Annotated in this window: 44 protein-coding genes and 4 tRNA genes (1 of these 48 cut by a window edge); 27 read left to right on the forward strand and 21 right to left on the reverse strand. The window is 70.8% G+C overall.

Translation table 11 applies throughout. From position 1 onward, the window contains the following. A protein-coding gene (prmC, locus tag WFQ05_RS17660; protein ID WP_337054758.1) for a peptide chain release factor N(5)-glutamine methyltransferase crosses the window boundary here: on the forward strand, positions 1 to 260 show its end. 613 nt of this gene lie to the left of the window's left edge; only the last 260 of its 873 coding nucleotides appear in the window; its start codon lies beyond the left edge, outside the window; it ends in the stop codon at positions 258 to 260. Between the two features lie 35 nt (positions 261 to 295). Then, entirely contained in the window at positions 296 to 1,237 is a 942-nt protein-coding gene (gene pip, locus WFQ05_RS17665) for a prolyl aminopeptidase (RefSeq protein ID WP_337054759.1), read from the forward strand. A gap of 13 nt (positions 1,238 to 1,250) precedes the next feature. Here the strand turns inward: pip and WFQ05_RS17670 are convergent, their stop codons facing one another. From WFQ05_RS17670 to WFQ05_RS17690, 5 genes are all read right to left on the reverse strand, one after another. Further along, entirely contained in the window at positions 1,251 to 2,117 is an 867-nt protein-coding gene (locus WFQ05_RS17670) for a transglutaminase family protein (RefSeq protein WP_130523384.1), read from the reverse strand. A 43-nt stretch (positions 2,118 to 2,160) separates the two neighbouring features. After that, the gene (locus tag WFQ05_RS17675) at positions 2,161 to 2,937 is read right to left on the reverse strand and encodes an N-formylglutamate amidohydrolase (RefSeq protein ID WP_337054760.1); all 777 of its coding nucleotides are present in this window, start codon (positions 2,935 to 2,937) and stop codon (positions 2,161 to 2,163) included. Next, positions 2,930 to 3,481 carry an NUDIX hydrolase gene (locus tag WFQ05_RS17680; RefSeq protein ID WP_130533618.1) on the reverse strand — a complete coding sequence of 184 codons (552 nt, stop codon included), beginning with the start codon at positions 3,479 to 3,481 and terminating at the stop codon, positions 2,930 to 2,932. Before WFQ05_RS17680 ends, WFQ05_RS17675 begins: the two co-directional genes overlap by 8 nt. Further along, positions 3,478 to 4,371, reverse strand: a complete 894-nt coding sequence (locus tag WFQ05_RS17685) for a 5'-3' exonuclease H3TH domain-containing protein (RefSeq protein ID WP_234852628.1) — start codon at positions 4,369 to 4,371, stop codon at positions 3,478 to 3,480. Before WFQ05_RS17685 ends, WFQ05_RS17680 begins: the two co-directional genes overlap by 4 nt. A gap of 117 nt (positions 4,372 to 4,488) precedes the next feature. Then, on the reverse strand, positions 4,489 to 5,073 hold the full coding sequence (locus WFQ05_RS17690) for a nitroreductase (protein WP_337054761.1): 585 nt from the start codon (positions 5,071 to 5,073) through the stop codon (positions 4,489 to 4,491). Positions 5,074 to 5,211: 138 nt separating this feature from the next. On the opposite strand from WFQ05_RS17690, the gene WFQ05_RS17695 reads away from it, so the two are divergent. The 3 genes from WFQ05_RS17695 to WFQ05_RS17705 all read left to right on the forward strand — a co-directional run bounded on the left by WFQ05_RS17695 (position 5,212) and on the right by WFQ05_RS17705 (position 11,128). After that, positions 5,212 to 7,437: a DUF1631 family protein gene (locus WFQ05_RS17695; RefSeq protein ID WP_337054762.1), complete on the forward strand. Its 2,226-nt coding sequence runs from the start codon at positions 5,212 to 5,214 to the stop codon at positions 7,435 to 7,437. 135 nt (positions 7,438 to 7,572) lie between these two features. After that, complete coding sequence (locus WFQ05_RS17700; RefSeq protein ID WP_337054763.1) at positions 7,573 to 9,963, forward strand: DUF1631 domain-containing protein; 2,391 nt, start codon at positions 7,573 to 7,575, stop codon at positions 9,961 to 9,963. Between the two features lie 67 nt (positions 9,964 to 10,030). Continuing rightward, entirely contained in the window at positions 10,031 to 11,128 is a 1,098-nt protein-coding gene (locus WFQ05_RS17705; protein WP_337054764.1) for an NAD(P) transhydrogenase subunit alpha, read from the forward strand. Between the two features lie 187 nt (positions 11,129 to 11,315). Here WFQ05_RS17705 and WFQ05_RS17710 read toward each other — a convergent pair whose 3' ends face one another. The 3 genes from WFQ05_RS17710 to WFQ05_RS17720 are packed head-to-tail and all read right to left on the reverse strand — an operon-like array spanning position 11,316 to position 12,729. Further along, positions 11,316 to 11,792 carry a DUF3106 domain-containing protein gene (locus WFQ05_RS17710; RefSeq protein ID WP_337054765.1) on the reverse strand — a complete coding sequence of 159 codons (477 nt, stop codon included), beginning with the start codon at positions 11,790 to 11,792 and terminating at the stop codon, positions 11,316 to 11,318. Between the two features lie 5 nt (positions 11,793 to 11,797). After that, complete coding sequence (locus tag WFQ05_RS17715; RefSeq protein WP_337054766.1) at positions 11,798 to 12,166, reverse strand: hypothetical protein; 369 nt, start codon at positions 12,164 to 12,166, stop codon at positions 11,798 to 11,800. Next, positions 12,163 to 12,729, reverse strand: a complete 567-nt coding sequence (locus WFQ05_RS17720; protein ID WP_228257775.1) for an RNA polymerase sigma factor — start codon at positions 12,727 to 12,729, stop codon at positions 12,163 to 12,165. The genes WFQ05_RS17715 and WFQ05_RS17720 overlap by 4 nt, the downstream gene beginning before the upstream one ends. 151 nt (positions 12,730 to 12,880) lie before the next feature. Between WFQ05_RS17720 and WFQ05_RS17725 the strand changes: the two genes are divergently transcribed. Next, positions 12,881 to 13,180, forward strand: a complete 300-nt coding sequence (locus WFQ05_RS17725) for an NAD(P) transhydrogenase subunit alpha (protein ID WP_130515887.1) — start codon at positions 12,881 to 12,883, stop codon at positions 13,178 to 13,180. Beyond that, positions 13,177 to 14,631 carry an NAD(P)(+) transhydrogenase (Re/Si-specific) subunit beta gene (locus WFQ05_RS17730; RefSeq protein ID WP_337054767.1) on the forward strand — a complete coding sequence of 485 codons (1,455 nt, stop codon included), beginning with the start codon at positions 13,177 to 13,179 and terminating at the stop codon, positions 14,629 to 14,631. Before WFQ05_RS17725 ends, WFQ05_RS17730 begins: the two co-directional genes overlap by 4 nt. 28 nt (positions 14,632 to 14,659) lie before the next feature. Here WFQ05_RS17730 and WFQ05_RS17735 read toward each other — a convergent pair whose 3' ends face one another. Then, a complete protein-coding gene (locus WFQ05_RS17735; protein WP_130533627.1) occupies positions 14,660 to 15,073 on the reverse strand; it encodes a hypothetical protein in 414 nt (137 codons plus the stop codon). A 155-nt stretch (positions 15,074 to 15,228) separates the two neighbouring features. On the opposite strand from WFQ05_RS17735, the gene sufT reads away from it, so the two are divergent. The 3 genes from sufT to WFQ05_RS17750 all read left to right on the forward strand — a co-directional run bounded on the left by sufT (position 15,229) and on the right by WFQ05_RS17750 (position 19,199). Further along, positions 15,229 to 15,780 carry a putative Fe-S cluster assembly protein SufT gene (gene sufT, locus WFQ05_RS17740; RefSeq protein WP_337054768.1) on the forward strand — a complete coding sequence of 184 codons (552 nt, stop codon included), beginning with the start codon at positions 15,229 to 15,231 and terminating at the stop codon, positions 15,778 to 15,780. A gap of 109 nt (positions 15,781 to 15,889) precedes the next feature. Continuing rightward, entirely contained in the window at positions 15,890 to 16,984 is a 1,095-nt protein-coding gene (locus WFQ05_RS17745) for a branched-chain amino acid aminotransferase (RefSeq protein WP_337054769.1), read from the forward strand. A gap of 409 nt (positions 16,985 to 17,393) precedes the next feature. Further along, positions 17,394 to 19,199 carry a S8 family peptidase gene (locus tag WFQ05_RS17750; RefSeq protein ID WP_337054770.1) on the forward strand — a complete coding sequence of 602 codons (1,806 nt, stop codon included), beginning with the start codon at positions 17,394 to 17,396 and terminating at the stop codon, positions 19,197 to 19,199. A gap of 687 nt (positions 19,200 to 19,886) precedes the next feature. On the opposite strand, the gene WFQ05_RS17755 is transcribed toward WFQ05_RS17750, so the two are convergent. The 3 genes from WFQ05_RS17755 to wrbA are packed head-to-tail and all read right to left on the reverse strand — an operon-like array spanning position 19,887 to position 21,388. Continuing rightward, positions 19,887 to 20,372 carry an asparaginase domain-containing protein gene (locus WFQ05_RS17755; protein WP_130516244.1) on the reverse strand — a complete coding sequence of 162 codons (486 nt, stop codon included), beginning with the start codon at positions 20,370 to 20,372 and terminating at the stop codon, positions 19,887 to 19,889. Positions 20,373 to 20,429: 57 nt separating this feature from the next. Beyond that, positions 20,430 to 20,792 carry a DUF2069 domain-containing protein gene (locus WFQ05_RS17760; RefSeq protein WP_337054771.1) on the reverse strand — a complete coding sequence of 121 codons (363 nt, stop codon included), beginning with the start codon at positions 20,790 to 20,792 and terminating at the stop codon, positions 20,430 to 20,432. Continuing rightward, positions 20,789 to 21,388 carry an NAD(P)H:quinone oxidoreductase gene (gene wrbA, locus WFQ05_RS17765; protein WP_337054772.1) on the reverse strand — a complete coding sequence of 200 codons (600 nt, stop codon included), beginning with the start codon at positions 21,386 to 21,388 and terminating at the stop codon, positions 20,789 to 20,791. Before wrbA ends, WFQ05_RS17760 begins: the two co-directional genes overlap by 4 nt. 118 nt (positions 21,389 to 21,506) lie before the next feature. Here wrbA and WFQ05_RS17770 point away from each other — a divergent pair, with 118 nt between their 5' ends. Genes WFQ05_RS17770 through WFQ05_RS17780 form a run of 3 tightly spaced genes read left to right on the forward strand, consistent with a single transcriptional unit; the run spans position 21,507 to position 23,628 of the window. Then, positions 21,507 to 22,784 carry a YihY family inner membrane protein gene (locus WFQ05_RS17770; protein ID WP_131660836.1) on the forward strand — a complete coding sequence of 426 codons (1,278 nt, stop codon included), beginning with the start codon at positions 21,507 to 21,509 and terminating at the stop codon, positions 22,782 to 22,784. Continuing rightward, the gene (locus WFQ05_RS17775) at positions 22,784 to 23,359 is read left to right on the forward strand and encodes a TlpA disulfide reductase family protein (RefSeq protein WP_337054773.1); all 576 of its coding nucleotides are present in this window, start codon (positions 22,784 to 22,786) and stop codon (positions 23,357 to 23,359) included. Before WFQ05_RS17770 ends, WFQ05_RS17775 begins: the two co-directional genes overlap by 1 nt. A gap of 5 nt (positions 23,360 to 23,364) precedes the next feature. After that, the gene (locus tag WFQ05_RS17780) at positions 23,365 to 23,628 is read left to right on the forward strand and encodes an acylphosphatase (protein WP_337054792.1); all 264 of its coding nucleotides are present in this window, start codon (positions 23,365 to 23,367) and stop codon (positions 23,626 to 23,628) included. An 18-nt stretch (positions 23,629 to 23,646) separates the two neighbouring features. On the opposite strand, the gene WFQ05_RS17785 is transcribed toward WFQ05_RS17780, so the two are convergent. The 5 genes from WFQ05_RS17785 to WFQ05_RS17805 form a co-directional block, all read right to left on the reverse strand. After that, positions 23,647 to 24,714, reverse strand: coding sequence for a glycosyltransferase (locus WFQ05_RS17785; RefSeq protein ID WP_337054774.1), 1,068 nt, complete (start codon positions 24,712 to 24,714; stop codon positions 23,647 to 23,649). 155 nt (positions 24,715 to 24,869) lie between these two features. Further along, the gene (gene ppk2 / locus WFQ05_RS17790; protein ID WP_130533636.1) at positions 24,870 to 25,655 is read right to left on the reverse strand and encodes a polyphosphate kinase 2; all 786 of its coding nucleotides are present in this window, start codon (positions 25,653 to 25,655) and stop codon (positions 24,870 to 24,872) included. Positions 25,656 to 25,687: 32 nt separating this feature from the next. Beyond that, complete coding sequence (gene moaB / locus WFQ05_RS17795; RefSeq protein WP_130523401.1) at positions 25,688 to 26,206, reverse strand: molybdenum cofactor biosynthesis protein B; 519 nt, start codon at positions 26,204 to 26,206, stop codon at positions 25,688 to 25,690. A gap of 108 nt (positions 26,207 to 26,314) precedes the next feature. After that, entirely contained in the window at positions 26,315 to 27,199 is an 885-nt protein-coding gene (locus WFQ05_RS17800; protein ID WP_337054775.1) for a hypothetical protein, read from the reverse strand. A gap of 83 nt (positions 27,200 to 27,282) precedes the next feature. Continuing rightward, positions 27,283 to 28,617, reverse strand: a complete 1,335-nt coding sequence (locus WFQ05_RS17805; RefSeq protein WP_337054776.1) for a S8 family serine peptidase — start codon at positions 28,615 to 28,617, stop codon at positions 27,283 to 27,285. Between the two features lie 34 nt (positions 28,618 to 28,651). On the opposite strand from WFQ05_RS17805, the gene WFQ05_RS17810 reads away from it, so the two are divergent. Together WFQ05_RS17810 and WFQ05_RS17815 are read left to right on the forward strand one after the other, a co-directional pair. Continuing rightward, positions 28,652 to 29,161 carry an RNA polymerase sigma factor gene (locus tag WFQ05_RS17810; RefSeq protein WP_130528926.1) on the forward strand — a complete coding sequence of 170 codons (510 nt, stop codon included), beginning with the start codon at positions 28,652 to 28,654 and terminating at the stop codon, positions 29,159 to 29,161. Continuing rightward, positions 29,158 to 29,904: a hypothetical protein gene (locus WFQ05_RS17815; protein ID WP_337054777.1), complete on the forward strand. Its 747-nt coding sequence runs from the start codon at positions 29,158 to 29,160 to the stop codon at positions 29,902 to 29,904. The genes WFQ05_RS17810 and WFQ05_RS17815 overlap by 4 nt, the downstream gene beginning before the upstream one ends. Positions 29,905 to 30,342: 438 nt before the next feature. On the opposite strand, the gene prfA is transcribed toward WFQ05_RS17815, so the two are convergent. Beyond that, positions 30,343 to 31,425, reverse strand: a complete 1,083-nt coding sequence (gene prfA, locus WFQ05_RS17820; protein ID WP_337054778.1) for a peptide chain release factor 1 — start codon at positions 31,423 to 31,425, stop codon at positions 30,343 to 30,345. Continuing rightward, complete coding sequence (gene hemA / locus WFQ05_RS17825) at positions 31,403 to 32,683, reverse strand: glutamyl-tRNA reductase (protein WP_130523406.1); 1,281 nt, start codon at positions 32,681 to 32,683, stop codon at positions 31,403 to 31,405. The genes prfA and hemA overlap by 23 nt, the downstream gene beginning before the upstream one ends. Positions 32,684 to 32,747: 64 nt before the next feature. Between hemA and WFQ05_RS17830 the strand changes: the two genes are divergently transcribed. The 8 genes from WFQ05_RS17830 to ychF all read left to right on the forward strand — a co-directional run bounded on the left by WFQ05_RS17830 (position 32,748) and on the right by ychF (position 39,785). After that, complete coding sequence (locus WFQ05_RS17830) at positions 32,748 to 34,430, forward strand: tetratricopeptide repeat protein (protein WP_337054779.1); 1,683 nt, start codon at positions 32,748 to 32,750, stop codon at positions 34,428 to 34,430. Continuing rightward, positions 34,427 to 35,074 carry a lipoprotein insertase outer membrane protein LolB gene (gene lolB / locus WFQ05_RS17835; RefSeq protein WP_337054781.1) on the forward strand — a complete coding sequence of 216 codons (648 nt, stop codon included), beginning with the start codon at positions 34,427 to 34,429 and terminating at the stop codon, positions 35,072 to 35,074. Before WFQ05_RS17830 ends, lolB begins: the two co-directional genes overlap by 4 nt. An 11-nt stretch (positions 35,075 to 35,085) precedes the next feature. Then, the gene (ispE, locus tag WFQ05_RS17840) at positions 35,086 to 35,952 is read left to right on the forward strand and encodes a 4-(cytidine 5'-diphospho)-2-C-methyl-D-erythritol kinase (protein WP_337054783.1); all 867 of its coding nucleotides are present in this window, start codon (positions 35,086 to 35,088) and stop codon (positions 35,950 to 35,952) included. 5 nt (positions 35,953 to 35,957) lie between these two features. Further along, a tRNA-Gln gene (locus WFQ05_RS17845) sits at positions 35,958 to 36,035 on the forward strand. Positions 36,036 to 36,184: 149 nt separating this feature from the next. Next, positions 36,185 to 37,144 carry a ribose-phosphate diphosphokinase gene (locus WFQ05_RS17850; protein WP_130515930.1) on the forward strand — a complete coding sequence of 320 codons (960 nt, stop codon included), beginning with the start codon at positions 36,185 to 36,187 and terminating at the stop codon, positions 37,142 to 37,144. A gap of 165 nt (positions 37,145 to 37,309) precedes the next feature. Further along, a complete protein-coding gene (locus WFQ05_RS17855; protein ID WP_130515932.1) occupies positions 37,310 to 37,978 on the forward strand; it encodes a 50S ribosomal protein L25/general stress protein Ctc in 669 nt (222 codons plus the stop codon). Positions 37,979 to 38,032: 54 nt separating this feature from the next. Next, positions 38,033 to 38,614, forward strand: a complete 582-nt coding sequence (gene pth, locus WFQ05_RS17860) for an aminoacyl-tRNA hydrolase (protein ID WP_337054784.1) — start codon at positions 38,033 to 38,035, stop codon at positions 38,612 to 38,614. A gap of 79 nt (positions 38,615 to 38,693) precedes the next feature. Further along, the gene (gene ychF, locus WFQ05_RS17865; RefSeq protein WP_130515936.1) at positions 38,694 to 39,785 is read left to right on the forward strand and encodes a redox-regulated ATPase YchF; all 1,092 of its coding nucleotides are present in this window, start codon (positions 38,694 to 38,696) and stop codon (positions 39,783 to 39,785) included. Positions 39,786 to 40,003: 218 nt separating this feature from the next. Here the strand turns inward: ychF and WFQ05_RS17870 are convergent, their stop codons facing one another. Together WFQ05_RS17870 and WFQ05_RS17875 are read right to left on the reverse strand one after the other, a co-directional pair. Next, positions 40,004 to 41,164, reverse strand: a complete 1,161-nt coding sequence (locus tag WFQ05_RS17870; protein ID WP_337054785.1) for an isovaleryl-CoA dehydrogenase — start codon at positions 41,162 to 41,164, stop codon at positions 40,004 to 40,006. 12 nt (positions 41,165 to 41,176) lie between these two features. Continuing rightward, complete coding sequence (locus WFQ05_RS17875) at positions 41,177 to 41,344, reverse strand: hypothetical protein (protein ID WP_337054786.1); 168 nt, start codon at positions 41,342 to 41,344, stop codon at positions 41,177 to 41,179. A 127-nt stretch (positions 41,345 to 41,471) separates the two neighbouring features. Between WFQ05_RS17875 and WFQ05_RS17880 the strand changes: the two genes are divergently transcribed. The 4 genes from WFQ05_RS17880 to WFQ05_RS17895 form a co-directional block, all read left to right on the forward strand. After that, positions 41,472 to 41,557, forward strand: a tRNA-Tyr gene (locus tag WFQ05_RS17880). 29 nt (positions 41,558 to 41,586) lie between these two features. Continuing rightward, a tRNA-Gly gene (locus WFQ05_RS17885) sits at positions 41,587 to 41,660 on the forward strand. Between the two features lie 53 nt (positions 41,661 to 41,713). Continuing rightward, positions 41,714 to 41,789: transfer RNA gene (locus tag WFQ05_RS17890), tRNA-Thr, on the forward strand. Positions 41,790 to 41,840: 51 nt separating this feature from the next. Next, positions 41,841 to 42,419 (forward strand): GTP-binding protein (locus tag WFQ05_RS17895; RefSeq protein ID WP_337054787.1); only part of this gene is annotated, 579 nt, incomplete at its 3' end.

Raw genomic sequence — 42,419 nt, forward strand, 5'->3', positions numbered from 1 at the left:
TGCGCTTCGAGCCGGCCGGCGCGCTGGCCTCGGGCGCCGATGGCCTGGACGACATCCGCCGCATCGTCGCCCAGGCGCCCGCGCACCTGCGGCCGGGCGGCTGGCTGCTGCTGGAGCATGGCTTCGATCAAGGCGAGGCGGTGTGCGCGCTGCTGCGTGAGGCGGGCTTCGACCAGGCGCGCACCGAACAGGATCTGGAGCACCGCGACCGCGTGAGCCTGGGTCGCTGGCCCGGCGAGTCGCAACAGGGCGTGGCGTAAACTGCCGATCGTTTTTCCCGACTTCCAGGCCGCCCATGCGCCAGCTCTATCCTGCCATCGAACCCTTCGACACCGGCGAACTCCAGGTCGACGCGCGTCATACGCTCTACTTCGAGCAGTGCGGCAATCCGCAGGGCAAGCCGGTGGTGATGCTGCACGGCGGGCCGGGCGGCGGCTGCAACGCGAAGATGCGCCAGTTCCACGATCCGGCCAAGTACCGCATCGTGCTGTTCGATCAGCGCGGCTCCGGCCGCTCGCGGCCGCACGCCGATCTGGTGGACAACACCACCTGGGACCTGGTGGCCGACATCGAGAAGCTGCGCGCGCACCTGGGCATCGAGACCTGGCAGGTGTTCGGCGGCAGCTGGGGCTCGACCCTGGCGCTGGCCTATGCGCAGACCCATCCGCAGCGCGTGACCGAGCTGGTGCTGCGCGGCATCTTCATGCTGCGCCGCTGGGAGCTGGAGTGGTTCTACCAGGAAGGCGCCAACCGCCTGTTCCCCGATGCCTGGCAGCACTACATCGCCGCGATCCCGGAAGTGGAGCGCGCCGATCTGATCTCGGCCTTCCACCGCCGGTTGACCAGCGACGATGCGGCCACGCGCCTGGCCGCCGCGCGCGCCTGGTCGGTGTGGGAAGGCGCGACCAGCTATCTGCGCGTGGACGAGGACTTCGTCAGCGGCCACGAGGATGCGGAGTTCGCGCTGGCCTTCGCCCGCATCGAGAACCACTACTTCGTCAACGGCGGCTTCTTCGAGGTCGAGGACCAGCTGCTGCGCGACGCGCACCGCATCGCCGACATCCCCGGCGTGATCGTGCACGGCCGCTACGATGTGGTCTGCCCGATCCAGAACGCGTGGGACCTGCACCAGGCCTGGCCGAAGGCGAGCCTGGAGATCACGCCGACCTCGGGCCACTCGGCCTTCGAGGAAGAGAACATCGACGCGCTGGTGCGCGCGACCGACCGCTTCGCCTGAGCCGGCCGCGCGCTCAGGTGAGCGCGTAGCCCAGCGGCATGGGCGGCACCGGCACGCGCGGGGAGAGGGTCGGATCGTCGGTCTCGTCGGTCCAGACCTCGAACTTCTCCAGCGTGTTGAAGCCGAAGCTGTTGCTGATCGCCGCATCGGCCGCATCGCGGCCGCGGGCGATCAGCACGCGGCCGATGCGCGGGGTGTTGTGGCGCGCGTCGAAGGTGTACCAGCGCCCGTCCAGATAGGCCTCGAACCAGGCCGAGAAATCCATCGGCGCATCCACCGGCGGGATGCCGATGTCGCCCAGATAACCGGTGCAGTAGCGCGCCGGGATGTTCATGCAGCGGCACAGCGCGATGGCCGAATGCGCGAAATCGCGGCACACGCCGCGGCCCTCCTGCAGCGCCTCGACCGCGCCCTTGGTGGCGCGCGCATGCTGATAGCCGAACTGGATCGCGTTGTGCACGTAGTCGCAGATCGCCTGCACGCGCGCCCAGCCCGGCGGCGTAGCGCCGAACAGGTCCCAGGCCATGGAGACCAGCTGGTCGGTCTCGCAGTAGCGGCTGCCGAGCAGGAACAGCAGGGTGTCGTCGGGCAGCTGGTCCACCGGCACCTCGCGCGCGCCTGGCGCGACGGGATCGGGCTGGCCGTCGTCCTGCACCACCGCATCGGCGTACAGGGTGAACAGCCCGGCCGGCGCGTGCAGGCGGGTGCAGGTATTGCCGAAGCTGTCGTGGTATTGGCGCATCGGCACGCCGGGCAGGGCGCGCAGCTCCTGGCCGATGACGATGTCGGTGCGGCGGCTGTCGTGGATGTTCAGCGTCACCAGCATCGAGGTGGGCTGCGGCAGCCGGAAGGCGATTTCGTAACCCAGGCGGATGAGCATGTGGGAGGGCGGTCGGGGGACAGCCCTCCATATAGCGGGATTTTCAGGGTTGTGGTGTGAAATCCGGCGCCAGACGGGTGAACAGGCGCGCCAGCCGCTGCGCCCAGGCGCGCTGGCCCTCGTCGGTGGCGATCAGGTCCTGGCGGATTTCCAGCTCCAGGTGCACCAGCCCGCGCGCCTCGCCGTGCACAGGGATGGCGTAGTCGGTGGCGTCGCTGACTGCGTAGGGTTCGTTGTCGCCGACGGTCAGCCCCTCGGCCTCGAGCAGCGGCTTGAGGGCGTGGGCCATGCGCGCGTCGCGCTGGTACAGCACGCCGGCGTGCCAGGGCCGCACGATGCCGGCGAACACCGGGGTGAAACTGTGCATGGCGATCAGGATCGTCGGCTGCCCGCGCGCGGCGCGCGCGTCGAGCTGGCCGCGGATCGCGTCGTGGTAGGGCTGGAAGATCTCCGCGGCCCGCTGCGCGCGCTGCTGCGGGTTGGCGGCGACGTTGGCGGCGATGTCGGTGCCGTCGCTGATCGCGGCGATCGAGCCGGGCGCGTCCAGCGGCCGGTTGCAGTCGATCACCAGGCGCGAATAGGTCTGCAGGATCGCGGTGGCGTCCAGCAGCGCGGCCAGCGCGCGGGTGGTGCCGGCGATGCCGATGTCCCAGCCGATGTGGCGGTCCAGCTCGGCCTGCGGCAGGCCCAGCTGGTCCAGCGCGGCCGGCACGGCCTGGCCGGCGTGGTCGGCGATGAGCAGGTAGGGCGAGGCGCCCTGCGCGCCGATCACGGTGAACGGCGACGGGTCCTGCGGCCCCAGCAGGGTCGGCTCAGCCACGTGGCGTGCCGTCCAGGTGGTGCTCGATCATCCACAGTCCGGCCCAGAGCTTGGCGTCGAGCTCATAGCCCTCGCCGAGCTTGCCCACCAGCCAGGCCGCGGCCTGCGCGCGCGGGATCTCGTGCACGGTGATGTTCTCGTCCTCGTCGCCGCCGCCGGGCCCGACGCGGCGTAGGCCGGTGGCGAGCACGAAGGCGATGCGCTCGTTGGTCGAGCCCGAGGACACCGGCCCGATCAGCAGCACCTCGGCGTGCTCAGCGGTCCAGCCGGTCTCTTCCTCCAGCTCGCGGATGGCCGAGACCTCGATCGACTCACCGGCGTGGATGTCGCCGACCAGGCCGGCCGGCATCTCGATGGTGTTGGCCTGCAGCGGCACGCGGAACTGCTCGACGAAGACGATCTTGTCCTCCGGCGTGACGGCGATGATGATCGCCGCCAGTCCGCCGGCATGGGCGCGCTCGGCGTATTCCCAGGTGCCGCGCCGGATCAGGCGCAGGTACTGGCCGTCGTACATCACTTCTGCGGGTTCGGTCTTGGAACTCATTGGGCCGGCTCGTAGGAGGGGAAATGGGGGGCGTCGTCGTGCGGTGGCGTCCACGGCTGTTCCAGCCCGGAGGCGGCGCGCAGGCGCCGGCGCAGGGTCGGCCCGAAGCGCAGCGCTTCGCACAGTGCGTCGAGCAATTGGCCATCGGCCGGCGCGCGCGCGAAGCCGGGCATGATCCCGTCCAGCGGCGCATCCAGCGCGATGGTGGTCAGCTGCCGCCACAGCAGCGCGTGTTCGCGCTGCTCGCGCAGGCGCAGGGCGACCTGGGCGGCGCCGCGCAGGCGCAGGAAGGCGACTTCGTCGCAGCGCGCCAGCAGCGCGTCCAGGCTGCCGAAGTGCGCCAGCAGGATCGCCGCGGTCTTGGCGCCGATGCCGCTGACGCCGGGGATGTTGTCGATGGCATCGCCGCACAGGGCCAGGTAGTCGGCGATCTGGTGGGCTTCCACGCCATGGCGCGCCTTGACCCCGGCCGCGCCCCAGCGCACACCGCGGGCGAAATCCCACTGCTCGTCGCCTTCGCCCAGCAGCTGGGAGAGGTCCTTGTCGGCCGAGACGATCACCCCGCGGAAGCCCAGCGGCCGCGCCGCGTGCAGGGCGCTGCCGATCAGGTCGTCGGCCTCGTACTCGGTGTGGGCCAGCACGTTGAAGCCCAGTGCCGCGCACAGCGCCTTGCAGTGCGCGAACTGGCGCCGCAGCTCGGGCGGCGCCGGCTCGCGGTTGCCCTTGTAGGCCGGATACAGGCCGTGGCGGAAGCAGCTGTCCAGCGCCTCGTCGAAGGCCACCGCGATATGCGTCGGGCGCTGGCGTTCGCCCAGCTCCAGCAGGAAGCGTGCGAAGCCATGCACGGCATTGGTCGGCCAGCCCTCGGCATCGCGGAACTGATCGGGCATCGAGTGCCAGGCCCGGAACACGTACAGGCTGGCATCGACCAGATACAGGTCCTTCAGCACGACCCACCTCCGCCGCCATGCCTGGCCCGGCAAGGCCGCACGCGGGCCGGGTGCGGACTAGGCACGTTCGCCGGTCCAGTCGGTGAGCAGCGCCGCCGCGTCCGGGCGCTCGCGCTCGGGGACCTCGATCGCGGCGGTGCCGATATGGATGAAGCCGGCGATGCGCTCGTCCGGGCCCAGGCCCAGTTCGGTGCACACCACCGGATCGCTGGCCGCCCAGCCGGTCAGCCATTGCGCGCCGAAGCCGAGCGCCTGCGCGGCCTGCAGCAGGGCGAAGCACACGCTGCCGGCGGTCAGCCATTGCTCCTCGAGCGGCACTTTGTGACCGGGCTGCAGGCGGGCGACCACGGTGATGATGACGGGCGCGTAAGAAAACCTGCCGCGCTCCTTCTCCAACGCCGCCTCGGAGGCCTGCGGATCCTTCTGCCGCGTGCGGGCTTCCAGCAGCCGGCTCATCGCCGCGCGGGCCTGGCCTTCGATGCGGATGAAGCGCCAGGGCACCAGCTTGCCGTGGTCGGGCACGCGGCTGGCGCTCTCCAGCATGCGCAACACCGTCGGCGTGTCCGGCCCGGGCGCATGAAGCTGCTTTGACGGGACTGAACGGCGCTGGTCGAGCGCTTGCAGCAGTTCTGGGGTCGGCATACGCTGAAGTTTAGCGGCTTGGCACGGTTTTTGAGTGTTAGACAGGTCGGCCGGCGCATGCGGCACCGGTCTCATGGTCATCCGGCCAGGAGATTCTCGAGCGACTTGACGGCACTGACGGGGGCGTGGGATCGGGGCATGTTGAACGGTTTCACCCAGGACAGCAGGCGCGACCGCAATGCGGCGCTGCTGGAGCACGTGCGGCTGTTGGCCGTCGTGCCGCTGGGCGAGATTTTCCAGTCGGTGATGGACGTATTGCCCGCGCGCCTGGATGAACAGGCCGGCAGCGGCGGCGCCTCGCAGATCGACCTGATCGAGGCCAAGCAGGAAGTCCGCCGCCGCCGCGAACACAGCCTCTCGCGCTTCCGCAGCCACCTGGTCAACGCCTGGCAACTGCTGGAACTGGGCCGGCCGCTGTCGGTGGAGTACAAGCTGGCCGAGGCCGACCTGGACCGCGACGGCGCCGCGCGCCTGAGCCTGCTCAGCTACCAGGACATGGAGGTGCGCCTGGCGATCCGGCGCATGGCCGACGCCATCGCCGCGCGCTGGCGGACCGAGCTGATGCGGGTGAACCGCTACGTCGGCCTGCTCGCCGGCGGGATCAAGCTCAGCGACGACACGCTGCCGTTCGGCCCGCATCACCTCGGCGCCGGCGTGTTCGACGCCTTCGAGGAGCTGACCCTGGCTCCGGCCGCGCGCCTGGAGATCATCCGCATCTGCGAGGACGAGCTGCAGTCGCGCCTGGGCGTGCTGTACGCCGGGCTGGAGCAGCGCCTGATGCAGGTGATCCAGGCCTCAGAGCGCGCGCTGCTGCAGCCGCGTTCGCGCCGGCGCATCCCCAGCGCGCGGCTGATCACCGAGGGTGAGGCCGATGGCGAGCAGGCGCCGGACTGGATCGCGCGCTTCTTCGCCCAGTGGCAGCCGCCGGACGCGGCCGGCGCCGCGCCGGCCGGCAACGAGCACGCCCGCGCGGTGCAGGAGATCCTGCCGGCGGACCTGCACGCGCTGCTGCAGCGCTCGCGCCAGCTCGAGCAGCAGGCCGGCCCGGACGCGCGGCGGGCGCTGTCCCAGCGCGAGCTGCTCTCGGTGCTCTCGCTGCTGCAGTCCATGCCGGAGGAGTCGCCCGCCGGCCCGCGCCCGGCGCGGCTCAAGGACCGGCTGAAGGACGACATCCGCGCCACCGGCGCCAAGCTGGGCATCGACCCGGCGCGGGTGCGGCTGGATCCGGTCGATGAGGACATGCTGGACCTGGTGGCGATGCTGTTCGAGGTGATGCTCGACGAATGCAACCTGCAGGGCCCGGTGCGCCAGGACATGCAGCAGCTGCTGGTGCCCTACGCCAAGGTCGCGCTGCTGAGCCCGGACCTGTTCCTGCGCGAGAACGACCCGCCGCGCCGCCTGCTCAACCTGCTGGCGGACGCGGCCGAATCGCTGGTCGGCGACGAGGCGGCCGAGAAGGCCCTGCGCGCGGAGTTCGACCGCACCGTGGACGCCATCCAGCAGGACTTCGCCGAGCACACCGAGGTGTTCGCCGGCTGGCTGCAGTCCTTCGGCACCGCCTTTGCCAGCTACAAGCGCCGGGTCGAGATCGCCGAGCGCCGCGCCACCGAGCTGCATCGCGCCCAGGAGCGCCGCGAGGAAGCGCGCCGCTTCGCCGACGGCGCCGCCGCCCCGCGGCTGCAGGGCCGCACGCTGCCGCCGGCGATCAGCGATTTCATGACCCGCTACTGGTCGCCCTATGTGGGCATGACCGTGCTGCGCGGGGAGAGCGGCGCGGACGATCTGGCCCAGGCGCTGGCGCTGGCCGATGCGCTGCTGGAGGAACTGGATCTGGCCCGCGTCCACGATCAGGCCCGGCCCTGGCTGGAGCAGCTGCAGCCGGCGCTGACCAAGCTGCTGGACAACCTGGGGCTGAGCCAGGCCGATGCGCAGGCCGCGCGCGCCGCGCTGCGCGATGCGCTGTCCGGCCAGGCCAGCAAGGATGCGGCGGCCCTGTCCGAGCTGCCGCCGCTGCCGCGTCCGCCGCTGATCGCCCAGCCCGAGGCGCCCGCGCCGGCGGCGTGGGAGGAGCCGCACGCGCTGGCCGAGGTCGACGAGGTCACCGCCGACTACTTCCGCCAGCTGCCGATGGGCACCTGGCTGGACTTCGTCTCGCGCAGCGGCAGCGTGCGCGCCGGCAAGCTGAGCTGGATCAGCCCGATCTCGGCGCGGCTGATGTTCGTGGACCGCAGCGGCAGCCGCATGTGCGTGGCCTCGCCCGACGAGCTGTCGGCGATGGCGCAGCTGGATCGCGTGCGCATGCACCGGCACGAGGACGCCTTCTACAGCGCCATGCAGGGCGCCATCGATCAGCTGGAAAACTGAGGCGCTAAGTCTTTGTTTTTGGAGGGACAGGCAGTGGGAGTTCCGTCACGGTTCATGGCCCGGGCTCACACTAGGATGACGCAGCGGTCGGGGACCGCATTCCCCCAGTCTGACCCCCACGGACACGATGCCCGTATGTCTTCTTACGCCGACTTCCAGCACGGACTGGGACGCAGTCCGCGTCTGCTCGAGCAGGCCCGGCGCACGGTACTGCCCGCGCTGACCAGCGCGTTCGGCGAGGCGCTGGGGCGGTTCGACGATGCCTTGTTCGACCGCGCCGAGCGCGCGGGCCCGGCGCAGATGGCCTTCCTGGACGGCATGCGCGAACTGCGCCGCCAGCGCGAACCCTCCGTCGCCCGCTTCCGCGATCACCTGGAAAAGGCCTGGCGCGCGCTGGAGGACGGCAAGCCGCTGTCGGTCGACACCGCCCTGACCGATGCCAACGTCACCGGCCTGAGCCTGCTGTCGGAGACCGAGCTGGAATCGCGCCTGGCCGCGCGCAACCTGGCCAGCGTGGTCGGCCGCGACTGCCGCCAGGTGCTGCAGCGCCTGGACCGGCGCCTGGCGATGATCGCCGGGATCGAGGAACTGGACGCCGAGCACAACCCGATCGGCGCCGAACACGTCGGCGTGGCCCTGCACGAGGCCTTCGCACCCTGCGACTTCGCCCTGGAAGTGCGCCTGACCGTGCTCAAGCTGGGCGAGCGCGAGCTGGTCCCGCAGCTGGGCCGCATCTACGACACGCTCGATCTGCTGCTGGCCCAGGCCGGGGTGATGCCCGAGCAACCCACCGCCGCGCGCAGGCCGGTGCCGCGTCCGGCCGCGCCGCCGCCGGCGGCGATCCCGGGCCTGGAATCGGTGGAGGTGCGCCAGGCCGCCAGCGAGGGCCAGAGCGCGGTCAACGACGACGACGCGCTGCCCGCATGGATGGCGCGCTTCACCGAGCGCCTGAGCTCGCCTGCGCAGCGCTGGCCCGGCGAGGGCCAGGGCGGCGACGGCTACGGCGCCTGGTCCGGGGCCGAGGCGCCGCTGGCGCCCGGCGCGCAGGGCGTGTTGCTCGAGGCCCTGCACCACCTGCTGCAGGAATCGCGCAGCCACCGCGTCGGCGACGCCGCCGCGGCGGGGCCTGGCGACGGCCGCGGCCAGGGCGTGGAAGGCATGGACAGCCGCTCGCTGTCCAAGCGCGAGATGCTCTCGGTGCTGTCCATGCTGCAGACCACGCCCAGCGACACGCTGCAGGAGGTGGCCACCGGTAGCAGCAGCGAATCGTTGGCCCAGCGCCTGAAGAGCGAGGTCATCCAGAACGCCTCGCGCCTGGGCATGGAGCCGGGCGCCACCCGCCTGTCGCCGGTGGACGAGGACGCCATCGACCTGGTCGGCATGCTGTTCGACGTGATGCTCGACGAGCGCGACCTGGAGACCCATTCGCGCGAGCTGATGGGCAAGCTGGTGGTGCCCTTCGTCAAGGTCGCGCTGCTGGACCGGCGCATGTTCGTGCAGAAGACCCATCCGGCGCGGCGCCTGCTCAACGTGCTGGCCGAGGCCTGCGAGGGCAATACCGGCGAGTCGCAGGCCGACCGCACGCTGCTGGCCAAGGTGGAGGAAGTGGTCGACCGGCTGGTGGCCGAGTTCAACGAGAACCTGGCGATCTTCCAGATGCTGGAGGAGGAGTTCCGCGACTTCCTCGGCCAGCACAAGCGCCGCATCGAGATCGCCGAGCGGCGTGCCACCGAGCTGCAGCGCGGCCAGGAGCGGCTGGAGGCGGCGCGGGCGCGCGCCGCGATCGAGCTGGCCAAGCGCCTGGAAAGCCGGCGCGTGCCGCAGACGATCGAGGATTTCCTGCGCCAGCCCTGGGCGCACCATCTGACCATGGCCCTGCTGCGCGAGGGCGAGGAAAGCCAGATGGCGGCCAGCGCGCTGGCCCTGGCCGATGGCGTGCTGCACGAGCTGGCCGAGGCCCAGGCGCAGGTGGTCGGCAAGCCGTGGCTGTCCGAATGGCGGCACGGGCTGATCAAGGTGTTCAGCAGCGTGGGCATGGGCGGCGAGGCCGCCGGCGCGGCGATCGACGCGCTGCACGACACGCTGCAGGCGGTGTCGGTCTCGCGCCCGGACCTGGAGCGCGCGCTGCCCGATCTGCCGCCGGTGGCCGAACCGGCCGCGCAGGCCGCCGCGGCCGCGGCGCAGTCGCCCAACCTGGCCCTGGTCGGCGGCACCGACGCGCTGGAGTTCGACAGCGCCGATGCCGAGCATTTCCGCGGGCTGCCGATCGGCACCTGGCTGGACTTCATCGACAAGGACAACAAGGTCCAGGCCGGCAAGCTGTCCTGGGTCAGCCCGATCTCGGCGCGGCTGCTGTTCGTCAACCGCCGCGGCGTGCGCTTCTGCGTGGCCTCGCCCGAAGAACTGGCGGTGATGGTGCGGCTGGGTCGTCTGCGCCGGCACCGGCACGAGGACGCCTTCGACAGCGCCATGCAGGGCGTGATCGACCGCCTGGACGGCGTGCTGCGCCAGCCCGGTCCGGGCTGAGGGCCGGCCACCGGCGACGCGGCGCTTTGCTAGCATCGCGGCTCCTTCGATGGCGGGCGCAACCGGGATGACGGTCGAGGTACGGGTGGTGCGGGAGACGGCAGCGGGCGAACGGCGCGTGGCCGCCGTCCCGGAGACCGTGAAGAAGCTCATCGCCGCCGGCGCCGCCGTGCAGGTCGACTCCGGCGCCGGGGCCGCGGCCGGCTTCCCCGACCAGGCCTATCGCGATGCCGGCGCGGCCGTGGTGGACGCCGGCGCGCCGATCGGCGGCGGGCTGGTGCTGTGTGTGCAGTGCCCGCCGGCGCCGGCCATCGCCAGCTGGCCGGCCGGCACCGTGCTGGTGGGCATCCTGCATCCGCAGGCCGATGCCGACCGCGCGCAGGCGCTGCAGCGCGCCGGCGTGCTGGCCTTCCCGCTGGAGCGGCTGCCGCGCACCACACGCGCCCAGGCCATGGACGTGCTCAGCTCGCAGGCCGGCATGGCCGGCTACAAGGCGGTGCTGATCGCGGCCGAGCTGACGCCGCGCTTCTTCCCGATGCTGACCACCGCGGCCGGCACCATCCGGCCCTCCAAGGTGCTGATCGTCGGCGCCGGCGTGGCCGGGCTGCAGGCGATCGCCACCGCGCGCCGGCTGGGCGCGCAGGTGGAAGGCTTCGACGTGCGTCCGGAGACGCGCGAGCAGATCGAATCGCTGGGCGGCAAGTTCCTCGACCTGGGCGTGAGCGCGGCCGGCGAGGGCGGCTATGCGCGCCAGCTCACCGAGGACGAGCGCGCCGAGCAGCAGCGCCGCCTGGCCGAACATCTCAAGAGCGTGGACACCCTGGTGTGCACCGCCGCGGTGCCCGGACGCCCGGCGCCGAAGATCGTCAGCGCCGCGATGGTGGAAGGCATGCGGCCGGGCAGCGTGATCGTCGACCTGGCGGCCGAGACCGGCGGCAACTGCGAACTGACCCAGCCCGGCCAGACCGTGACCACCGCCGGCGGCGTGACTGTCGCCGGGCCGCTCAACCTGGCCAGTCTGGGCGCGGTGCACGCCAGCGAAATGTATGCGCGCAACGTCTACAACTTCGTGGCGCTGTTCCTGAAGGGCGATGCCCTGTCGTTCGACTGGGACGACGAACTGCTGGCCAAGACGCGGTGGCAGGCCGAGGCCGTGCCGGCCTGAAGGCGGCCGGCACGTCCCTCACCTGTAGAGCGGAGCTTGCTCCGCTGCTCTTCGGTGAGATCAATCGGGGAAGCCCCAGCGGAGCGAGCTCCGCTCTACAAGTGGGAGCCTGCATGCCGGCGATGCGGCTTTACCGATAGACCGATCGCCGCCACTGGCCCGAAGGCCACGAAGACGGCGCACGCCCTCAATCCGGATCGTCTTCCGGCGACGGCGGGTGGGCGCGGACCCAGTCCTCGCGCTGCTGCGGTGTCATGGCGTCCCACTGGTCGCGCAGCTGCTTGCGCTGGGCCGGGGGCAGGGTGCGCATCCGGTCGAACAGGGCGCGGGCCTGGTCGCGCTGCTCGGGACTCATGCGCTCGTAGCGCTCCATGCCGCGCTTGGCCTGGTCGCGCTGCTGCGGGCTCATGCGCTGCCAGCGCTGGGCGTGGTCCATCATCCGGCCGCGCCGGGACGGGTCGTCGTTCCAGCGATCGCGCAGCTGCGAGACCAGCACGTCGCGCTGTTGCGCAGTGAGCTGGTCCCAGGCCGGCCAGTTCTGCTGCGGCCCCTGGTCGCCCGGCGGCGGCGGAGGCGGGGGCGGCGGACGACGGTCCTGCGCGGTGGCCGTGACGGAGCACAGCGCGAGCAGCAACAGCAGCAGGGGGGAAGCAAAGCGGCGCATGGGCGTTATTCCATCTTGGTGTCCGAGGCCCCCAGCCAGACGTACAGGTCCGGGTTCTGGTCCAGCACGTCGGCGGTGCTGACATAGGCGTCGGTGGCATCGGAAGGCAGGGTGGCCTGCACGGCCAGCACCTGGTGGGTGGCGCTGGACGAAACGGCCGGGGAAGAAGGCGGCATCAGCCGGGCGGCGGCGGCCACCGCCAGCACGGCCGCCAACGCACTGGCACCCAGCCAGGCGTAGCCGCGCGGCCGCCGCGCGCGGCTTGCGCCGTGGCGCGCATCGCGCAGCCGCGCCAGCGTCTGCGGCGACAGCGCCTGTAGCGAGGCGGCATGGCACTGGCGCATGCGGTGGTCGAAGTCGGACGGGGCGTTCATCGGAACTCCTCCAGTTGTTTCTGCAGAGCGTCGCGCGCACGCGACAGATGCGTCTTGACCGAGCCTTCCGAGCAGCCCATCGCACGCGCGGTCTGGGCCACGTCCAGCTCCTCCAGCACGCGCAGGGTGAAGGCCTCGCGCTGTCGGGCCGGCAGGCCGCGCAGGGCCTCCACCAGACGCGCATAGCCTTCGCGCTGGTCGTGGGTGTCGGCCGGGCCGGCGTGCGGATCGGCCCAGTCGATGAGCGACTCCTCGCTGCGCTCGCTGGCCGGCACCATCCAGCGCAGGCGGAAGCGCCCGCGGCGCTGCAGGTCGATCATGCGCCGGCGCAGGATGCTCCAGAACAGCGGCGTCCATTCGGCGGCGGGTTTGTCGGCGTAGGTCAGCATCTTGATCATCGCATCCTGGACCGCGTCCAGCGCGTCCTCACGGCTGCGCAGCCCGGCCTCGGCGAAGCGGAAGGCACGGGTGGAGATGCCGCCCAGGAACGCCTCCAGCGAGGCCGGGGGCACAGCGGGCGCAGGCGATTGGATGTCAGGTGGATCGGGGAGCAGGGGACTCACCAGCACGAGGATAGCCAACGCAGCACGGTTACCGGAGCAAACGCGCCGCGCACGGCGCGGTTGACCGGCGCGGCGGGCCCGGTCAGGTCGCGGTTATGATGCGCCCCGCCCCGGTCGGTGCCGGGCGCGGGTCCATGAGGAGCGCGGTTCCATGATCGACGGCTTCGTTGCGCTGTACATCTTCATGCTGGCGGCCATCGCCGGCCACGTCATCATCTCGCGCGTGCCGGTGATCCTGCACACGCCGCTGATGTCCGGTTCCAACTTCATCCACGGCATCGTGCTGATCGGCGCGATGGTGGTGCTGGGCCATGCCGATACCACGCTGGAGAAGGCGCTGGGCTTCGTCGCGGTGCTGCTGGGCGCGGGCAACGCCGCCGGCGGCTACGTGGTGACCGAGCGGATGCTGGACATGTTCAAGCCCAGCCGCAAACCCGGGGACGCGCCGTGAACCCGACCACCGTGGGCGTGCTGGACTGGGTGGTCAGCGCCAGCTATCTGGTGGCGGCCACGCTGTTCCTGCTGGGCCTGCAGCGCATGGCCTCGCCGGTGACCGCGCGCAGCGGCATCCGCTGGGCCGGCGCGGGCATGCTGCTGGCCACCGGCGCCACGTTCTTCCTGCCGGGCCTGCACAACCTGGCGCTGATCGTGCTGGCCATGGCGATCGGCGTCGGCGCGGCCTGGATCTCGGCCAAGAAGGTGGCCATCACCGACATGCCGCAGATGGTGGCGCTGTACAACGGCATGGGCGGCGGTTCGGCCGCGGCCATCGGCGCGGTGGAACTGCTGCGCTACGCCTTCATCGTCCATCGCGACACGTCCAACTGGAGCGAGGCCGCCGTGGCCCAGCTGGCCGCGCGTGCGCCCGGGGCTACCACCCTGGCGCTGGCGGTGATCGGCTCGGCAATCGGCGCGGTGTCGCTGTCCGGCTCGGTGATCGCCTGGGCCAAGCTGGACGGGCGCCTGGACCGGCGCGTGACCTTCCCTGGCCAGCAGATGTTCAACCTGGGCGTGGCGCTGGCGGTGGTCGCGCTGGGCGTGTGGGCGGCGGTGTCGCTGTCGCCGCTGGCGATCGTAGTCTTTTTCGTGGCCGCGCTGGCGCTGGGCGTGCTGATGACCCTGCCCATCGGCGGGGCGGACATGCCGGTGGTGATCTCGCTGTACAACGCCTTCACCGGCCTGGCGGTGTCCTTCGAGGGCTATGTGCTGGGCAACGAGGCGCTGATCATCGCCGGCATGATGGTCGGTGCGGCCGGCATCCTGCTGACCCGGCTGATGGCCAAGGCGATGAACCGCCCGGTCAGCGGCGTGCTGTTCTCCAACTTCGGCGGCGGCGGCGCGGCGGCCGAGATCAGCGGCACGCAGAAGCCGATCGAGGCCGGCGACGTGGCGGCGATGATGGCCTACGCCGAACGCGTGGTGATCGTGCCCGGCTACGGCATGGCCGTGGCCCAGGCCCAGCATAAGATCTGGGAGCTGGCCCAGCGCCTGATCGCGCGCGGGGTGAAGGTGAAGTTCGCCATCCACCCGGTCGCCGGGCGCATGCCCGGGCACATGAACGTGCTGCTGGCCGAGGCGGGCGTGCCCTACGACCTGATCGCCGACATGGACGACATCAACCCCGAGTTCCCCAACACCGACGTGTCGCTGGTGATCGGTGCCAACGACGTGGTCAACCCGGTCGCCAAGACCGATCCGGCCAGCCCGATCTACGGCATGCCGATCCTGGACGTGGTCGAGTCCCGCAACGTCATCGTGATCAAGCGCGGCAAGGGCACCGGCTTTGCCGGCATCGAGAACGCGCTGTTCTACGCCGACAACACGCGCATGCTCTACGGCGACGGCGCGGAGATGGCCAGCGCGCTGGTGAGCGAACTCAAGGCGCTCGACGGCGGCCACTGAGCCGCCGGCAGCATCGGCGCGCTGGCCGTCAGCGCGCCAGCACCGCCGCCACGATCACCGCCAGCGCCATCAGCGCCCAGTCCAGCGGCGTGGTGGCCAGCGTGATCAGGGTCCAGGCCAGGTGCGCGCCGAGCTTGCCGGCCGATTCCTGCGGCGTCACGCCCATCATCACGCCCACCTGCAGCACCACGATGCCCCAGTTGGCCCAGGCCACCGTCAGCAGGGTCAGCAGGCCGGCCCACAGCGTGCGCCACGCGCCGGGCGCCATGCCGCCGGCGCGTAGCAGCCAGGCCGCGGTCAGCGCCGGCAGCAGCGCCATCCAGCCGCACTGGCGGTCCAGCCAGGCGGCCAGGCCGATCCACATCAGCGATTGCAGCAGGGCCAGCAGCGCGAAGACGACCAGGGCGGTCAGCGGAGGGAAGCGAACGGACGGGGCGGGCATCGGCAACGGCGCGCAGGGCAATCGGACAAGCATACCTGTCCCGGCCGGCGCGATCGGCCGGCAACGCTGTGGCGCGCGGCGTGGCGCCGTGGCCGGGCGATGCGCCGGGTAGAATGCGCGCTTGCCTCGCGGCCCCGCGTCCCCATTTCTCCCCCATGTATTCCAGCAGCAGCGAACCGGTCCAGTTCGAGCGTGATTGCGCCGCCGTCATGGTGCCCGCCGGCGAGTCGGTGACGCTCCCGGCCGGCACCTACGGTTACATCACCCAGGCCCTGGGCGGCAGTTACACCGTCTTCGTCGAAGGCAACCTGTTCCGCATCGCGGGCAAGGACGCCGATGCGCTGGGCAAGGAGCCGCCCGAGCCGCTGCAACTGGACGACAACGCCAGCGACGAGCAGGTCGAGCAGCTGGTCTGGCGCCAGCTGCGCACCTGCTTCGACCCGGAAATCCCGTTCAACATCGTCGATCTGGGCCTGGTCTACGAGGTCGACCTGCGCCATCGCGACGGGGGCGAGCGCGAGGTGGGCGTCAAGATGACCCTGACTGCGCCCGGCTGCGGCATGGGCGAGATCCTGGTCGACGACGTGCGCAGCAAGCTGGAGATGATCCCCACCGTCACCGAAGCCGATGTCGAGCTGGTGTTCGACCCACCGTGGAACCGCACCATGATGTCCGAGGCCGCGCGCCTGGAAACCGGCATGCTGTAAGGCGCCACGCCGGGGCCTGCGCATTGGTTGCGTGTGGTCGCGTCGGGTGAATCGCCGCGCGCGCGGCGCTATCCTTGCCGGGTTTTGTCCTCCAGCAAGGTCGCGGTCCATGTCTTCGTCCCAGGCTTTCACCGTCCAGCCCTCCGCCGCCGCGCGCAGCGATGCCGATCGCCAGGCGATCCTCGCCGTACCGGGCTTCGGCAACCACTTCACCGACCACATGGTCGCCATCCGCTGGACGCGCGCCGACGGCTGGCACGACGCCCGGGTGCAGCCCTACGGTCCGCTGTCGCTGGATCCGGCCGCCTCGGTGCTGCACTACGGCCAGGAGATCTTCGAGGGCATCAAGGCCTATCGCCACGCCGATGGCTCGATCTGGACCTTCCGTCCGCAGGCCAACGGCGCGCGCCTGCAGCGCTCGGCCAAGCGCCTGGCGCTGCCGGAGCTGCCGGTGGAGCTGTTCGTCGAGTCGCTGCGCCAGCTGATCGCCGTCGACGGCGCCTGGGTGCCCTCGGCGCCGGAGACCAGCCTGTATTTCCGCCCCTTCATGATCGCCGACGAGGCCTTCCTGGGCGTGCGCGCGGCGCAGAAGGCGTCCTACTACGTCATCGCCAGCCCGGCCGGCCCGTACTTCACCAAGGGCGTGGCGCCGGTGTCGATCTGGCTGTCCACCGACTATGCGCGCGCCGGCAAGGGCGGCACGGGCGCGGCCAAGTGCGGCGGCAACTACGCCGCCTCGCTGCTGCCGCAGACCATCGCCCAGGCCCAGGGCTGCTCGCAGGTGCTGTTCCTGGACCCGGTCGAGGGCAAGTACGTCGAGGAACTGGGCGGCATGAACGTGTTCCTGGTCTTCGCCGACGGCCGCCTGGTCACCCCGGCGCTGTCCGGCAGCATCCTGGAAGGCATCACCCGCGAATCCATCCTGCAGCTGGCGCGCGACCGCGGCCTGCAGGTCGAGGAGCGCAAGGTCTCCATCGACGAGTGGAAGCAGGGCGTGGCCGACGGCACGATCTCCGAGGTCTTCGCCTGCGGCACCGCCGCGGTGGTCACCCCGATCGGCGAGCTGAAGGGCGAGGGCTTCTCCGTGGGCAGCCCGGACGCGCCGGCCGGCGAGGTCACCATGTCGCTGCGCAAGGAACTGACTGACATCCAGTACGGCCGCCTGCCGGACCGCCACGGCTGGCTGGTGCGCCTGGATGCCTGATCGCAGACCCTGACGCGCTGCAGCAAGCGGCCCCCGACGCCCGGCCTCGCGCCGGGCGTCGTCGTTTGCGGCGAGGGATGTCTCGCCGAGGTCGCGGAATGACGCGCTCAGGCCCTGAAAGGCCAAGACAGGACAGGTTTCGACCGCAACAGCTCGCATCCTGATGGTTTCAGTGGGTGTCTAGATGAGTTTTTTTCATGACGCACTCGGTCACAAAATGACATCGAGGCCATCTCGCGGCACGTTCGCCTCGGTTAGGTTTCGGTCAGGTTCGCCACAACGGCAAACCCGCCCGCCGGAGGTCACACGCGCTGCAGTCCACGCCAAACAGCCCCCGATGTGGCCGTGGGTCATCGCCGGTTCTTCTCCGCGCCAAGCGCGGTCTACTCAAGCGAAAAAGGAATTCACGATGTCCGATGTTGTGTCCAAGCGTCGTCTGCAGCTGCGTGCCCTGACCGCCGCAACCGCCATCGCGTTGTCCACGATGGTGTTGTCCCCGGCGATGGCCCAGGGTCGGGTCAACCTCAGCGGCCTGCAGTCGACCGAGCAGCAAGGATTCCAGCGCTTCATCGTCAAGTACCGCGACGGCAGCACCAAGGCGACCAGCGACGCGTCGCTGACCCAGTCGCTGAGCGGCATCGCGCGCGCCGTGCCCTCGGCGCAGGGCGCGGCCCTGGGGCTGCGGCACCTGCGCCGCACCGCGGTGGGTTCGGACGTGGTGGTGGCCAGCCGCAAGCTGGACCGCGCCGACGCCGAAACGCTGATGCGTCAGATCGCCGCCGATCCCGACGTGGATTACGTGGAGGTGGACAAGCTCAATCGCCCCACGCTGACGCCCAACGACACCCGCTTCGGCGACCAGTGGGACCTGGGCACCGGCACCGGCGGCATGTACGCCACCACGGCGTGGGACGTGACCAACGGCGCGGGCACGGTGGTGGCGGTGCTGGATACCGGCATCACCTCGCACTCGGACCTCAGCGCCAACATCCTGCCCGGCTATGACTTCATTACCGCCTACACGCTGCCGGGCGGCACCACCATCGGCAACGACGGCGACGGCCGCGATTCGGATCCCAGCGATCCGGGCGACTGGCTGGCCGCCGGCGAGTGCGGGACCGACTCGGCCGGCCGCCCGGTGCCGCAGTCTGCGCAGAACAGCAGCTGGCACGGCACTCACGTGGCCGGCACCATCGCCGCGGTCACCAACAACAGCAAGGGCGTGGCCGGTATCGCCTACGGCGCCAAGGTCGTGCCGGTGCGCGTGCTGGGCAAGTGCGGCGGCTTCGATTCAGACATCGCCGACGCGATCGTCTGGGCCTCCGGCGGCACGGTCAGCGGCGTACCCGCCAACCAGAATCCGGCCGAGGTGATCAATCTCAGCCTGGGCGGCAGCGGCGCCTGCGGCACGACCACGCAGACCGCGATCAACGGCGCCGTGTCGCGCGGCACCACGCTGGTGATCGCCGCCGGCAACGACAACACCAACGTCTCCAACGCCAGCCCGGCCAACTGCAACAACGTCGTCGCCGTGGGCGCGACCACCAGCAGCGGGGCGCGTGCCAGCTACTCCAACTACGGTTCGCTGGTGGACATCGCCGCGCCGGGCTCGGGCATCCTCTCCACCCTCAATTCCGGCACCACCTCGCCGGGTTCGGAGACCTACGCCTCCTACAGCGGCACCTCGATGGCCACCCCGCACGTGGCGGCCGTGGTGGCGCTGATGCAGTCGGTGGCCAACCCGGCGCTGACCCCGGCCCAGGTCGAGACGATCCTCAAGAACACCGCGCGGGCCTTCCCGTCCACGCCGTCGCAGCCGATCGGCGCCGGCATCCTGCAGGCGCGCGCGGCGGTGGATGCGGCCAAGGCGGGCGGTAGCAGTGGCGGCGGCGGTAGCAGCGGTTCGACGCTCACCAACGGTGTGGCGGTGACCGGGCTGTCGGCCAGCACCGGCAATTCGGTCAACTACACGCTCAACGTGCCGGCCGGCGCCACCAACCTGAAGTTCACCATCAGCGGTGGCTCGGGCGATGCGGACCTCTATGTGAGGTTCGGCAGTGCGCCGACCGATTCGACCTACGCCTGCCGGCCGTACAAGTCGGGTAATTCGGAGAGCTGCAGCTTCGCCTCGCCGCAGACCGGGACCTACTACGTGCGGGTCAAGGCCTACTCGACCTATTCGGGCGTGCAGCTGACCGGGAGCTACACCCCGTAATCCGTCACCAGGTTCGCAGGGTCGCGCAAGGATTGCGCGGGGTAAAGGACGCCCGCCCTGCGCCGTAAGGAAGCGCGTAACGAACAACCCGCCGGAGCAGGGATGCCCGGCGGGTTTTTTGTTGTTCTTCGCGGAAGTGGGTGAGTGCGTAAGTCAGTCGGTGACGCGCATGCGGGCGACAAGCGCACTTCGCTCGCCAGCCTCGATCCGGCCGCGCGCGGCTCCGCCAACGCTGGGATGGGAAAGGACTGACCGCGCCTCATGCTTCGGTGGAAGCCGCCATGGCGGCGATGAGGCTCGGCCGGGCAATGCTTGAGCAGCGCTGAAGCTTTGGTGGGAAAAGCCCATCGCCGCCATGGCGGCTCCCACGCTGACTGGGGTCCGCACCCAACCGGTAGAGGCCCTCTGCGGATGGATCGGGGCTTCTTTCGAACCGAAGCCTCAACACATGACGCGCGAGGCAGCGGGCCGGCGGGCAGGGGGCGCGCCTAGCGAGGCAGGAGCCGAGCGCCCGAATCAGGGCAGGATGCCCTGATTGAGGGATAAGCGGCCACTGCCCGCCGGACCGCTGCCCTTCCGAAGTAGGGCGCTCAGGCGATGTGCTCCCTCAATCTGGAGTAGATCTTTCAGGTTCCCGTGGTGGGAAGTCCGGCCGCGCGCGAGCCTCCGCTGACAGCTACGCCTGCCTCAGGCCGGTTCGAAGCGGTTGGCCGCCACGTTCTTGCGCACATGGCGCGGGTCCCAGATGCGGCCGTTCATGGCGATCCACACGCCTTCCGGCGCGGACTGCACCGCACCGACCGCGCAGCCGATGTTGAACTCGGCGTCCGAGCCGCGGAAGCCGGCCGGGTTGAGGGCGCCGGTGAGCACGATCACGCGGTCCTCCAGCGAGGCCAGCGCCTGTGCGGTCTGCACCATCGAGTCGGTGCCGTGGGTGATCAGCACATGCCGCGCGGACTGCGCGGCGATGGTGGCGCGCATCAACTCGCGGTCGGCGTCTGTGATGTGCAGCGAATCCTTGCGGATGATCGGGATCACCGTGAAGCGGAACGCGACGCCCAGCTCCTTGAGGATGCGACCGATCTGCGGCTCGCCGACCTGATAGTCGGACTTGTCGTCGAAGTAGATCTTGTCGATGGTGCCGCCGGTGGTGACGATGAGCAGATCGTCCATGGGCGAGGAAAGAGCGTTCACGGCGTGGGTCCAGGCAGGGATCGAAGGCGGACGATTTTAGCGTGCGTCGCCGCCGGTCTTCGGCTTGCGGCCCAGCCGCGCACGCAGCCCCGGCCAACTGGAGGTCAGCACGATGGCCAGCGCCAGCAGCAACTCGACCCAGCCGTACAGCCGCACTTCCGGATGCGACCAGGCCGTCATCACCCCGTGGCTGAACCAGCCAAGCGCCAGCACACCCGACCAGAACACCGCCAGTCGCGATCCCAGCCGCGCACCGATGGCCAGCACCAGCGGCGGGGCGGTGAACACCAGCAGCGTGGCCAGCACATGGCGATCGTCGCGGAACCACCAGCCGAACAGCGCCGACAGCGCCAGCAGCATCAGCGCCAGCAGCGGGCGCGGGGTGCGCACGCCGCTCATGGCGTGGCCTGCAGCCGACGCGCGATGTCGGCCAGGCGCCGGCCCAGCGCACGGGCCAGCGCGGCTTCTTCCTCGCTGGGCTGCGGATCGTCCTCGCCGCCGGCCACGTGGCTGGCGCCGTAAGGCGTGCCGCCGGTGCGCGTGGTGCTCAGCTGCGGCTCGGTGAACGGAATGCCGGCGATCAGGCAGCCGTGGTGCAGCAGCGGAATCTGCATGCTCAGCAGCGTCGCTTCCTGTCCGCCGTGCTGGCTCGCGGTGGAGGTGAACACCGCCGCCGGCTTGCCCACCAGCGTGCCGCTGGCCCATTCGGCGCCCAGCGAATCGAAGAAGAACTTCATCGGCGCGGCCATGTTGCCGAAGCGCGTCGGGCTGCCGATCGCCAGCCCGGCGCAGTCGGCCAGGTCCTGCTTGTCGACGTAGGGCGCCCCCGCGTCGGGGACCGGTGGCGCACTGCGCTCGGTCACCGCCGCCACCGGCGGCACGGTGCGCAGGCGCGCCGCCATGCCCTCGACCTCGCCGACGCCGCGTGCGATCTGCCGCGCCAGGCGCGCGACCGAACCGCCACGGCTGTAGTAGAGGACCAGGATCTCGGGCATCGGCGGGGCATCCACGCGGCAAGGGGGCGCCAGTATCGGCGCTGGCAGGCCGGCTTGTCGCGGCCGAGGATGGCCGCCACCACAGCCGCGCACGCCACTTCGGGTAGGCTTGGCCCCGATGTCACTGGCCTCCACCTTGCATCGCTGGAACGAGCACGTGCGCGACCGGGCGCGGCTGACGGCGTTCGCGCGCTTTCTGCTGGGGCGCTTCTGGGACGACCGCCTGTTCCAGACCGCGGCCGCGCTGGCCTATACGACCATGTTCGCGCTGGTGCCGCTGGCGATGGTGGTGTTCGGCGTGCTGGCCGCGTTCCCCGGTTTCCGTCAGTGGAGCGACACGCTCAGCGACTACGTGTTCTCCAACTTCGTGCCCAGCGCGGCGCGCTCGGCGCAGGGCTATCTGAAGGAGTTCGCCGCGGCGGCGCGCGATCTGACCGTGGCCGGCGTGATCGCGCTGGTGATCTCGCTGCTGATCACGCTCAACAGCGTCGAGGCCGCGTTCAACCGCATCTGGCGCGTATCGGGCACGCGCCCGCGGCTGGGGCGCTTCGTCATGTACTGGACGGTGCTGACGCTGGGCGCGCTGCTGTCGGCCGCTTCGCTGGCGATCACCGCCAAGGTGTTCGCGCTGCCCTTGTTCCGAACCGCCGAGGGGCGGCAGGTGGCCTCGCTGGCCCTGTCGCTGGCGCCGGTGCTGATCGAGCTGTGCGCCATCGCCGCGATCTACCGCGTGGTGCCGCATCGATCCATCCAGTGGCGCTACGCCTTCGCCGGCGCGCTGCTGGCCACGGTCGGGCTGGAGGCGATCAAGTGGGGCATGGGCCTGTATCTGGCCAGCTTCAATTCCTATACGCGCATCTATGGCGCGGTGGCGGTGGCGCCGATCCTGATGCTGTGGATCTATCTGAGCTGGAGTTCGATCCTGCTCGGCGCCTCGCTGGCCTCGTCGATGGCGGCCTTCCGCTACCAGCCGCAGGCGATGCGCCTGCCGGAGGGCTTCGAGATCTACGGCCTGCTGCGCCTGCTCGGGCGCTTCGTCGAGGCGCGGCGCCACGGCCATGGCCTGACCGACAACCAGATCATGAAGCTCGAGCCGATGCTGACCGACTCGCTGGTCCAGGAACTGATCGGCCATCTGGCGCGCATCAACCTGCTGCGCTGCGCGGACGACGGGCAATGGCTGTTGGCCCGCGATCTGGAAGACACCACGCTGGCCGAACTCTACGAGGCCTGCCAGCTGCGCATCCCCATCGCCGAGGTGACGCTGCCCTGCCAGGACGACGCGCTGGGCGTGGCCGCGCGCGAGGCGCTGGACCGCGTCCGCCTGCCCGTGCGCGAGCTGCTGCAGCATCCCGCCGGCACCCTCTACCGCAATCTGCCCGAGTCGCCCCGCTGATGACACCCTCCCGTTGCCGCGTTCTGCCCCTGTCCCTGGCCTGCACGGCGCTGCTCGTGCTGGCGGCCTGCCAGCGCGCGCAGGCGCCCGCCACCTCCGCACCCGCCGTCGCCGCGCCTGAAACGACGACCGCGCCGCCGTCCACGCCGCCCGCCGCCGACGGCCCGGTCGCGCTGAAGCTGACCGCCACCGACGGCAGCACGCTCGACCTGGCCACGCATCGCGGGCGCTGGGTGGTGGTGAACTTCTGGGCGACCTGGTGCCACCCCTGCCTGGCCGAGATGCCGGCCCTGTCCGAACTGGGCCAGCGGCGCCAGGACATCGACGTGGTCGGCCTGGCCTTCGACGACATCGCGCCGGATGCGCTGGTGGCCTTCCTCAAGCAGCACCCGGTGGCCTATCCGATCGCGCAGGTATCGATGGATCACCCGCCGGCCGCGTTCGAACCGCCGGCCGGGCTGCCCACGACCTATCTGCTCGATCCGCAGGGCCGAATCGCCAAGCGCTTCCTCGGGCCGATCACCCCGCAGGAGATCGAACAGGCCGTCGACGCCGGCACGGCGGCCAAGTCCTGAGCGCCATCGCCGCCCGGTTCCTGGTCAGCGGACGGGTGCAGGGCGTGTTCTTTCGCGCCTCCACCCGCGATCAGGCCCGTGCGCTGGGGCTGGACGGCTACGCGCGCAATCTGGCCGATGGCCGGGTCGAGGTGGTGGCGCGCGGCGAGCCCGCCGCCGTCGAGGCGCTGGCCGCATGGCTGGCGCACGGCCCCGCGCTGGCGCGGGTCGATGCGCTGGAACGCACCGCCTGGGCGGAGGCGGTCCCGCCGGGCTTCGGCATCGGCTGAAGGCCGCCGCCGCGGAGCTCAGCCGGTGCTCTGGCCCGGCAGCATGGCGGTGGCCAGACGGGCCAGGCCGCGACGCGGCGCTTCGGGGTCCAGCGACAGCTGCAGGGCCTGGGCCAGGCGCTGCGGGAAGGCCGCGTCGTTGTCCAGGAAGAAGGCCCGCGCGGCCTCGCCCAGCGCGGCGCAGGTCTCGGGGCTGAGCGCCAGCGCGCGTTCGACCACCGCCTCGATCGCCTCGGCCTCCACGCGGTAGCGCGTGCCCAGCGCCATCGCCCGCTGCGCCGAAGGCTGCAGCAGCAGGCCGCGCTCGGGGGTGACCAGCTCGTTCATCGGCTCGCCGTCGGTGGTGATGACCACCGCGCCGGTGCTCAGCGCCTCGACCAGGTAGTGGCCGAAGCCTTCAGCCTCCGACGGGCACAGGTGGAAGGCGTGCGCGTTCTGCAGTTCGCGCAGCTGCGCATCGTCCAGGTAGTCCAGGCGGTGGTTGATGTTGGGCGCCATGACCCGGGGCACATCGCGCGACTGCACCACGGTCAGGGTCGGCCACTCCGGGTGGCGCAGCCAGGCCTGGATCACCGCCTCGGTGCCCTTGGCGGTGCTGCGCCCGGCCACGTGCAGGAAGGCGCGGCGGCGCAGCACGCTGGCGTCGAAGCGGTCCTCGCTGGTGAAGCCGATGTAGCGCGTCTCGCAGCCCAGCGCGCCGAACACCCGCTCGGCGTGGCGGGTCTTGCACAGCACCCGCTCGAACCGCGGCAGCAGCGGCAGCCACTTGTCCAGCATCCACTCCGGATTGGGGACCAGCACGTTGCGCCGGGCGGCCGGCAGGCAGCCCCGGTAGACGCGCTCCAGGAAGATCTGGGTCTCGATGCGCCCGGTGGCCAGCGCCCCCAGTCGGGCGCGGGCCTGGCGCAGGTTGTTGCCCATGCGCGATCCGCCGAAGGCCAGCGCCTGGCTGCCGATCTGGGCGCTGGCCAGGGCCCGCGACATGATGACCAGGTCGCGGCGCAGCCCCACACCGTTGTCACGGGTGATCAGGCGGACGCGTGGTGGGAGGGGGGGCGGGGCGGAAGCAGGCGCGAAATGCAGCATGGGTGACGTCCGGCACGGGCACAGGTGCCGTGATGAACACATGATGAAAGGTTTAGTGCATTTCGTCACGCTGCGGGGGCAGCATTTGTCACCGTGTATTCAGTCGGTGCGAGCCGGCCGTCCCGGTCGGGACCCCGGCTGGCGCGTGACCGGCGTTACCGCTCGTCGCTGGTGTCCGGGATCGGCTCGATCAGGTGGTAGGACTCGGTCAGCAGCTTGCCGTGCAGGGGTTTCATGTCCAGCCGGGCCGGCGGGACGGTGGTATCCGGCAGGCGCGAGAGCAGGTCGCGGATCAGGGTGATGCGCCCGCGCCGCTGGTCGTTGAAGTCCACCAGGGTCCACGGCGCGTGGTGAGTATGGGTAGCGGCCAGCATCGCCTCGCGCGCCTCGGTATAGGCCGCGTACTGCTTGCGCGCCTCCAGATCCACCGGCGAGAGCTTCCAGCGCTTGAGCGGGTCCTCCAGCCGCTCGGCGAAGCGCGCCTCCTGCTGGGCCTGGTCTACGGTCAGCCAGTACTTGAACAGCAGGATGCCGTCGTCGATCAGCAGCCGTTCGAAGATCGGCACCTGCTGCAGGAAGGAGGTGTACTGGTCCGGCGTGCAGAAGCCCATGACCCGTTCCACGCCGGCGCGGTTGTACCAGCTGCGGTCCATCAGCACGATCTCGCCGCCGGCCGGCAGCTGCTGCACGTAGCGCTGGAAATACCACTGCGTGGCCTCGCGGTCGGACGGCTTGGGCAGCGCCACGACCTTGCACTGGCGCGGGTTGAGATGCTCGCGGATGGCATCGATGGCCCCGCCCTTGCCGGCGGTGTCGCGGCCTTCGAAGATCACCACCACGCGCTTGCCGGTCTGCAGCAGCCAGCGCGACAGGTTGACCAGCTGCAGCTGCAGCGGAGCGAGTGCTTCCTCGTAGTCCTTGCGCTTGAATTTCTTGCTCATGATGGGTCCTGGCGCGGGCGTGGCGGCCGAGCTTATTCCTTCAGCCGTGGCCGCAGGGTCGCCAGGTTGCAGGGCCGGGTGCGGGCGTCGAGCTGGGCCGAGACGATCTTCTCCCAGGCCGTGCGGCAGGCCGAGGTCGAGCCCGGCAGGCAGAACACGAAGGTCTGGTTGGCCAGCCCGGCGAAGGCGCGCGACTGCAGCGAGGAGGTGCCGATCTCCTCCACGCTGACCGCGCGGAACAGCTCGCCGAAGCCCGGCATCTGCTTGTCCAGCAGCGGCGCGATCGCCTCGGGCGTGGAATCGCGCCCGGTGAAGCCGGTGCCGCCGGTGATCAGCACGCCGTCCACTTCGTCATCGGCGATCCAGGCCGAGACGATGGCGCGCATGCGGTAGATGTCGTCCTTAACCAGCGTGCGCTCGTGCAGCAGGTGGCCGGCGTCGGTGGCCGCCTGGACCAGATAGTCGCCGGAGCTGTCGTTGGCCAGGGTGCGCGAGTCGGAGACGGTCAGCACGCACAGGCGCAGGGGAATCAAGGTATCTGCATGGCTCATCGCGCCAGCCTAAGCCCAGGGCGGTGAGGCTTCAACGAAGGCCGCGTCCAAACGAAAGGCGCCGGCCTCCCGAAGGAAGCCGGCGCCGGTGCGGACCGCAGCTGACGCTTACGGCTGGGTGCTGGCGTTGGCCGACCCGTTGGCCGAGCCGCCGACCGAGGCGTTCACGCCATTGCGCGAGGCGCTGCCGCTGGCGTTGCCGCTGGTGTTGCCGGAGGCGGCGGCGTTGCTGGTGCTGTTGCCCAGGCTGTTGCCCAGCGCGCCGCTGCCGTTGGCGTTGCCCGAGGCCGAGCCGTTGGCGCTGGTCGACGCGGCGCTGTCACCGGCCTGCGAGGCGGCGCTGCCGACCTGGCTGGCGGCGCCCTGCACGCCGCCCTGGGCGCGGGTCGCGGCGGCCTGCGCGCCATTGCGCACGCGGCCGGCGGTGTTGCGCACGCCCTGCACGGCCTGGCTGGCGCCGGCGCGGGCCGAGCCGGCGGCCTGCGCCGCGCTGGACTCGGCGGCGCTGGTCACGCCGCTGGTGTCGAGGCTGGCCGAGCCGGCCGCGTTGCCGGCGCCGTTGAGCGCACCGCTCAGGTCGCCGTTCGAGGCGCTGGCGGCGGCGTTGCCGGTGCCGCTGGCGTCACCGGTCAGCGACGCGGCCGAACCGACGGCACTGCCCAGCGCCTGCGCCTGGCCGCCGACCGACTGCGCCTGATCGCCCACCGACGCGACGGTGTCCGACGCGCGCTGCTGGGCGCGCTGGGTGGCGCGTTCGGCGCGGCTGCGGGTCTGCTGCAGGCGGTCGCCGGCCATGCCGCGGGTGTTGTCGATGGTGTTGCCGATGCCGTTCACGGGCGCACCGATGCCGCCGATCTGGCCGCCAAGGTTGCCGGCGCCGCCGATGGCGCCGCCCACCTGGCCGCCCAGGCCGCCCAGGATCTGAGCCGATGCACCGGTGCTGGCCAGCGCGATGATGGCGGCCGTGGCCCACGTCAGAGTGTTGTGACGCATGAGATGTCTCCCTCGTTGGCGCGGGAAATCCGCTGCCTTCAGGAAGCACTACGGCCCGCTGAGGAAGTTTCTTCCCGGCGTTCCTAACGTGTTGCCGCCTGTTCATCTGGCGTGCCCGGCACCAGCCCGCGGCCGTAGATCGGGTCCGGGCCCGGCTTGCCGAGGTCGCGCGCATGCGCCGCCAGGGCGGCGAGCAGGGCATCGGCATCCTCGTCCGGATGCGTGGCCAGGGCCTGCGCGGCGAGCGCGGCCACGCGCGGGGCGGCGAACGAGGTGCCGCGCATGCGTTCGAACTTGCCACCCGGCGCGGCGGCCTCCACCTGCGCGCCGACCGCCGCCAGATCCACCTGCGGGCCGCGCCCGGCCTCGGGCAGGACGCGATCGCGCGGATCGACCGCGGTCACGCCGATCACCTCCGGATAGGCCGAAGGAAACAGCGGCGCCGCCGCCGGCCCATCGTTGCCGACCGCGGCGACCACGACCATGCCGCGCCCGATGGCGGCGGCCACCGCCCGCTTGAGCAGCGCATTGTCCGGCCCGACCAGACTCAGATTGACCACGCGGACCTGCTGCCGCGCCAGCCAGGCCAGGGCCTGGGCGACGTCCAGCGCATTGCCGCCGGTGGGCGCGCCGCAATACACATCGGCGGCGAACAGCTGCACGCCGGGCTGCGCGTGCTGGCCATCGCCGACCAGCAGCGAGGCCACCGCGGTGCCGTGCAGGTCCGGATGCGGCTGGTCGTCGCAGCCCCAGCGCTGCACCTGCGCGCCTTTCAACGCGGGGTGGCCGGCGTCCACGCCGCTGTCGACCAGGCCGACGCGCCAGGGCGTGGCCGCCGCCCCCGCGGCGGGCGTCGCCGCAGCGCCGCTGGCCGCCTCGGCCGCGCCGCTGCTGGCATAGAGATGGTCGTAGTCGTAGCTGCCGGCCGGATCGAGTGCGCGCAACGCCTCGACCGCCCGCCGCGTGGACTGGCCGGTCGGCGCGCGCAGCGGCACGACCTCCAGGTCCAGCCCGTCGAGCCGGCGCGGCGCCTCGACGGTGAAGCCCGCCTGGCGCGCGCGTTCCAGCGCCTCGGGGGTCGGCGCCAGCGCCAGGACCTGGCTGCGGATCACCACGTTGTCGTTGGGGTCGGTATCGAGCACGTCGCGGTGCTCGCGCAGCAGCTGGCGCTGGCCGAGCTGGCGTGCCTGGGTGAGGGTGCGGTCGGCCAGGGTGGTGGCGTCGCGCATCAGCGGGTCCACGACCTGCCCCAGCGTCCGGGTGATCGGCGCGGCGGCCTGCGGCAGGGGCGGTAGCGGCTGCAGCTGGGCCAGGGCGACCGGCGCAAAGGCCAGCAGCGCCGCAAGGGCAGCCGTCTGCGCTAGGATCGCGCCGCCTTGGGATCGCCGTGGCAGGGGGAAAAATGTTGCGCGGGTCATGGAAGCAATCTGGCTTCCCAATCGTATATCAGGCATGAAGCAGGACGCGGCGAGCCCGTCTTTCCGCCAGGCGCTGTGCGAGCGGCTGCCCAAACTCCGCCGTTACGCACGCAATCTGGCCGGCACACCGCACGATGCGGACGACCTGTTGCAGGTCGCCGCCGAGCGCGCGCTGGCGCGCGCGGCGCAGTGGGATCCGGCCCAGCCGCTGGATCCCTGGCTGTATCGCATCGTGCGCAACGCCTGGATCGACGAGGTGCGCGCGCGCCGGCGCGGCCAGGAGGTGTTCGCCGATGCGGAGCTGGGCGAGCAGGTCGGCGAGGACGCGGTCGGGGCGCACGCGCTGCGCCTGTCGGTTGAGGCGGCGATGGCGCGCCTGCCGGAGGAACAGCGCAGCGCCATCGCGCTGGTGCTGGTGGAAGGCCTGGCCTACCGCGAGGCCGCGCAGGTGCTGGAGATTCCGATCGGCACCCTGACCAGCCGACTCGCGCGTGGGCGCGAGGCGTTGCAGGCCCTGCTGGGCGAACCTGGAGAAGCGACATGAACATCGACGACGCCACCCTGATGGCCTACCTGGACGAAGAACTGGACCCGCAGGACGCGGCGCAGGTCGATGCCGCCCTGGCGCGCGATCCGGAGCTGGCCGCGCGCGTGGCGCGGCAGCGGCGCCTGGATGCGCGTGTGCGCACCTCGCATGCGGCCGCGCTCGAAGAACCGGTGCCCGACGCGCTGGTGCAGTTCGTCCTGGGCCACGGCGCGGCATCGCCCGAGCCCGCGGCCGAGCCGACGGCGGCGCCGAGCAACGTGGTGGCGTTCCCGCCGCGCAAGCGCGCACGCACGCTGTGGACGCACCTGGGCGCGCTGGCGGCCGGCGTCGTGCTGGCGGTGATCGCGCTGCCCTGGCTGCGCGGCACCGGCGGCGCGGATTGGGTGCAGGGCGCCGATGGCCTGCAGGCGCGCGGCGCGCTGGCCGCCGCGCTGGACGATCAGCTCTCCGCCGACCGCGCGGGCAAGGTGCAGATCGCCCTGAGCTTCCGCGACCAGGACGGGCAGTACTGCCGTGCCTTCCGCGTCGAATCGGCCAGGACCGCGGGCCTGGCCTGCCGCGGCGCCCAGGGCTGGTCGCTGCCGGTGCTGGCGCGCGATGCCGAGCACGCGCAGGGCGAGCTCAGGCAGGCTGCCTCGCCGCTGCCGCCGGCGGTGCTCGATGCGGTGGATGCGCGTATCGACGGCGACGCGCTGGATGCCGGCGGGGAGCAGGCTGCGCGCAAGGCGGGCTGGCGCTGATTGCCGGGCAAGCTGGCGGAACACAAAGGCGTGCGAGACCTCGCATGCTGGAAGCATGCATTGCCCAGTCTGCTTTCTGCTTAAAGCCCCCGTAGCCCCACTACCGTCGTTCCCGCGAACGCGGGAACCCATGGACGTTGACGCGGGAAACTCGAAGGCACTGGGTTCCCGCGTTCGCGGGAACGACGGCTGTTGGTGTTCTGCCTCGGGCGGCCATCATCTGGTCCGATGCCCTGTGATCTGAAGCGTCACGTCCATGGATTCCCGCCTTCGCGGGAATGACGGACTGATGCATGTCCGCGAGTGCATGGATGGCGCGGGTTCTCCCCGCCGCGGCTCTTGGCCTTCAGCCTGTCGCGCCGTTCCTCGACCCGATACGCGTGTGCCGGAACGACGGCCTGATCCACCCAGCAGGCGCGTCGACGGCCTGCGCTTGGCTCAACTCTCAGCCAACCGCGCCAGTTCGTCGGCCTGATGCTCCTGCGCCAGCCGGCCGATCAGCTCGTCCAGGCCGCCTTCGATGATGTTGGGCAGGTCGTACAGGGTCAGGCCCTCGACGCGGTGGTCGGTGATGCGGCCCTGCGGGAAGTTGTAGGTGCGGATGCGCTGGCTGCGGTCGCCGCTGCCGACCTGCAGCTTGCGCGTCTGCGCCTCGGCCGCGGCCTGCCGGCTGCGTTCGGCGTCCAGCAGCTGGGCCTTGAGCCGCTTCATGGCCTTGTCGCGGTTGGCGTGCTGGCTGCGTTCGGTCTGCGATTCGACCACCACGCCGGTCGGCACGTGGGTGATGCGGATCGCCGAGTCGGTCTTGTTGACGTGCTGGCCGCCGGCGCCGGAGGAGCGGAAGGTGTCGACCTTCAGATCGGCCGGGTTGATCACGATCTCCTCGACCTCGTCGGCCTCGGGGATGATCGCCACCGTCGCGGCGGAGGTGTGGATGCGGCCCTGCGATTCGGTCGCCGGCACGCGCTGCACGCGATGGGTGCCCGATTCGAACTTCAGCCGGGAATAGGCGCCGCGGCCGACGATGCGCGCCACCACTTCCTTGTAGCCGCCGTGCTCGCCGGGGCTGTCGGATTCCACTTCCACCTTCCAGCCCTGGCGCTCGGCGTAGCGCGCGTACATGCGGAACAGGTCGCCGGCGAAGATCGCCGCCTCGTCGCCGCCGGTGCCGGCGCGCACCTCCAGGAACAGGTTGCCCTCGTCGCGCGGATCGCGCGGGACCAGCAGGGCCAGCAGTTCGTCCTCCAGCTCGGCCAGGCGCGTCTGCGCGGTGGCGATTTCCTCTTCGGCCAGCTCGCGCATCTCCGGGTCGGCGCGCAGCGCCTCGGCGGCGACCAGGTCGGCCTTGGCGCGCGCCTCGGCGTCCAGCGCGCTGGCCAGCGGCGCCAGCTGGGCGAACTCGCGCGAGAGATCGCGGAAGCGCGTGGTATCGGCGACGACGGACGGGTCTGCGAGCAGGCGTTCGAGTTCTTCGCGACGCTCGGCCAGCGCCTCCAGCTTACGGCGCAGGGTCGGCGTCATCGGGTAACGTGGCGTGGGAGTAGGGGGCCTTGGCCGGGAACAGCCGTTCGGCGGCGCGGGTGAGTTCGGTATCGCCGCGCAGCGCCGCTTCGCGCAGGGCGGCGGTCGGCGGGTGCAGCAGGCGATTGGTCAGGGTGTGGGCCAGCTGCTCCAGCACCTGGGCCGGATCGCGGCCGTTGGCCAGCTGCGCCTGGGCCTTCTCCAACGCGTCGCGGCGGGTGGTCTCGCCGTAGGCGCGCAGGCGCTTGAGCGGTTCCTGGCGCGGGGCGGCCTGCAGGGTCTCGACGAAGCGCGCCACCTGCAGGTCGATGATGGCCTCGGCCTCGTCGGCGGCCTGGCGGCGGCTGCGGCGGTTTTCCTCGACCGCGCGCTCCAGGTCGTCGACCGTATAGAGATAGGCGTCGGCCAGGTCGGCGACGCTGGCCTCGATGTCGCGCGGCACGGCCAGGTCGAACAGCATCATCGGCTTGTGCCGGCGTCGCGTCAGCGCCTGGGCGACCTGCGCGCGGCTGATCACCGGCTCGCGCGCGGCGGTGGCGGAGAACACCACGTCGGCCTCGGCCAGGTGGCGGTCCAGTTCGTCCAGGGGCAGGGCATAGCCGCCGTGCTGGCTGGCCAGCGCCTGGGCATGGGCCAGGGTGCGGTTGGCGATCAGCAGGCGCCGCACCTTGCCCTCGCTCAGGTGCCGGGCGGCCAGCTCGATGGTCTCGCCGGCGCCGACCAGCAGCACGGTCGAGTCGCTCAGGCGGGCGAAGGAGTTCTGCGCCAGCCGCACCGCGGTGGAGGCCACCGACACCGGGTTGGCGCCGACGCGGGTGTCGGTGCGCGCGCGCTTGGCCACGGCGAAGGCCTGCTGGAACAGCCGGTCAAGGCCGTTGCCCAGCGCCTGATGCTCGCGCGCCAGAGCCCAGGCGTCCTTCACCTGGCCCAGGATCTGCGGTTCGCCCAGCACCATGGAATCCAGCCCGGTGGCCACGCGGAACAGGTGGCGCACGGCCTCGGCATCGCGGTGGCGATACAGATACGTGTCCAGCCCCTCGCCATGCGCGGCCAGCCACTGCACCAGCGGCGTGGCGTCGTCGGCCACGGCGTAGAGCTCGGTCCGATTGCAGGTGGACAGCAGCGCGGCCTCGCTGACCTGCGGCAGGGCGCGCAGCGCGTCCAGCGCCGCCGGCAGCGCCTCGCCGGCAAACGCCACCCGTTCGCGCAGGGTGACCGGCGCGGTCTGGTGATTCAGTCCAAGGACCCACAACGTCATTTCGGGGCTTGCGCTAAGCTGCTGGCGTGTTGTTGCCCGCCATTTTACGGCCCGGTTCCCCCTAATGCCCGCAAAGATGCGTTTCGTCCCGCCGTTGCTGCTGTTCGTTGCCGGATTCGCATCCTCTGCCGCGGTGCTCGCCAAGGAGTCCGTCCCGTCAGGCGGGACGACCGGCGCGGTGCTCGAGCCGGTCATGGCCGGCGAATTCGCCCTGCAGGCCGGCAAGCTGCCCGAGGCCGCGCGCTGGTACCTGCAGGCCGCCCAGGCCGGCCACGACGTGGGCCTGGCCGAACTGGCCACCCGCATCGCCCTGCTGGCCAACGACGACGCGCGCGCCGCGCAGGCGCTGGCGCTGTGGCAGCAGCGCGCGCCCAGTTCGCTGGCCATGCGCGCGGCCCAGGCGACCGTGGCGCTGCGCGAGGGCCGCGAGCGCGTGGCCCGGCGCCAGCTCGAATCCCTGCTGCGCGACCAGGACCCGCAGGCCTGGCGCTACGCGCTGACCGTGCTGGGCAGCGGCGGCCGCGACCCGGCCCTGGCCGGGCGCCTGCTCGGCCAGCTGCTGGACGACAAGGCCCTGCCGAACGACCTGACCGCCTGGCTGGCCTTCGGCGGCCTGGCCCAGTCGCTGGACCAGCCGGCGCTGGCCGAACGCATCGTCGGCGAGGTGGTCAAGCGCTTCCCGGTCAATCCGCGCGTGGCCCTGCTGCATGCCAGCCAGCTGCGCCAGGCCGGCAAGCTCGACCAGGCCCGCCAGGTGCTGGCCGACCTGCAGGGCCAGGCCAACCTGGACCCGTCGGTGCGTCTGGGCGTGGCCGCTGAATACGACCACCTGGGCTCGCCCGCGCTGGCCGCCGCCGCCCTGGCCAAGGGGCCGCAGGACACGCGCAGCTTCGGTTTGCGCGCCTCGCTGCTGGCCAAGGCCCAGGACGACGCCGGCCTGGCCGCGCTGTACGACGAGGCCAAGGCCTCGGCCGAGGCGCAGGACCCGGCCCAGCGCCTGCTGCTGGGCCAGATCGCCGAATACCTCAAGCGCCCGCAGGACGCGCTGGGGTGGTACGAGGGCGTCGGCGCCGGCGAGCACGCGATCGAGGCGCGCCTGCGCGCGATCGGCACCCTCGACCAGCTCGGCCGCACCGACGAGGCCTTCGCCCGGGTCCATGCCATGCAGGCCGACGCGTCCATCGACGAATCCGCCCGCCGCGACGCCTACCTGCTGGAGGCCGAACTGCGCCAGAAGCACGACGACGATGCCGGCGAACTGGACGCCCTGGCCCGCGGCCTGGCCGCCTATCCCGACGACAACAACCTGCTCTACGCGCGCGGCCTGGCCTGGGAGCGGCGCGACCGCATCGACCGCGCCGAGGCCGACCTGCGCCGCGTGCTGGTCACCGACCCGACCAACACCGCCGCGCTCAACGCGCTGGGCTACACCCTGGCCGACCGCACCGACCGCTACAAGGAGGCGCTGGAGCTGATCGACCGCGCCCGCGCCGCGGCGCCGGACGAGGCGGCCATCATCGACAGCTACGGCTGGGTGCTCTATCGCCTGGGTCGCAAGGACGAGGCGCTGGTGCAGCTGCGCCGCGCCTACACACTGATGAAGGACCCGGAGATCGCCGCCCACCTGGGCCAGCTGCTCTGGGAGAAGGGCCAGCACGAGGAGGCGCGCAAGCTGTTCGACGAGGCGCGCCGGCTCGATCCGGACAACCGCTCGCTGCAGCGCGCGCTGGAGAAGACCGGCGCATGACCGCTCGCCTCCTGTCCGTGGCCGCGCTGTGCGGCGTCCTGCTGCTGGCCGGCTGCGCCAGCCCCGGCGTGCGTGGGCCGGCGCCGACCCCGGTCGATGCTGGTATCGCGGCCGATGCCCAGGCCGCGCGCGAGACCTGGCTGGCCGCCCACCGCGACTGGTCGATGACCGGGCGGGTGGCGATCCGCCGCGCCGACAAGGGCGGCAGCGGCCGCATCGACTGGACCCAGCGCGGCGACGCGTTCGATGTCGCGCTCGCCGCCCCGGTCACGCGCCAGACCTGGCGCCTGGTCGGCAGCCCCGGGCAGGTGCGGCTGGAGGGCGTCGACGGCGGCCCGCGCGAGGGTGCCGACGCCGGCCAGCTGCTGCTGGAGACCACCGGCTGGGAGATTCCCGTGCAGGCCCTGGCCTACTGGATCCGCGGCCAGGCCGCGCCGACGCTGGCGCCGGCCCGGCTCGCCTACGGTGCCGACGGGCAGCTGTCCCAGCTGCAGCAGGGTGGCTGGACCATCGACTTCACCGCCTGGCAGCCGCCGGCGGCGGACGGCACGCCGGCACTGCCGGCGCGGATCGAGGCCCAGCGCGGCGGCGCGCGCGTGCGCCTGATCGTCGACACCTGGCAACCGGCCGTCGCGACGCCATGAGCCAGCCCCCCGTGTCCGGCGGCTGGTCCTGGTGGCCGGCGCCGGCCAAGCTGAACCTGTGTCTGCGCATCACCGGCCGCCGCCCGGACGGCTACCACGAACTGCAGAGCGCCTTCCGGCTGCTCGAATGGGGCGACACGGTCGGCATCCGGCTGCGCCAGGACGGGGTAATCGCCCGCGTCGGCGACTCGGTGCCGGGCGTGGCGGAGGCCGACGACCTGCTAGTTCGTGCCGCCAAATTGCTGCAAAAACACGCCAACGTCGTGCTTGGTGCGGATATCCGCGTCGAAAAGCGTATTCCGGCCGGCGGTGGCTTCGGCGGCGGTTCGTCCGATGCCGCCACCGTCCTGCGCGTCCTGGACCACCTCTGGGGCACGGCCCTGGGCGAGGACGCGCTGGCCGCGCTGGGCCTGACGCTGGGCGCGGACGTGCCGATCTTCGTGCGCGGGCGCAACGCCTGGGCCGAAGGCGTCGGCGAGCGCCTGACCCCGATCGCGCTGCCGCCGGCCTGGTACGTGCTGGTCGACCCCGGCCTGCATGTCGCCACGCCGGTCCTGTTCGACTCCCCGGATTTGACGCGCAATGCCGCACCCGTGAAAATAGCGGACTTCCTTTCCGGATCCGTGCCCGACAACGTGTTCGAGCCGGTGCTGCGTCGTCGCGAACCTGCCATCGAGGCGGTCTTCGCCACGCTCTCGCGCATCGGGACGCCACGACTGACGGGGACGGGCAGCGGCTGTTTCGTGGAGTTCGCAAGCCTTCAGGCCGCCCAGGCCGGACTGGCCTTGCTGCCGAGCGAACTGCGCGGCTGGGTGGTGGCCGGGGCGGCGCGTTCGCCCCTGCTGGACGCCCTGGACGGGAGCGCACGCAAGGACTGATCCACTGGGGCGTCGCCAAGAGGCCTAAGGCACCGGGTTTTGATCCCGGCATTTCGTAGGTTCGAATCCTACCGCCCCAGCCAATGTCCTCATCGCATGCGCGCGCGGCCCGACCGGTTGCCTCATTGACCCGGGACGCGCAAGGCGAGTCCTCGGCCTGCACGCCACGCAGTCCGGCGCCCGCGCAGTGCCGTCCATCCCGTTTTCCTGCCGCTGTCCCACGAGATTCCCCATGCAAGACGATCGCAGCCTGCTGGTCTTTTCCGGCAACGCCAACAAGCCGCTGGCCCACAGCATCTGCCGCGAACTCGGCGTGCGTCCGGGCAAGGCGATGGTCTCGCGCTTCTCCGACGGCGAAGTGCAGGTGGAGATCGAGGAGAACGTGCGCCGGCAGGAGGTGTTCGTGATCCAGCCGACCTGCGCGCCCAGCGCCGAGAACCTGATGGAGCTGCTGGTGATCATCGACGCGCTCAAGCGCGCCAGCGCCGCCAGCGTCACCGCGGTGGTGCCGTACTTCGGCTACTCGCGTCAGGATCGTCGACTGCGCTCCTCGCGCGTGCCGATCACCGCCAAGGTCGCCGCCAAGATGTTCAGCGCGGTCAACGCCGACCGCGTGCTCACCGTCGATCTGCACGCCGACCAGATCCAGGGGTTCTTCGACATCCCGGTCGACAACGTCTACGCCTCGCCGCTGCTGCTGGCCGACATCTGGCGCGCCTACGGCACCGACAAGATGATGGTGGTCTCGCCGGACGTGGGCGGCGTGGTGCGCGCCCGCGCGGTCGCCAAGCGCCTGGACGATGCGGAGCTGGCGATCATCGACAAGCGCCGTCCGCGCGCCAACGTGTCCACGGTGATGAACATCATCGGCGACGTCGAGGGCAAGGAGTGCGTGATGGTCGACGACATCGTCGACACCGCCGGCACCCTGTGCGCCGCCGCCGCGGCGCTGAAGGACCGGGGTGCGACCAAGGTCGCCGCCTACTGCACCCATCCGGTGCTGTCCGGCCCGGCCGTGGACAACCTCAACAAGTCGGTGCTGGACGAGCTGGTGGTCACCGACACCATCCCGCTGTCGGATGCGGCCAAGGGCTGCAGCAAGATCCGCCAGCTGTCGGTGGCCAGCATGCTGGCCGAGACCATCCGCCGCATCGCCTTCGGCGAGTCGGTCAGCTCGCTGTACGTGGATTGAGGTCGGGATTGGGGATTGGGCATTGGCGATTCGCAGGGCGTTAGCGCGCTTGGCGAATCCCCAATCCCGAATGCCGAATCCCGGCCTTCCAACGGCTCTCCTGGTCGCGGGGGAGTCGCATCGCCACCGCGAGGTGGCTTACTCAAGCAAAGAAGTGAAAAACCCATGGCAACGACACATGAAATCAAGGTGGAGCGCCGCGAGGACGGGGGGAAGGGTGCGAGCCGCCGCCTGCGTCACGCCGGTAGCGTCCCCGCCATCGTCTACGGTGGCGACCTCAAGCCGGTCAGCATCCAGCTGAGCCACAACGACGTCTGGCTGGCCAGCCAGCACGACTGGTTCTACTCCTCGATCCTCTCGCTGAGCCTCAACGGCGACGTGCAGAAGGTGCTGCTGCGTGACATGCAGCGCCATCCGTACAAGCAGCAGATCATGCACCTGGACTTCCAGCGCGTGAACGACAAGGAGTCCATCCGCACCGCCGTGCCGCTGCACTTCCTGGGCCAGGACACCTCGCCGGCCGGCAAGGCCGCCGACGTCGTGGTCGCCCACGAGCTCAACGAAGTCGTGGTCGAGTGCCTGCCGGGCGACCTGCCCGAGTTCATCGAGCTGGACCTGTCCAACCTGGCCGTCGGCGACGTGATCCACCTCTCGCAGCTCAAGCTGCCCAAGGGCGTGGAACTGCCGGAGCTGAAGCTGGGCGCCGAGCACGACGTGGCCGTGGTCACCGCCAAGTACGTCAAGGTCGAGGACGAGTCCGCCGAGGGCGAGGCGTCGGCCGACGTGCCGGCCGCCAAGGTCGCCGACGACAGCGAAGCCAAGGACGCCGAGTAACCGGACGCGCCGGGGCGCGCCAGCGGCGCGTCCCGGCGGTTCGGCGAACCTTCGATGGAAGGCGTGCGTCTCATCGTCGGACTGGGAAATCCCGGAACCGAACACCTGCGGACCCGGCACAACGCCGGGTTCCGTTTTGTCGACACCCTCGCCATGCAGCTGGGCGCGCGCTTCGCCGTGGACGCCAAGCTGTTCGGCGAGACCGCCCAGGTCAGCCTTGGCGGGCAGACGGTGCGCCTGCTCAAGCCGGCCACCTACATGAATCTATCGGGCAAGTCGGTCGTGGCGGCCCTGCGCTTCTGGAAGCTCGAGCCCGAGCAGACGCTGCTGGTCCACGACGAACTGGACCTGCCGCCCGGCATCGCGCGCCTGAAGTTCGACGGCGGCCACGGCGGCCAGAACGGGCTGCGCGACATCATCAGACTGCTGGGCCACGCGCGCTTCGGCCGCCTGCGCATCGGCATCGGCCATCCCGGCCACAAGGACAAGGTCACCGGGTGGGTGCTGGGCCGACCGAGCGCGGACGACGAAATCCTGATCGGCCGAGCGATCGACGACGCGCTGGACGTGCTGCCCCTGGCAGTGGCCGGCGATTTCAACGAGGCGATGAAGCGGTTGCATACACAGGGCAAATAGGGAATGGGGAATGGGGAATGGAAAGGCGGCCACGCTCTTCGATTCCCTATTCCCGATTCTCCATTCCCGGATTACACACATGGGCATCAAATGCGGCATCGTCGGTCTGCCGAACGTCGGCAAGTCGACCCTCTTCAACGCGTTGACCAAGGCGGGCATCGCCGCGGCCAATTTCCCGTTCTGCACCATCGAGCCCAACGTGGGTGTGGTGCCGGTGCCGGATCCGCGCCTGGGCGCGCTGGCCGAGATCGTCAAGCCGCAGCGGGTCGTGCCCACGGCGGTGGAGTTCGTCGACATCGCCGGCCTGGTCGCCGGTGCGGCCAGCGGTGAGGGCCTGGGCAACAAGTTCCTGGCGCACATCCGTGAGGTCGATGCGATCACCCACGTGGTGCGCTGCTTCGAGCATGGCGACATCATCCACGTGAACAACAAGGTCGATCCGATCTCGGACATCGAGACCATCGACACCGAGCTGGCGCTGGCCGACCTGGACAGCGTGGAGAAGGCGCTCAATCGCGCCGAGCGCGGCGCCAAGGGCGGCGACAAGGAGATGATCGCGCGCAAGCCGGTGCTGGAGAAGCTGCGCAAGGCGCTGGACGACGGCAAGCCCGGTCGTGCGGCCGGCCTGGACGAGGAGGAGAAGGCGCTGGTGCGCGATCTGTTCCTGCTCACCCTCAAGCCGGTGATGTACATCGCCAACGTGCTGGAGGACGGCTTCGAGAACAACCCGCACCTGGACGCCGTGCGCGCCCGCGCCCAGGCCGAAGGCGCCCAGGTGGTGCCGGTGTCGGCGGCGATCGAGGAGGAGCTCTCGCAGCTGGAGGACGCCGACCGCGACGCCTTCCTGGCCGACCTGGGCCTGGAAGAGCCCGGCCTGAACCGCGTGATCCGCGCCGCCTACCAGCTGCTCGGCCTGCAGACCTACTTCACCGCCGGCGTGCAGGAAGTGCGCGCCTGGACGGTCAAGGCCGGCTCCACGGCGCCCAAGGCCGCGGCGGTGATCCACACCGACTTCGAGAAGGGCTTCATCCGCGCCGAGACCATCGCCTACGACGATTTCATCAAGTACAAGGGCGAGGCGGGGGCCAAGGAAGCCGGGCGCCTGCGCCTGGAAGGCAAGGAGTACAAGGTGCAGGAAGGCGACATCCTGCACTTCCGCTTCAACGTCTGAAGCCGGCCGCAGCCTGCCGGGTCGCTATTGCCAAGTCGTCACGAAAAGGCCGCGCATTGCGCGGCCTTTTCGTTGAATGCGCCCTGGGGGTCGCTGACAGGCCTCATGTCGTCGTTCCCCTGAGCGCGGGAACCCAGCAACCTTGGCGCAGTTAGCCAAGGGCGCTGGGCGCTGCGGACACGGCAGGCATCAGCCGTTCCCGGATCGCGCCGGACCGCTCAATCCGAGCGGCCCACCAGTTCACGCCCGATCAGCATGCGCCGGATCTCCGAGGTGCCCGCGCCGATCTCGTAGAGCTTGGCGTCGCGCCACAGCCGCCCGGTCGGGTACTCGTTGATGTAGCCGTTGCCGCCCAGCGCCTGGATCGCCTGTCCGGCCATCCAGGTGGCCTTCTCGGCGCTGTAGAGGATCGCCCCGGCCGCGTCCTTGCGCGTGCTGCGGCCGCGGTCGCAGGCCCGCGCCACCGCGTACACGTAGGCGCGGCAGGCGTTGAAGCCCACGTACATGTCGGCCAGCTTGCCCTGCATCAGCTCGAACTCGCCGATCGGCCGGCCGAACTGCCGCCGCTGGCGCACATAGGGCAGCACCGTGTCCAGGCACGCGGCCATGATCCCCAGCGGACCGCCGGAGAGCACGATGCGCTCGTAGTCCAGGCCGGACATCAGCACCTTCACGCCCTGGCCCAGGCCGCCCAGGATGTTCTCCTCGGGCACCTCGCAGTCCTCGAACACCAGCTCGCAGGTGTTCGACCCGCGCATGCCCAGCTTGTCCAGCTTCTGCGCGGTGGAAAAGCCCTTGAACCCGCGTTCGACGATGAACGCCGTGATGCCGCGCGCCCCGGCCGCCGCATCGGTCTTGGCGTACACCACCAGCGTATGCGCGTCGGGCCCGTTGGTGATCCACATCTTGGTGCCGTTGAGCAGGTAGCGATCGCCGCGCCGGTCCGCCCGCAGCTTCATGCCGACCACGTCCGAGCCGGCCCCGGCCTCGCTCATCGCCAGCGCGCCGATGTGCTCGCCGCTGACCAGCTTGGGCAGGTAGCGGGCCTTCTGCGCGGCGTCGCCGTTCTTGCGCAGCTGGTTGACGCACAGGTTGGAATGCGCGCCGTAGGACAGGCCGATGGCCGAGCACGCGCGCGAGATCTCCTCCATGGCCACCACATGCGCCAGATAGCCCAGCGCCGTGCCGCCGTACTCCTCCTCCACGGTCAGGCCGAGCAGGCCCATCTGCCCCAACTGCGGCCACAGCGCGTTGGGGAAGGCGTTGTCGCGGTCGGCCTGGTCGGCCAGCGGGGCGATCACCTCGCTGGAAAACGTGCGCACGGCGTCGCGGAGCTGGTCGATGTCCTCGCCAAGCTCGAAGCTGAAATCCTGTGTCATGAGTCTCCGAAGTCAGGCGCCACGCCACGATTCGACGCGCTGCGCACCATACAGGCTGAAGACGAGCGCCCGTGATGGCACGCCGCAGGGCAACATGGTGCTTCCCGTGGCGGCCATTGCCTGCCACAATGCGCGCCCCCGCGGCAGGCCGCCGCGGGGCTCGCCTGCGAAGGTGAGCATGCGCCCGCTCCAGGCGCACCGGTGAATCGGGCAGGATCCTCGCGCAGTCGTTGACAGCACATCGATCCCACGCCAGAATCACCGGCTGTTTCACCCCGGCCCGAAAGGCCGGACCCAAGCGTCATCCGGAGGGATACCCAAGCGGCCAACGGGGGCAGACTGTAAATCTGCTGGCTTACGCCTTCGGTGGTTCGAATCCACCTCCCTCCACCAAGAAGTTTGAGCAGTTGCGGTATCCCGGCGCGGGAGTAGTTCAACGGTAGAACCTCAGCCTTCCAAGCTGATGGTGCGGGTTCGATTCCCGTCTCCCGCTCCATTGAACTGCCGCTCCATCGTCGCCAGATGGTCCGCAGCTGCCACACGTTTCACGCTCACGTAGCTCAGTCGGTAGAGCACCTCCTTGGTAAGGAGGAGGTCGAAGGTTCGATTCCTTTCGTGAGCACCATCCAAGCAGTACGTTTCACCCTCTTATCTAACGATCCGAGAAGAAGCAGCCATGGCAAAGGGTAAGTTCGAGCGCACCAAGCCGCACGTGAACGTGGGCACGATTGGTCACGTTGACCATGGCAAGACGACGCTGACGGCGGCGCTGACCAAGGTGGGCGCGGAGCGTTTCGGCGGCGAGTTCAAGGCCTACGACGCGATCGACGCGGCGCCGGAAGAGAAGGCGCGCGGCATCACGATCTCCACGGCGCACGTGGAATACGAATCGCCGAGCCGCCACTACGCGCACGTGGACTGCCCGGGCCACGCCGACTACGTGAAGAACATGATCACCGGCGCCGCCCAGATGGACGGTGCGATCCTGGTGTGCTCGGCCGCTGACGGCCCGATGCCGCAGACCCGCGAGCACATCCTGCTCTCGCGCCAGGTGGGCGTGCCGTACATCGTCGTGTTCCTGAACAAGGCCGACATGGTGGACGACGCCGAGCTGCTGGAGCTGGTGGAGATGGAAGTCCGCGAGCTGCTGAGCAAGTACGAGTTCCCGGGCGACGACACCCCGATCATCCACGGTTCGGCCCGTCTGGCGCTGGAAGGCGACCAGTCGGAGATCGGCGTGCCGGCGATCCTGAAG

Source organism: Pseudoxanthomonas sp. USHLN014, assembly GCF_037153335.1.
Taxonomy (GTDB): Bacteria; Pseudomonadota; Gammaproteobacteria; order Xanthomonadales; family Xanthomonadaceae; genus Pseudoxanthomonas_A; species Pseudoxanthomonas_A winnipegensis.

Excerpts from the sequence above, each read along its gene's own strand:
- pip (WP_337054759.1), top strand. The coding sequence starts at position 296 with ATGCGCCAGCTCTATCCTGCCATCGAACCCTTCGACACCGGCGAACTC.
- WFQ05_RS17670 (WP_130523384.1), bottom strand. The coding sequence starts at position 2,117 with ATGCTCATCCGCCTGGGTTACGAAATCGCCTTCCGGCTGCCGCAGCCC.
- WFQ05_RS17680 (WP_130533618.1), bottom strand. The coding sequence starts at position 3,481 with ATGAGTTCCAAGACCGAACCCGCAGAAGTGATGTACGACGGCCAGTAC.
- WFQ05_RS17685 (WP_234852628.1), bottom strand. The coding sequence starts at position 4,371 with ATGCCCGATCAGTTCCGCGATGCCGAGGGCTGGCCGACCAATGCCGTG.
- WFQ05_RS17690 (WP_337054761.1), bottom strand. The coding sequence starts at position 5,073 with ATGCCGACCCCAGAACTGCTGCAAGCGCTCGACCAGCGCCGTTCAGTC.
- WFQ05_RS17695 (WP_337054762.1), top strand. The coding sequence starts at position 5,212 with ATGTTGAACGGTTTCACCCAGGACAGCAGGCGCGACCGCAATGCGGCG.
- WFQ05_RS17700 (WP_337054763.1), top strand. The coding sequence starts at position 7,573 with ATGTCTTCTTACGCCGACTTCCAGCACGGACTGGGACGCAGTCCGCGT.
- WFQ05_RS17705 (WP_337054764.1), top strand. The coding sequence starts at position 10,031 with ATGACGGTCGAGGTACGGGTGGTGCGGGAGACGGCAGCGGGCGAACGG.
- WFQ05_RS17710 (WP_337054765.1), bottom strand. The coding sequence starts at position 11,792 with ATGCGCCGCTTTGCTTCCCCCCTGCTGCTGTTGCTGCTCGCGCTGTGC.
- WFQ05_RS17715 (WP_337054766.1), bottom strand. The coding sequence starts at position 12,166 with ATGAACGCCCCGTCCGACTTCGACCACCGCATGCGCCAGTGCCATGCC.
- WFQ05_RS17725 (WP_130515887.1), top strand. The coding sequence starts at position 12,881 with ATGATCGACGGCTTCGTTGCGCTGTACATCTTCATGCTGGCGGCCATC.
- WFQ05_RS17735 (WP_130533627.1), bottom strand. The coding sequence starts at position 15,073 with ATGCCCGCCCCGTCCGTTCGCTTCCCTCCGCTGACCGCCCTGGTCGTC.
- sufT (WP_337054768.1), top strand. The coding sequence starts at position 15,229 with ATGTATTCCAGCAGCAGCGAACCGGTCCAGTTCGAGCGTGATTGCGCC.
- WFQ05_RS17745 (WP_337054769.1), top strand. The coding sequence starts at position 15,890 with ATGTCTTCGTCCCAGGCTTTCACCGTCCAGCCCTCCGCCGCCGCGCGC.
- WFQ05_RS17750 (WP_337054770.1), top strand. The coding sequence starts at position 17,394 with ATGTCCGATGTTGTGTCCAAGCGTCGTCTGCAGCTGCGTGCCCTGACC.
- WFQ05_RS17755 (WP_130516244.1), bottom strand. The coding sequence starts at position 20,372 with ATGGACGATCTGCTCATCGTCACCACCGGCGGCACCATCGACAAGATC.
- WFQ05_RS17760 (WP_337054771.1), bottom strand. The coding sequence starts at position 20,792 with ATGAGCGGCGTGCGCACCCCGCGCCCGCTGCTGGCGCTGATGCTGCTG.
- wrbA (WP_337054772.1), bottom strand. The coding sequence starts at position 21,388 with ATGCCCGAGATCCTGGTCCTCTACTACAGCCGTGGCGGTTCGGTCGCG.
- WFQ05_RS17770 (WP_131660836.1), top strand. The coding sequence starts at position 21,507 with ATGTCACTGGCCTCCACCTTGCATCGCTGGAACGAGCACGTGCGCGAC.
- WFQ05_RS17775 (WP_337054773.1), top strand. The coding sequence starts at position 22,784 with ATGACACCCTCCCGTTGCCGCGTTCTGCCCCTGTCCCTGGCCTGCACG.
- WFQ05_RS17785 (WP_337054774.1), bottom strand. The coding sequence starts at position 24,714 with ATGCTGCATTTCGCGCCTGCTTCCGCCCCGCCCCCCCTCCCACCACGC.
- ppk2 (WP_130533636.1), bottom strand. The coding sequence starts at position 25,655 with ATGAGCAAGAAATTCAAGCGCAAGGACTACGAGGAAGCACTCGCTCCG.
- moaB (WP_130523401.1), bottom strand. The coding sequence starts at position 26,206 with ATGAGCCATGCAGATACCTTGATTCCCCTGCGCCTGTGCGTGCTGACC.
- WFQ05_RS17800 (WP_337054775.1), bottom strand. The coding sequence starts at position 27,199 with ATGCGTCACAACACTCTGACGTGGGCCACGGCCGCCATCATCGCGCTG.
- WFQ05_RS17805 (WP_337054776.1), bottom strand. The coding sequence starts at position 28,617 with ATGACCCGCGCAACATTTTTCCCCCTGCCACGGCGATCCCAAGGCGGC.
- WFQ05_RS17810 (WP_130528926.1), top strand. The coding sequence starts at position 28,652 with ATGAAGCAGGACGCGGCGAGCCCGTCTTTCCGCCAGGCGCTGTGCGAG.
- WFQ05_RS17815 (WP_337054777.1), top strand. The coding sequence starts at position 29,158 with ATGAACATCGACGACGCCACCCTGATGGCCTACCTGGACGAAGAACTG.
- prfA (WP_337054778.1), bottom strand. The coding sequence starts at position 31,425 with ATGACGCCGACCCTGCGCCGTAAGCTGGAGGCGCTGGCCGAGCGTCGC.
- hemA (WP_130523406.1), bottom strand. The coding sequence starts at position 32,683 with ATGACGTTGTGGGTCCTTGGACTGAATCACCAGACCGCGCCGGTCACC.
- WFQ05_RS17830 (WP_337054779.1), top strand. The coding sequence starts at position 32,748 with ATGCCCGCAAAGATGCGTTTCGTCCCGCCGTTGCTGCTGTTCGTTGCC.
- lolB (WP_337054781.1), top strand. The coding sequence starts at position 34,427 with ATGACCGCTCGCCTCCTGTCCGTGGCCGCGCTGTGCGGCGTCCTGCTG.
- WFQ05_RS17850 (WP_130515930.1), top strand. The coding sequence starts at position 36,185 with ATGCAAGACGATCGCAGCCTGCTGGTCTTTTCCGGCAACGCCAACAAG.
- WFQ05_RS17855 (WP_130515932.1), top strand. The coding sequence starts at position 37,310 with ATGGCAACGACACATGAAATCAAGGTGGAGCGCCGCGAGGACGGGGGG.
- pth (WP_337054784.1), top strand. The coding sequence starts at position 38,033 with ATGGAAGGCGTGCGTCTCATCGTCGGACTGGGAAATCCCGGAACCGAA.
- ychF (WP_130515936.1), top strand. The coding sequence starts at position 38,694 with ATGGGCATCAAATGCGGCATCGTCGGTCTGCCGAACGTCGGCAAGTCG.
- WFQ05_RS17870 (WP_337054785.1), bottom strand. The coding sequence starts at position 41,164 with ATGACACAGGATTTCAGCTTCGAGCTTGGCGAGGACATCGACCAGCTC.
- WFQ05_RS17875 (WP_337054786.1), bottom strand. The coding sequence starts at position 41,344 with ATGCTCACCTTCGCAGGCGAGCCCCGCGGCGGCCTGCCGCGGGGGCGC.